Origin of the sequence: Streptomyces sp. NPDC093984 (assembly GCF_044764595.1) — a bacterium.
In the GTDB taxonomy this organism is placed as follows: Bacteria; Actinomycetota; Actinomycetes; order Streptomycetales; family Streptomycetaceae; genus Streptomyces; species Streptomyces cynarae.
Genome location: NZ_JBIWIM010000015.1, coordinates 1 through 57,671, shown reverse-complemented (window position 1 = coordinate 57,671; position 57,671 = coordinate 1). Strand labels below are relative to the sequence as shown.

The 57,671-nt window shown below is 67.9% G+C and carries 47 protein-coding genes and 4 pseudogenes; 31 read left to right on the top strand and 20 right to left on the bottom strand.

Annotated elements, in window-relative coordinates; genetic code table 11:
• Positions 1-44: 44 nt before the first annotated feature.
• The 12 genes and pseudogenes from ACIRC0_RS34325 to ACIRC0_RS34270 all read left to right on the top strand — a co-directional run bounded on the left by ACIRC0_RS34325 (position 45) and on the right by ACIRC0_RS34270 (position 12,463).
• A complete protein-coding gene (locus ACIRC0_RS34325; protein ID WP_200422694.1) occupies positions 45-332 on the top strand; it encodes a WXG100 family type VII secretion target in 288 nt (95 codons plus the stop codon).
• A gap of 200 nt (positions 333-532) precedes the next feature.
• Positions 533-1,897 carry a type VII secretion-associated serine protease mycosin gene (gene mycP, locus ACIRC0_RS34320; protein ID WP_403624412.1) on the top strand — a complete coding sequence of 455 codons (1,365 nt, stop codon included), beginning with the start codon at positions 533-535 and terminating at the stop codon, positions 1,895-1,897.
• Positions 1,898-1,962: 65 nt separating this feature from the next.
• Positions 1,963-2,298, top strand: coding sequence for a hypothetical protein (locus tag ACIRC0_RS34315; protein ID WP_403624317.1), 336 nt, complete (start codon positions 1,963-1,965; stop codon positions 2,296-2,298).
• 41 nt (positions 2,299-2,339) lie between these two features.
• Positions 2,340-3,884, top strand: coding sequence for a WXG100 family type VII secretion target (locus ACIRC0_RS34310; protein ID WP_403624314.1), 1,545 nt, complete (start codon positions 2,340-2,342; stop codon positions 3,882-3,884).
• Positions 3,885-4,006: 122 nt separating this feature from the next.
• Entirely contained in the window at positions 4,007-5,341 is a 1,335-nt protein-coding gene (locus ACIRC0_RS34305) for a S8 family serine peptidase (protein ID WP_403624311.1), read from the top strand.
• Between the two features lie 906 nt (positions 5,342-6,247).
• Positions 6,248-6,577, top strand: coding sequence for a hypothetical protein (locus tag ACIRC0_RS34300; protein ID WP_403624308.1), 330 nt, complete (start codon positions 6,248-6,250; stop codon positions 6,575-6,577).
• On the top strand, positions 6,577-7,821 hold the full coding sequence (locus ACIRC0_RS34295) for a putative T7SS-secreted protein (RefSeq protein WP_403624305.1): 1,245 nt from the start codon (positions 6,577-6,579) through the stop codon (positions 7,819-7,821). The genes ACIRC0_RS34300 and ACIRC0_RS34295 overlap by 1 nt, the downstream gene beginning before the upstream one ends.
• A gap of 42 nt (positions 7,822-7,863) precedes the next feature.
• The gene (locus ACIRC0_RS34290; RefSeq protein ID WP_403624302.1) at positions 7,864-8,559 is read left to right on the top strand and encodes a hypothetical protein; all 696 of its coding nucleotides are present in this window, start codon (positions 7,864-7,866) and stop codon (positions 8,557-8,559) included.
• Positions 8,560-8,593: 34 nt separating this feature from the next.
• A complete protein-coding gene (locus ACIRC0_RS34285) occupies positions 8,594-9,250 on the top strand; it encodes a hypothetical protein (RefSeq protein ID WP_403624299.1) in 657 nt (218 codons plus the stop codon).
• Between the two features lie 271 nt (positions 9,251-9,521).
• Positions 9,522-10,166, top strand: coding sequence for a hypothetical protein (locus tag ACIRC0_RS34280; protein WP_403624296.1), 645 nt, complete (start codon positions 9,522-9,524; stop codon positions 10,164-10,166).
• Between the two features lie 114 nt (positions 10,167-10,280).
• Positions 10,281-11,000 (top strand): annotated as a pseudogene (locus ACIRC0_RS34275) (IS256 family transposase); the annotation flags it as partial.
• 872 nt (positions 11,001-11,872) lie between these two features.
• The gene (locus ACIRC0_RS34270; protein WP_403624293.1) at positions 11,873-12,463 is read left to right on the top strand and encodes a hypothetical protein; all 591 of its coding nucleotides are present in this window, start codon (positions 11,873-11,875) and stop codon (positions 12,461-12,463) included.
• Positions 12,464-12,469: 6 nt separating this feature from the next.
• Here the strand turns inward: ACIRC0_RS34270 and ACIRC0_RS34265 are convergent, their stop codons facing one another.
• Entirely contained in the window at positions 12,470-13,210 is a 741-nt protein-coding gene (locus tag ACIRC0_RS34265; RefSeq protein WP_403624290.1) for a hypothetical protein, read from the bottom strand.
• 22 nt (positions 13,211-13,232) lie between these two features.
• Positions 13,233-13,550, bottom strand: a complete 318-nt coding sequence (locus tag ACIRC0_RS34260; protein ID WP_403624287.1) for a hypothetical protein — start codon at positions 13,548-13,550, stop codon at positions 13,233-13,235.
• 85 nt (positions 13,551-13,635) lie between these two features.
• Between ACIRC0_RS34260 and ACIRC0_RS34255 the strand changes: the two genes are divergently transcribed.
• Positions 13,636-14,034, top strand: a complete 399-nt coding sequence (locus ACIRC0_RS34255; RefSeq protein ID WP_366029582.1) for a hypothetical protein — start codon at positions 13,636-13,638, stop codon at positions 14,032-14,034.
• A gap of 250 nt (positions 14,035-14,284) precedes the next feature.
• On the opposite strand, the gene ACIRC0_RS34250 is transcribed toward ACIRC0_RS34255, so the two are convergent.
• From ACIRC0_RS34250 to ACIRC0_RS34235, 4 genes are all read right to left on the bottom strand, one after another.
• Complete coding sequence (locus ACIRC0_RS34250; RefSeq protein ID WP_403624285.1) at positions 14,285-14,566, bottom strand: hypothetical protein; 282 nt, start codon at positions 14,564-14,566, stop codon at positions 14,285-14,287.
• A 544-nt stretch (positions 14,567-15,110) separates the two neighbouring features.
• Positions 15,111-16,388 (bottom strand): hypothetical protein, encoded by a 1,278-nt coding sequence (locus ACIRC0_RS34245; protein ID WP_403624282.1) that lies wholly within the window; start codon positions 16,386-16,388, stop codon positions 15,111-15,113.
• A 163-nt stretch (positions 16,389-16,551) separates the two neighbouring features.
• On the bottom strand, positions 16,552-17,142 hold the full coding sequence (locus tag ACIRC0_RS34240) for a hypothetical protein (RefSeq protein WP_403624279.1): 591 nt from the start codon (positions 17,140-17,142) through the stop codon (positions 16,552-16,554).
• A 29-nt stretch (positions 17,143-17,171) separates the two neighbouring features.
• Positions 17,172-17,675 (bottom strand): hypothetical protein, encoded by a 504-nt coding sequence (locus ACIRC0_RS34235; protein ID WP_403624276.1) that lies wholly within the window; start codon positions 17,673-17,675, stop codon positions 17,172-17,174.
• A gap of 206 nt (positions 17,676-17,881) precedes the next feature.
• On the opposite strand from ACIRC0_RS34235, the gene ACIRC0_RS34230 reads away from it, so the two are divergent.
• The 6 genes from ACIRC0_RS34230 to ACIRC0_RS34205 all read left to right on the top strand — a co-directional run bounded on the left by ACIRC0_RS34230 (position 17,882) and on the right by ACIRC0_RS34205 (position 22,907).
• Positions 17,882-18,208, top strand: a complete 327-nt coding sequence (locus tag ACIRC0_RS34230; RefSeq protein WP_403624273.1) for a WXG100 family type VII secretion target — start codon at positions 17,882-17,884, stop codon at positions 18,206-18,208.
• 19 nt (positions 18,209-18,227) lie between these two features.
• Positions 18,228-19,370 (top strand): PE-PGRS family protein, encoded by a 1,143-nt coding sequence (locus ACIRC0_RS34225; protein ID WP_403624270.1) that lies wholly within the window; start codon positions 18,228-18,230, stop codon positions 19,368-19,370.
• A gap of 82 nt (positions 19,371-19,452) precedes the next feature.
• Positions 19,453-19,746, top strand: a complete 294-nt coding sequence (locus ACIRC0_RS34220) for a hypothetical protein (RefSeq protein WP_403624267.1) — start codon at positions 19,453-19,455, stop codon at positions 19,744-19,746.
• 415 nt (positions 19,747-20,161) lie between these two features.
• Entirely contained in the window at positions 20,162-21,817 is a 1,656-nt protein-coding gene (locus ACIRC0_RS34215; protein ID WP_403624264.1) for an alpha/beta hydrolase, read from the top strand.
• A gap of 58 nt (positions 21,818-21,875) precedes the next feature.
• The gene (locus tag ACIRC0_RS34210) at positions 21,876-22,346 is read left to right on the top strand and encodes a hypothetical protein (protein ID WP_403624261.1); all 471 of its coding nucleotides are present in this window, start codon (positions 21,876-21,878) and stop codon (positions 22,344-22,346) included.
• A gap of 30 nt (positions 22,347-22,376) precedes the next feature.
• On the top strand, positions 22,377-22,907 hold the full coding sequence (locus ACIRC0_RS34205; RefSeq protein ID WP_403624258.1) for a hypothetical protein: 531 nt from the start codon (positions 22,377-22,379) through the stop codon (positions 22,905-22,907).
• 45 nt (positions 22,908-22,952) lie between these two features.
• Here ACIRC0_RS34205 and ACIRC0_RS34200 read toward each other — a convergent pair whose 3' ends face one another.
• From ACIRC0_RS34200 to ACIRC0_RS34185, 4 genes are all read right to left on the bottom strand, one after another.
• A complete protein-coding gene (locus tag ACIRC0_RS34200) occupies positions 22,953-23,609 on the bottom strand; it encodes a hypothetical protein (RefSeq protein ID WP_403624255.1) in 657 nt (218 codons plus the stop codon).
• A 203-nt stretch (positions 23,610-23,812) separates the two neighbouring features.
• Positions 23,813-24,346 carry a hypothetical protein gene (locus tag ACIRC0_RS34195; protein WP_403624252.1) on the bottom strand — a complete coding sequence of 178 codons (534 nt, stop codon included), beginning with the start codon at positions 24,344-24,346 and terminating at the stop codon, positions 23,813-23,815.
• 669 nt (positions 24,347-25,015) lie between these two features.
• Positions 25,016-26,035, bottom strand: coding sequence for a hypothetical protein (locus ACIRC0_RS34190; RefSeq protein WP_403624249.1), 1,020 nt, complete (start codon positions 26,033-26,035; stop codon positions 25,016-25,018).
• Positions 26,036-26,541: 506 nt separating this feature from the next.
• The gene (locus ACIRC0_RS34185) at positions 26,542-27,246 is read right to left on the bottom strand and encodes a hypothetical protein (RefSeq protein WP_403624246.1); all 705 of its coding nucleotides are present in this window, start codon (positions 27,244-27,246) and stop codon (positions 26,542-26,544) included.
• Between the two features lie 66 nt (positions 27,247-27,312).
• Here ACIRC0_RS34185 and ACIRC0_RS34180 point away from each other — a divergent pair, with 66 nt between their 5' ends.
• Complete coding sequence (locus ACIRC0_RS34180; protein WP_403624243.1) at positions 27,313-27,741, top strand: hypothetical protein; 429 nt, start codon at positions 27,313-27,315, stop codon at positions 27,739-27,741.
• Positions 27,742-27,752: 11 nt separating this feature from the next.
• On the opposite strand, the gene ACIRC0_RS34175 is transcribed toward ACIRC0_RS34180, so the two are convergent.
• The 8 genes from ACIRC0_RS34175 to eccCa form a co-directional block, all read right to left on the bottom strand.
• Entirely contained in the window at positions 27,753-28,055 is a 303-nt protein-coding gene (locus ACIRC0_RS34175; RefSeq protein ID WP_403624241.1) for a hypothetical protein, read from the bottom strand.
• 61 nt (positions 28,056-28,116) lie between these two features.
• Positions 28,117-29,181 carry an SUKH-4 family immunity protein gene (locus ACIRC0_RS34170; RefSeq protein WP_403624238.1) on the bottom strand — a complete coding sequence of 355 codons (1,065 nt, stop codon included), beginning with the start codon at positions 29,179-29,181 and terminating at the stop codon, positions 28,117-28,119.
• Positions 29,182-29,254: 73 nt separating this feature from the next.
• Positions 29,255-31,180 (bottom strand): ATP-binding protein, encoded by a 1,926-nt coding sequence (locus tag ACIRC0_RS34165; RefSeq protein WP_403624235.1) that lies wholly within the window; start codon positions 31,178-31,180, stop codon positions 29,255-29,257.
• Positions 31,181-31,345: 165 nt separating this feature from the next.
• Positions 31,346-31,612, bottom strand: coding sequence for a hypothetical protein (locus ACIRC0_RS34160; RefSeq protein WP_403624232.1), 267 nt, complete (start codon positions 31,610-31,612; stop codon positions 31,346-31,348).
• A gap of 105 nt (positions 31,613-31,717) precedes the next feature.
• Positions 31,718-33,892 (bottom strand): SUKH-4 family immunity protein, encoded by a 2,175-nt coding sequence (locus tag ACIRC0_RS34155; protein WP_403624229.1) that lies wholly within the window; start codon positions 33,890-33,892, stop codon positions 31,718-31,720.
• Between the two features lie 26 nt (positions 33,893-33,918).
• A complete protein-coding gene (locus ACIRC0_RS34150) occupies positions 33,919-38,889 on the bottom strand; it encodes a toxin glutamine deamidase domain-containing protein (protein WP_403624226.1) in 4,971 nt (1,656 codons plus the stop codon).
• Positions 38,890-39,234: 345 nt separating this feature from the next.
• Entirely contained in the window at positions 39,235-39,615 is a 381-nt protein-coding gene (locus ACIRC0_RS34145; RefSeq protein ID WP_403624223.1) for a hypothetical protein, read from the bottom strand.
• Between the two features lie 135 nt (positions 39,616-39,750).
• Entirely contained in the window at positions 39,751-43,698 is a 3,948-nt protein-coding gene (gene eccCa / locus ACIRC0_RS34140) for a type VII secretion protein EccCa (RefSeq protein WP_403624220.1), read from the bottom strand.
• A 268-nt stretch (positions 43,699-43,966) separates the two neighbouring features.
• On the opposite strand from eccCa, the gene eccD reads away from it, so the two are divergent.
• The 6 genes from eccD to ACIRC0_RS34110 all read left to right on the top strand — a co-directional run bounded on the left by eccD (position 43,967) and on the right by ACIRC0_RS34110 (position 51,453).
• Positions 43,967-45,424, top strand: coding sequence for a type VII secretion integral membrane protein EccD (eccD, locus tag ACIRC0_RS34135; RefSeq protein ID WP_200423699.1), 1,458 nt, complete (start codon positions 43,967-43,969; stop codon positions 45,422-45,424).
• Positions 45,425-45,967: 543 nt separating this feature from the next.
• The gene (gene rpsO, locus ACIRC0_RS34130; protein ID WP_003997419.1) at positions 45,968-46,255 is read left to right on the top strand and encodes a 30S ribosomal protein S15; all 288 of its coding nucleotides are present in this window, start codon (positions 45,968-45,970) and stop codon (positions 46,253-46,255) included.
• A gap of 323 nt (positions 46,256-46,578) precedes the next feature.
• Positions 46,579-48,801, top strand: coding sequence for a polyribonucleotide nucleotidyltransferase (locus ACIRC0_RS34125; RefSeq protein ID WP_403624217.1), 2,223 nt, complete (start codon positions 46,579-46,581; stop codon positions 48,799-48,801).
• Positions 48,798-50,177, top strand: a complete 1,380-nt coding sequence (locus ACIRC0_RS34120) for a M16 family metallopeptidase (protein ID WP_403624214.1) — start codon at positions 48,798-48,800, stop codon at positions 50,175-50,177. The genes ACIRC0_RS34125 and ACIRC0_RS34120 overlap by 4 nt, the downstream gene beginning before the upstream one ends.
• 55 nt (positions 50,178-50,232) lie before the next feature.
• Positions 50,233-50,985 (top strand): 4-hydroxy-tetrahydrodipicolinate reductase, encoded by a 753-nt coding sequence (dapB, locus tag ACIRC0_RS34115; protein ID WP_403624212.1) that lies wholly within the window; start codon positions 50,233-50,235, stop codon positions 50,983-50,985.
• Between the two features lie 15 nt (positions 50,986-51,000).
• Entirely contained in the window at positions 51,001-51,453 is a 453-nt protein-coding gene (locus ACIRC0_RS34110; RefSeq protein WP_403624209.1) for a hypothetical protein, read from the top strand.
• A 129-nt stretch (positions 51,454-51,582) separates the two neighbouring features.
• Here ACIRC0_RS34110 and ACIRC0_RS34105 read toward each other — a convergent pair whose 3' ends face one another.
• The gene (locus ACIRC0_RS34105; protein ID WP_403624206.1) at positions 51,583-52,137 is read right to left on the bottom strand and encodes a hypothetical protein; all 555 of its coding nucleotides are present in this window, start codon (positions 52,135-52,137) and stop codon (positions 51,583-51,585) included.
• A 119-nt stretch (positions 52,138-52,256) separates the two neighbouring features.
• Complete coding sequence (locus ACIRC0_RS34100) at positions 52,257-52,493, bottom strand: hypothetical protein (RefSeq protein WP_403624203.1); 237 nt, start codon at positions 52,491-52,493, stop codon at positions 52,257-52,259.
• 254 nt (positions 52,494-52,747) lie between these two features.
• On the opposite strand from ACIRC0_RS34100, the pseudogene ACIRC0_RS34095 reads away from it, so the two are divergent.
• The 5 genes and pseudogenes from ACIRC0_RS34095 to ACIRC0_RS34075 all read left to right on the top strand — a co-directional run.
• Positions 52,748-53,038: pseudogene (locus tag ACIRC0_RS34095) on the top strand (FAD-dependent thymidylate synthase); the annotation flags it as partial.
• Positions 53,018-53,944: pseudogene (locus ACIRC0_RS34090) on the top strand (HNH endonuclease); the annotation flags it as partial. The pseudogenes ACIRC0_RS34095 and ACIRC0_RS34090, both read left to right, overlap by 21 nt.
• A gap of 3 nt (positions 53,945-53,947) precedes the next feature.
• A pseudogene (gene thyX, locus ACIRC0_RS34085) lies at positions 53,948-54,397 on the top strand (FAD-dependent thymidylate synthase); the annotation flags it as partial.
• A 226-nt stretch (positions 54,398-54,623) separates the two neighbouring features.
• Positions 54,624-55,523, top strand: a complete 900-nt coding sequence (gene dapA, locus ACIRC0_RS34080; protein WP_263232406.1) for a 4-hydroxy-tetrahydrodipicolinate synthase — start codon at positions 54,624-54,626, stop codon at positions 55,521-55,523.
• 126 nt (positions 55,524-55,649) lie between these two features.
• Positions 55,650-57,335 carry a ribonuclease J gene (locus tag ACIRC0_RS34075; RefSeq protein ID WP_403624199.1) on the top strand — a complete coding sequence of 562 codons (1,686 nt, stop codon included), beginning with the start codon at positions 55,650-55,652 and terminating at the stop codon, positions 57,333-57,335.
• The last annotated feature ends 336 nt before the right edge of the window (positions 57,336-57,671 follow it).

The window sequence follows — 57,671 nt, the reverse complement described above, 5'->3', positions numbered from 1 at the left end:
GGTTGCCGCCGATTTCCTTCGACTCTTCCTGAAAGGGAACGACGATGTCGGGCATCCTCGTAAATTACGCCACGATCACCAACGCATCCTCGGATGTGCGCACCACCGCCGGTCGCATCAAGCAGCAGCTCGACGACCTCGAGGCCGCGGTCAAGCGCGTCGCCAACACCTGGGAAGGCGAGGCCCAGGAGGGCTACCAGCGCAAGCAGCGCGAGTGGGACAAGACCGCCGCGGACCTGCACGCGACGCTTCTGAAGATCGCTGCGGCCCTGCAGAACGCGGCCGAGAACTACCAGGCCACCGAGAAGAGCAACGCCTCGACCTGGGGCTGAGCCGTCGGCGGCCCGAGGGACATGACATGAGGAGAATCGGCCCAGCCGACGCCACGGCGTCCGCTGGGCCGAGCCCTTGTCCGGGGCCGGCGCACAGTAAATCCCTGGAATCTTCACACGCTTCGGCGCATCTTCACCTACGTACACATGACCGAGCTTCGAAGGAAGCAAGGAAGCAAGAAAGCCCTCAGGGCGTGAACATGGGGGACCTGAACATGCGGGGCACGACCGCTCGTTCGCGTAGCCGCACCGCTGGGACCGCCGCCGTGCGGCGGGCCTTCGGCGTGCTCGCAGCCACGGGAATCTGCCTCGTACCGGGTACGCCGGCAGTGGCCGTCCCCGCGCCGGCCGGAGTGGCGGCGCCCACCCGCCTCACCGACTCGGACCCCGGCTCCGGCGACACGGCCACGACCGAATGCACATTCGGCGGCCCCGTCATCAAGTCGACGCCGTGGTCACTCCAGCGGATCCTCCTGGACCAACTACGCGCACAGGCCACGGGCAAGGGCGTCACGGTCGCGGTGATCGACACGGGTGTGGACAGCTCCAACCGCCAGCTGAGCGCAGCCGTGGCGTCAGGCAGCAAGTCCTACGTCGGCGGCTCCGGCACCCAGGACCTGGAAGGCCACGGCACGCGGGTGGCGGGCATCATCGCGGCTCGTCCGATGAAGGGCACGGGCTTCGAAGGCATCGCTCCTGACGCCAAGATCCTTTCTCTCCGCTACACGGGCGGGGAGAACAAGCAGGGCAACTCGGGGACGATGGCCTCGGCGATTCGCGACGCGGTCGCCAAGGGCGTGGACATCATCAACATCTCGTCGGACACCGCGAACAAGAAGGACGACGCGACCCTGCGGAGCGCCGTGGCAGCGGCCGTGAATGCGGGCGCTCTGATTGTCGCCGCCGCAGGCAACGACGGAGCCGACGGCAAATCCGCGGACACGTATCCGGCCTCGTACCCGGGCGTCCTGGCAGTGGCAGCCTCCGACCGCAACGACGAACGCGCCTTCTTCTCACAGGCGGGCGACTTCGTCGACGTCGCGGCACCGGGCGTCGGCATGGTCTCCACGGTCCCGAAGGGCGGCCAGTGCACCGCCGACGGCACGAGCTTCGCTGCCCCGTACGTCGCGGGCGTCGCGGCCCTGCTGAAGGAGAAGCACCCGAAGTGGACGGCGGCCCAGATCGCCACGCGGATCGAGGAGACGGCTCAGCGGCCGGGGCGTGGTCCGAACCGCTTCATCGGGTGGGGAGTTGTCGACCCGGTCGCCGCACTGTCGGACGACTCGACACCGGGTTCGACTCCGACTCCGGATCCGGTGGTGAAGGCTGGGTCTGGCGGAGTCATTCCGATGGCGGTGACGATGGGGGAGAGCGAGGCGGAACGGCAACGCCGGATCGCCGTGTACGTCCTGGGTGTCGGACTGCTCTTGGTGGGCGTGGCCGCGGGGAGCGGGGTGGCTGTGCGGGATTGGCGGAGCAAGCGAGGCGGACGGGACGGATCGGGCGGCCGAGCTGGAAGTTCTGGACGGTCCGGCCGCGTCGGGCGCGCTGGGCTGTCGGGCTAGGCGATGACTTGGGCGCCGGGACGCCGGCGCCGACAACTTTCAAACAGGGGAGAGGACAACGGGGTATGAGCAACGGAATGCGGGTCGATCTGAGCGCGCTGGATGAGGTCATCCGCAAGCTCAACGGCCTTCTCTCGGACATGGACAAGGCTCACACCAAGGCCAAGTACGAGACAGACATCCCGAGCACTGCGTTCGGGAGCATGAAGTTCCTCGAGTCCAACGAGCTTCACAGCGCCCATGAGAAGCAGAAGACCCGGATCGAGAACATGATCAGGGATCTGCACAAGCTGATCGATGACTTCGGTACAAGCACCTCGAAGGTCAGGGACAAGTACAGCAACCAGGAGCACGCGAACAAGCAGGGTGTGAGTGTGGCTCCCAAGGGTGCGGCCAACTAAGCGGTTCAGCGACCAGTCACTGACGGAGGGGATGTTCGACGATGTATGGCGAGTACTACCAGAGCCCTGAGCAAATCAAGGCCATGGAAGAGGCGCGCAAGCAAGCGATCAAGGACAAGCACGACGAAAAGCTCGATTCACTCCCCAACGGAGGTATGGGGGGGCCGAATCGCAGCGAGCTCGACACGCCCTTCATGAAGATGGGCATTCCTGAGCTGCGATCCATGATCCTGGACGCCGACCCCAATCGGATCTACGAGGTCAGCCAACACTGGAAGTCGGTCCACAACATCTTGTCCGGTGGTGACGGCGACGGCAAGACCGGTGGCGTAGACCAGGTTTCCGCCAAGGACAGCGTCGCGGGCATGATGCAGAGCGCTGTGGAAAACGTCCTTGAACACTGGGAGGGCGACGCGGCTGAGGCGTTCCGCAAGAAGGCCAACGAGATCATGCAGAACATCAGGAACGGAGCTGCATGGGCCAACCACTACGCGGAAACCATGCACGCCGTCCAGAATGATTTGCGGAACTCCATGGCCAAGATGCGGGACGTCAAAGAACCGTCCGGCTGGGACAGGGCCTGGGACAAACTCACGGACGACAATCGCAGCGATAAGCAGCTGCTGGAAGACATCAACAGGGGCGTGAGTACGGACGCCGCCCGCCAGGCCAACGCTGACTCCTTGTCGAAGGGTAAGGAAGAGCAGCTGAAGGGGGTGGCGATCATGGAACAGTTGGGGGTCAATTACAAGGCTTACGCAAGCGGGACAATCCGGGATGATCCCAACCCGAAGGACCCTTTCGCGCCTCCGAACCCTCAAACGCCGATGCCGCCGCCGATCCCCATGCCCTCTGCTGGCGGCTCAGGCCCCCGTACTGGAGGCAGCACCGCTAAGCCGTGGAGCGCGGGGCCGACCACCAGCATCAAGCCGGCCCCCACGGTGCCCCTGCCCCGTGACAAGGGCATCACGGGCGGAACGCAACTCCCGACGGGCGGAACGCAACTCCCGACTGCCAGGACGAACGTGGACAGCATCACCCCCGGTCTGACGGGACCCACTCCTGGCACCGGCCCTGTCGGAGTCGGCGGCGGTGGCGTCGGAATCGGCACCGGCGGGGCTCAGGGCCCAGGCATTGTGGCTCCTGCAGGAGGACTTGGTGTCGGCGGCAGTACTGCCGGTCGTGGCGGCATTGGAGGTATGGGTGCTCGCGGTGGAGTGACTGGGGGCGGTGCGGCTGCAGGTCGTGGCGTCGGCGGCCGAGCCGGCATGGGCGGCATGGGCGGCGGAGGCGGCGCGGCTGGCCGAGGCGGTGCCAGCGCTGGCGGTCGTGGAGCCCTCGCGAGGTCCCGCGGCGGTGTCGTCGGCGCGGCAAAGGGCGTCGGCAAGGGCGCCGGTGGTGGTGCAGGCTTGCACGGGAGCCGGGGCGGAACGCAGGCGGCAGGTGCTGGTGGAGCGGGCGGCAAGGGGCGACGGTCCGAGAAGGAGAACAGTCAGGGCGACCGTCCCGACTACTTGGTCGAGGACGAAGAGACCTGGATCTCGGAAGAGGACCGCAACCGCAACGTACCGCGAACCATCGAGTAAACACACCTGCAGGCCGGACGGAAGGTCCTCGTCTGCAAAGGTATAGAGCTGGTGCATCCAGCCACAGCTGAGTGAGGAGCAGGGAGTTGGGTTTCAAACGGGTCGGGTCCACGACAGGCGTCGTGGCATTGACGGGAGCCTTGCTCCTCACGTCGGCTCCGGTTGCCGCGGCAGACGCTGTTCGGGATGCGCAATGGCCCTTGACGGTTTATGACGCCGAGAAGGTTTGGAAGACCTCACAGGGGGAGGGAGTCACAGTTGCTGTAATCGACTCAGGTGTAGATGCCAGCCAGCCGGATCTCGCTGGACAAGTTCTGCCAGGTAAGGACTTCACCGGAGCCGGAGATCCTCACGAAGATAATCTCGGACATGGCACTGGAATGGCCAGCCTCATCGCTGGACATGGGCACGGGGTGAATGGTTCCGCCGGCGTGATGGGTCTAGCACCCAAAGCGAAGATCCTTCCGGTACGGGTGAATGTGACTGAGCGGGCTGCGAATGATCCGACCGGGGGCAAGATTGATACGGCGGGTTGGACCGCAGGAGTCCGGTACGCGGTTGAGCAGGGCGCATCAGTAATCAACTTGTCACTCGATGATTCCTCCGCCTACCCTGGATCAAAAGCCGCCAAGGCAATCGAATATGCGCAAGCACACGATGTCGTCGTGGTAGCGAGTACGGGCAACGACGCAGGGACAGTCAATTATCCGGCGGCTCTCCCTGGCGTGGTGGCTGTCTCTGCAGTGGACCAGGGGCTCAACCCCTGGCCTAAGTCAAACACCGGGAACGTGACCGTCGCAGCGCCCGGAGTGCAAGTCACCCAGGCTGACCCGACTACCAAAAGCGGTTACGCGGTGGCAGATGGAACTTCTGGCTCCGCCGCCTACGTGTCAGCCATCGTCGCCCTCCTCCGCTCTAAGTACCCCGACCTGACTGCAGGCCAGATCGTCAACCGCCTGGTCAAGTCGGCGTCGTTCCTGAACAACAAAGGCAAGACGGCCCCGGACAAGGAACTCGGCTACGGAATCGCCCGCCCCGGCTCCGCGCTGACGATGAACATCCCGGCGGGTCCGAAGGAGGGCCCCCTCGCCCAGGCCTCGCCGCCCACGTCCACGACCTCAGGTAGCGCCTCGAAGGGCAACGACGGTACGAACCCGGTCAAGAACGAGGAGAAGTCCTCCTCGGGCAGCATTTTCCTCATCGCCGGCATCGCAGCCGTCGTGGTCGTTATTGCGATCGCCATCGTGGTAATCCGCAGTCGCCGCAAGGGCGGTAACAATGGCCCCGGCTCAGGCGGCGGAGTCCCCCCTCAGGGCACGGGCTACCCGCCTCAGTACCCGACGGGCCACCAGCCATACCCCAACGCAGCTCCCAACCAGGGATACTCAGCGCCTCCAGGACAGAACCCGCAACAGCCCAACCCCTACGCCCAACAGCCGCCATATCAAGGGCAGTAGGCCTGCCGCCAAGATCGATGCGTGATGTTTGCAGGCGTGGATTGACGGCATCCGACGTCCGGGCTCGGCCTGTGGCTGTTCCTCAACACTCCAGATGTGAAGACAGCAGCTGATTCTGGTTCCCTTGGCTGTGCGCTCACTTATGCCATGGGTATTGAAGGTGCCGGACGAAAAATATATGGCCACGGAAATGTCCGGCCCTTTAAAGCTCTCCCGATATCTCCAAGGGCTCAGAGATCCGCTCCGGGCGGCCTAATTGGTCAACCGGATATCCTGGGGCAACGACAGCGCAGCGAACCAACCCAAGGCAAGAAGGGACCCTCCTAAATTGGGCGCAATCGTCCTTCTCGTCGGCGTCATTGGCGTTGGAGCCGTGATTGCCGCCGTCGCTGTCTTCGCCGTAGTTCGAAGTCGCCGCAACTCGGAGAACCGCGCTTTCTTCAGCGGAGCTTACCCGGACAACATTGGCTACCCGCCCGGGCAAGGGATGCACCCGAACGCCCAACAGTCGTACCCCACTGTGGTTCCCAGCCAGGGCTTCGAGTACCCACCTCCTCCGGCTCAGCCCCCGCAGAACCCCAATCCCTACGCCCGGTAACCGCCCTATCCGGCCCGGTAAGCTTTACCTCATTCGGGTGGCCCTGAATAGGTTCGCGACCGGAGGCGCTCGCTCGTACCGATACGAGGTGCGCTTACGACGGACGGACTCCCAGTCATGGTCCACGTCTCGTGCCGGCGGCGATTTCGTGACATTACTGTGGCCGTTCATTTTCCGTGAGCTCCAGGGACATGGGGACTCCGTACGGAAAGCCTAGTCAGTGCGTGTATGGTGCCAAGAGGGGGGCGGGTGACCAACTGAGTTTCCGGGCCCAATGTGAACAGAGGCGAACGGGGAGAAACAGGTAGATGGGGGATTACTTCAAGACCGACATCGGGCAACTCGACCAGTTCCTGACGAATCTTGAGAGATGCGTTGACGAGCTGAACGAGGCGCGGTCCGCCCTTGAGCACGCGCGTGCCGATCAGATCGGCACCGCCCGACTCGACGAGGCCTGCGACAAGTTCCAGGAAGAGTGGAAGTACGGGGCCGACAAAACCAAGGAAATGATCGACGCGATCAAAGAGGGTGTGAAGTCCAACAAGAAGGGCTACGAAGAGGTCGAGGAAGCCTTGGAGAAGGCCTTCAAGCAGATCGCGGACAAGAGCACCTCAGGTGGCGACGGGGGCGGTAAGTAATGGCCGCGAACCCGTACTCCAATATCGGCTGGAACCCGGTACCGGGTATCCCCGCCGAGGTTACGAAGCTGCAGCAGAGGGTGGCCGCGGCAGCGACGGCGCTGGAGAACACGCACCGGCAGCTGACGAAGCTCACCGGCGAGAGCAGCTACTGGGAGGGCGACGCGGCGGAGAAGTTCCGCGAGTCCCTCGAGGGCGACCTGCCGAAATACATCAAGGACGCCGCCTCGTCCCTGCGTGCTGCTGCAAGCCAACTGCACAAGTGGGAAGGTCACCTGACCTCCAATCGAGAGCTGGCCAAGAAGTACGACGCGGAGGCGGCCGAGAAGAAGGCCGCGGCCGACAAGGCCAAGACCGCATACGACCAGGCCGCCCAGCACCCAGACCTGAAGCTGGCAAACCAGACCTTCCCCTCCCAAGAGCAGGCCGACGCCGCGACCGCTCGGCTGCGCTCCGCTGAGCGTGAGCTCAACGAGGCGAGCACCGCACTCACGAAGGCCAACAGCGAGTACGAGTCGCTCAACCGCAAAGTCAAGGAGCTGGAGGCCCACCACACCAGTGAGGCCGAAACTATCGCCAAGGCTTTGGACGGCTCGGCGAAGAAGGCCCCTGATGAGCCTGGCTTCTGGGAGAAGGTCGGTGACGTACTCAAGTCGGTCGGCGAGTTCCTTGCGGAGCACGCCGGCACCATCGGTGCTATTGCCGGTCTCCTCGCCCTATTTCCCGCCCTGACCCCGATCATGGCACCCATCGCACTTGCGGCGAGCGCGGTGTCCATGAGTAAGAACCTCCTTGACGATGAGTTCCGCAAGAACTTGATGTTCCAAGGCAGTGCAATGGAGATCTTCTCCGCCTATGCGTCTTTGGCCGGTGACACGGTCGGCATGATCCCAGGTGGGAAAGCGTTGGGCCTTGCGGCCAAGGAGGGCTTCGAAGGCGCGACCGACGGAGCCAACATCGCTTCGAAGACCTGGTCCGGCATAAAGGGCGGGTTCTCGGGCATCGGTCGCTCGGCGCTGGACGAGGCCAATGATGCTTGGCGGCTTGCCGGTGAATCCACCAAGGGCTCCGTGCTGCTGATGACGGACATCCATGTTAACGGCCTTAACGTGGCCGCGAACGCAGTCTCCTCTGCGGAGAGCCTTGGCGTCGTGGGCAAGGACGGCACCGAACACAACGCCGCCGAGGGCACGAAGGCCGCCGCAACGGCACACGGCATCGCAGGGTTGTTGGGATTCCTGTGAGCGGCCAGGCAAGAGTGAAGGCATCGCATGACCGTGAGTGAAGTGACCACCGAAGCGCAGGGCACCCGCAAGCCGTCCTTCTGGTATGGGCTACCCGTGGGATACGTGTCCTTGGACCTCAATCCGCCGACCGAGCGGCTCATGGACGTCGTCAACCAGCTCCGTGGGCTGCCCGAACAAGAACGGGACGAGGCAGACCGTGCCCTACGCCTGTATGCCGGCATCGTCAACCTGCTGAACACCAACCGGGTGCAGGAGTGCGCACTCGGGGTTCATCCTGACGACTCAGGTGGTTTCACGACGTCGGTGTTCACCGTGTCGACGATGTTGACGGCCGGCAACAGCGCGAAGCTCGTGGTGGCTGGCCTTGCGGGCAGCGCAACGGGCGGCCGGGATGAAGGCATGCGTCCGCTGGAGTTGCCCTGCGGTGTCGGTTTCCTCTCCGAGAAGCGGTCGCCCGCCCCGCGGTCGTCTCGGCGGCCGGAGGCGAGCGAAGCAGCGCCGACTCACATCTGGCAGGGCACCATCGCGGTAGCTGCACCGAGCGCCCCTGAACTCATCGTGCTCCAGATGGTGACACCGGATCTCGACGCCGTCGACGCCTATCGGGACATACTGCTCGGGATCGCCCGCACCCTGACTTTCAGCGATCCGTCGCGAGCCGCGGCCGACGATGAGGGCAAGGAACCAAAGACGCTGACCGGCGCCGCCGCAGCCATGCGGAACGACTTCGGATAGCGTCAGCCGGCTAAGGCGGACTGCAGGAGAACTAATGCCGAACAACACGCAACGTGTCCGAGAACCGGGAACATTGGACACCGACGCGCTGCGACGGAAGTTGACCCGCCAGGTGTGGTGGACCGGTATCCGCAACGGCGGGATCTACGCGATTATGGCGTTCGGGGGACCAGCACTGGGTGCTGCTCTGACTCGCGCCGGCCTGTCCTGGGTGTTCATCGTCATGGGGCCGATCACCCTCGTAGGTATTGTCGGCTTCTTCGCCACGCTCGGCAGCATCCCGGTCGCCATCACGGTCACGCGCAGCTGCCGTAAGGCGCTCGCGCAGTACTCCTTCGACGCGTTCTGGCCGCAGATCACCAAGGTGGACGGCGCCCAGGCGACCAAGGGCCGCCCGAAGAACATGACGCTCGCGCTGCGCACCGGAGAGTGCCAGGAGTCACCACTGATGCGGATGATCCCGGTCCCCCGGCGTGTCCCCTGGCGCAACCCCTGGCCAAAAGGCATCGAGAGGGGCGTGTACGTCGCGGGGGACCTGCCCTTCGGTGCGGTCGGCTACGTGCCGGGCTCCGCAGCGTTTTTCATCATGCAACCCGAGGACTGGGAAACGGCTGCGCAGGACCGCAAGCTGGCGGCCCCCGACCGCGTCACCCGGGCTCAGGACGCCGGCCTCACGAGAAGGATCATCTAGCTTTCCAGGACTGACTCCGCACTCGGGGAAGAAGCCGACTGCAAGGAGAGGCAGGGCACCGAACCTCCGCGCACACCGGACGGATGGCGCCGACCCAGCCGTGGGTCCGGTTTGTAGGAGGTGTCGTGGGCCTTGCGTGCTTCGGCGTCAGTGCTGACTCCATCGCCAAGGCGAGGAGAAGAACCTGTCGCACACAAGCGAGCGACAGCTGCGGGCCGATGCGTCGAGAATGACTTCGGTTAGCCGATTCCTGCACATGGAAGGAGACGAGTTGTCGGAGAGCCGTCCGAGCGCAATGACACCCGCTACCGTAGATGTCGAGCAGGTAATGAAGGACAATTACCTCGCCCTGGCCAAGCTTCTCGCTTCGCGTCTGGCTGTTGTCGCCGTCCTGGTCATCGTGCCAATGGCCGTGAACAGGGCAGGGGCTTCGGCCTCCTTTTTCCTCACGCTGCCTCTCGTTGCAGCGATGTTCGTATTCATTCTCACGGCTTACCGTCTCTGGGCCGGTGTCCGCCTGGTCCAATGTCGGAAGGTACTGAGTCACTACCCTCTTGAGTTCCACACGCGTGTGGTCAAGAAGAGCTCGCACTGGACCGAGTACGGCAATGTATTTGAGGTCAAGATCTCTACGCGGGGTGAGCATGGAGCCCCGCTGATGAAGGCGATCAATGCAGCAGGACCTCGCCGTTGGCCGGAGGGGACGCAGAATGGGGCCTGGGTCGCGGGGGACCTCGCTTTCGGGGGCGTGATGATCGTGCCGGGCAGTAACGCGATGCTATTTCTGAATCCAGCTGATTGGGACAAGTTGGCCCCCAGGCGTGAGCAGGCCGGCGCAGAGCGTGTCGCGCGAGCGGAACAAGCGGGGATCAGTAAACGGAATTGGAGGAAACCAGTACTGCTGTGGGGCGGATAGCGTACGCGGAATCGGTGCTTGTGCCCACAGCGCCCAAAAATCCGTAACCAGAAATGAGTGACGAGGACTTCCGGTTGATGAGGCATGCGGAAGCGACTTTTACGCCTGACGACCAAGCTCCGCAGCGGCAGTTATTTCCCTCACTGGCTGCTGGAGCGCCGCCGACGGGCCGAGCAGGCTCTCATCAGCGTGGTCGCCACCGCCTATCTGCTGGGCGTGTCCATCCGCCGGGTCGAGAAACTCGCCGAGTCCCTCGGAGTGACCCAGCTGTCGAAGTCCCAGGTCTCGGCGATGGCCCGGCACCTGGACGAGCAGGTCCCGGCGTTCCGCAACCGGCCCCTGGATGCCGGGCCGTATGCGTTTGTCCGGGTGGACGCGCTGACCCAGAAGGTCCGCGAGGGCGGCCGGATCATCAACGTCCACGCATTGATCGCGGTCGGCGTCAACGCCGACGGGCACCGCGAGATCCTCGGCCTGGACGTCGCCTCCAGCGAGGACGGCGCGGGCTGGCTCGCCTTCCTGCGCTCACTGATCGCCCGCGGCCTGAGCGGCGTCCAGCTCGTCGTCTCCGACGCCCACGCCGGCCTGGTGGATGCGATCGGCGCGGTGTTGCCCGGCGCCTCGTGGCAGCGCTGCCGAACCCACTACACGAGGAACTTGCTGAGCCAGGTTCCGAAATCGGCCCAGCCCTGGGTGGCCACGCTAGCCGAGCAGAACGACGAGTGGACCGAGGCCCGCCGCTACATGGGACTCGACCTGCTGGCCAAGGCCCGCCTCCACCCGATCGAGTCAGATACCGACGAGACCGTCCTGCCCACCGAACTCACCGCATAGCCTCAAAACGAGATCGCCGAGTGGCCGTCGATACACCACTCCAGCGGACGTGACCTCGACCTCTACCGGTGAGCCTTTTGATGCAATGCGGGAACAGAGCTCGTCGGTCGGCAGAGGATGGTCCCAACGTCCCTGGCCTCCTTGAAGACTGCCGGGGCCCCGTCACCCGAAGAACCTCACCAGCAGGCTGACGACAAGCCCGACCACCCTCGCCAGGACCGGTTGGCAGATGCGGAGAGCCCTGGCTCCGCGCCCGGGTGGAGGAGAAGCCGGTGACCGTGCCGATGGAGCCGATGTGAGAAGGGGCAGGGCACCGAAGCGCCACGAACACCGGCGACAAGGTGCACCTGGCGGCTCGGGACGGCACACCGAGGACCAAGAACGTGCCGATGGAGCAGGGGCTGTGGATGACGGGTCTGGTCGCTGCCGGCGGGGGATTGGTGTCCCTGGTCGGCGGTGTGCTATTTGCAACGTGGGGTCGGCGCAAGCGCTCGGGCGCGGCGGCTGGCATGCCCCAGCCTCAGGGGGCTTTCCCGGGCTGAACTCTCGGCCGAATAGCAAGCTCCTGGTGGGCGGAAGTCCGTACTCGGCCTTCCGCCAACGGGGGTTCTTGCGTTCTTGTCGCGGCCAACCGGCCTGCAACGGCTGTAGGTCCAGCCTGGAGGCACAGGACTTGGTGCTTGTCTGTCCGACCCCGACTTCATCTCCACGTGGGCAGCCACACCCGGCCCGCCCACCGGGGCCGGGGTCCTGGTTTACTTGCTGTATGAGGGAGCGCTACACGGTCGGTGCAGTGTGAAGTCGGTGCCGAGGGACGGCATGAGGTTTGACCGTGAACTGGTCGAGAAGTACGACATGGGAGAGGGCGCGTAGTGACGCAGCCGGAATTGACGCCGCTCGCACCAGTGACGACGCTGCCCCAACCTGGCGTCATGGGCCGTGCTCTCGGGGGACTGTTCTTCGTTGTCGCTCTGGTGATCTTCGGGGTCGGGCTGTACAACGCGTCCCACGCGGCCGGCGTCGTCGGCACCCATGGCACTCTGACCGTGGAGCGATGTTGGGTCAAACAAGGTAGCCGCAACTCCAGCGACACCACGGTATGCGGGGGGACCTTCAGGTCCGACGACGGCAAGGTCGTCGACGATCAGGCGAGCATCCGGGCCAAGATGAAACCGGGTAGCAAGGTTTCCGTGCAGCAGGCTGGGGGCTGGTACGTAAAGGTCGGCTTCGGTGAGACGACCCGGTGGATCGCCGTGTTCTTCCTGGGCTGGCTTGTCGCGGCGTTCGGCATGGCGTTCGCAGCCACAGGCATGTTTCCCCGGAGCGGGATGCAAGTGGCCCTGATCACCCGGGCGGTATCGGGAACCAGGGTCGGCATGCTGCGAAAGTGGTTCGTTCGGGGAGGCCTCGCCGGTGCTGGTGTCTGCCTCCTCCTGACGCTGCTGGCCTGGCTTCTGAGCTGAGGGTGGCTACACCGCGGGATTGTCATAGCTCTTCCCTGGCTCGGGAAAGCTGTTCAGGGCGACGCTGAGCCTGCCGACCACCAATCCGCTGGCGGTCGTGGCCACATCCACGGCTTGCTGGGCAGCACTGTAGGCCTCGGTGATACGTCCCCACGTTTTGATCATCTCGGCGATTTCCAGAGCAGCGGCCGCATAGCCCACGACGGCTCCCACACCCGTCTCGGCCAGCAGTGTGCCCGCCGCGAGTTCGACCTCCGCGATGATTGCTTCGTCCGCTAGTTGTTCAAGCAGGCCCTTGATGAGATCTGCGCCCCTGGCCACAGCGAGGCCGACCTCCTTGTAAGCGCTCTGAAGCTCCTCCAGGTCCCCGTCCAAGGAGTCGATCTTCTTCGCCAGCTCGTTGAAGTAGACGTAGGCGGCATCGGCCGCGTTGCCGTTCCACGTCGCATCCAGCTCTCTGTTGCCGGACTTCAGGTTCGTTGCTACGTCCTTGGCGAGCTTTCCCGTGTTTGCCCACATCTCGCCGCACTTGACGTACGACTCCCAGTCACCGGTGAACCAGGCGATGGCCTCTTCCAAAGGATTGAAGCCGAAGACGAACTCAATCGTCGAGAGCGCCCATTCGCTGGGACTGAGGAAATCGCTCACCGTGCTGACGGTGTCACCGACAATTCCCTTGGAGAACTCCTCAGGCTGGCTGGGTGCCTTAAGGTTGTCGACAGGTTCGACAGCGTCCGTGAAGCTCATGTGAGTGGGGTCTCCAGGTGCGTCAGCGCTTGCTCGGCGGGTACGTGGCGTCGAGCTTTGACGCCTGGTCCTGATCGGTTGTGCGGTAGTACTCTGCGGACTTCGACAGCTCCTTTGCGCTGGCAGTCAGGAGGCCGTGGAGTCGAGTGACCACGTCGTTGACCCCGTCCATTGCCTGCGAATGCATGCCGGTCGCCCATAGGAACAGCCCCTGCCCGGTGACTGCACCCATATCGCCGTACTTCTTGATGTACTCCTGCGCCTGATGCACGTCTTCAGCTGCACGCTCCACCTGGCGGCTGTACCCATCAAGATCGTCCGGCTTGACCTCGAACGCCATTCCTCACCCCGTCACCATGCTTCCGGTCTACAGCCGCCAGCTACTCTAGCGCTGTCCAGGAACCCGCACGTGAGGAGCAGTGTGCATGGATGAACGCGAGGTCGGAGACGAGGAATTCCTCGACATCGCCAAGGATCCGGCTCGGGCCCGGGCGTTGCGCAAGTCGCTGCAGAAGCTCGCGGGTAGCGGAGACGAAACCTTGCGGGAGATGGCCCGCGAAGTACTGGCCGGCAGGGTTGGGTTGCGCCAAGCGATGCGGACGGGAGCCTACCGGGAGGCGCTGCACGAGAGGGCCACGCTGGGAAAGCGTGCGTATGAGCAGATGAGTGCTGAAGAACGCCGCGCTGCAGAAGCCGAGGGCCAGCGGCAATTGGACGAGTACCAGAAGGAGATCGACCGGGAGCAGGCTGAGCGGCAGGGGGAGCGGGGGACGGGCAAGAAGGGGACAGCAGCTCGACATCATAGCCGTGGCTGGCAGCTGTGAAGCGTTCTGGGGCAGGTGCGGGGCTCCCACCCATTGCGATCCACTCGTTGTCACGGAGCAGCCGCGCCCGCGGGTGGACTCCGCCGAGCGGTGTTCCGTCGACCGAACTGGCGCCAAAGGCGGGCGTAAAGCCGTCGAGTTAGCCGAAGCCGGAGCCCGAGCACAACCGGTACTCGCTCGGGGCGGCTGTACGACTGAGCGCCGGGCCGTTCGCCCCGCACCGCCTCCCGGTCCCATCCACGGGGTTGGGTCAGGGGTCACAGGTGCCCGACTGGCTCGCGCACTGCCAGCCGGAGAAGCCGTCCTGGGGATGGTCGATGTCATGGTCGAGCCTGATGAACCCGTAGGCCACGACCACGGTGCACGCGGCGGCGGCCAGTGCCGCCAACCACAGTACGACCCGTAGTACCGGCGTCACGGATCGGCGGCGGCCGGGGTTCGGCTCGGTTGCCCGGTCGCCGTCGCGGTCCAGGTCCAGGTCCAGGTCCAGGTCCCGGCGAGCGTCGCTGCTGGGGGTGTGCCGACCGGTCATGTGCACGACGTTATCTCGTCGGACGTGCCGACGGCCTCCAAGTCCCAGCCCGTGCCGTCGGTGTTCAGGTAGGCGATGCCAGCCTGCTCCAAGTTCATGCCGGGGCTGGCCCCCAGCCTCCGGTCGCGTCGGCGCGGAGCTCGTCGGCGTGGGCCAGTTGTAACTGGAGGTGTCAGCGACATCTCCCTGAACCTCTCCGCGGCCGGGCCACGTACCCGCGCCGGGACGGAGCACATCACCGGGCGCGGGGAGGCTGTTGGGGGACGGCCGGCGCGGGACGCAGTCGGAGGACGGCCCCCATCGCGCGGCGGCAAGTGGAGCTGGACCGCGACTCGGAGGCCGCCGCCGATCTGGGCAGGCAGCAGCCGCGCCGGCAGTGGTCGGTGTGAGCGTGCCCTGTCGACTTCTGCAGCCGCCGGCAGGCGGCAGGCTGCAGAGGCCGATCGAGATCCAGCAGCTGATCGCGGGCTCCGCTCGGCGGAACCCGCCTGCTCCCTGTCCAGAGGCGACCGCCGCGATTGCTTCGGCCGCCCCCCCAACGCGGCTACGAACCGTCTGCGTGGACCGCGTAGACGTACCGCTTGCCGACGTACTCGCTGAGGTTCCAGATGACGGACTCGCTGTAGGCCCAGCCGGACGCGCCACTGCTGTGGTAGCTGAGATCCTCGCAGCCGATGGCCAGGTCACAGACGGTGGTCGCGGTCGAGTCGCCGGAGCTGAAGGTGCGCAGCGAACCCTTCGTGGACGGACCGGCGCTCGTCGAGAGGTAGTGCTTGCTGTTGCGCGACACCACTCCCTGAATCTTCTGCTGGGCGACGGTGACGGCTTCGGACGCGGTGAGAGAGGCGATCTGCCGGTTGGTGTAGTCGAGGTTCCAGCGGACCACCTTGGGCGTGGTCGTACCGGGACCCGTGCCGTTGAAGGTGCCGTCCGTGTAGTCGACGGTTCCGGACAGGGAGTACTCGCTCACCACCAGGCTGTCGGGGCTGCTGGCCCGGTCGAGTCCGATCGTGGTGTAGCGCAGGTACTTCCCCGCGTTGTCGTAGGCGTGGCTCTGCGGCAGGACGTACTGGTATCCGTAGCCGTAGTAGGACCCGTCGGTGTGCAGTCCGCACACCTCCGTTTGAGTGGTGGCGACCTTGAAGAGGGTGTTCAGGTCGAACACCCTCAACCCCTTGTAGGTGTCGACGACATAGAGCAGGTTGCCGTACCACATGATGCCGCCGGCGTGCTTGCGGATGGGGTTGAAGGAGTACTCCCCGGTGCCGGTCATGACCGGCTCGACCAGAAGGACGTGCCGGTACGTCGGTGTGCCGGCGGTGGTGTAGTCGACGAACGTCAGCCGCAGGCCCTTGTCGAGCGCGTACTCGTCGACGCCGTCGTCATCGGGGTCTGTCTCGAAGTACCAGGAGACGAGGACGACCCTGTTGGTGCCGCCTGCCGGGTAGACCCCGTTGCCGTAGGCGTCGGCGCTGGTCGTGACGCCTTGCGGGATCCAGTAGTCCACCGCCTGGTCGGCGCTGTCCCAGGCGAACCCGGTCGCGAACGCCTCGACGGTGCTGGGGGCGCTCGTGAGGTGGGTGGCGTTGCGGTTGGTGTCGGCGATGACGGCCGTCGCGTCCACCTTGGGCAGCTTGGTCGCCAGACCGGCGGTCAGATCGGCGAACTCGCCGTAAGTGTTGGAGGATCGGCTGCTGAGGCTGAACTGTCCCGCGTCGATGGTGGCCGCTTCGGCGACGGTGGGGGCCGTCAGGCTGCCGGCCGCTGCGACGAACGGGGCGGTGGCCAGCCCCTTGAGGATCGTTCTCCGTGTGATGGTCATGAGGCGGAAAACTATGCACAATTGATCAAGCAGTACAACCCGGCTTGCCCCGCTGGTGAACACCGTCGGCATGGCCGGCGGAGAAGAAGGGGCCATCCCCGCATGCGCGGGGGACCGCCTCAGAAGGTTGGGTGGACGACAGACGCCCGCCGGGGGGCCTCCGTCACGTGAAGAACGTCACCAGCAGGCTGACGGCGAACCCGACAACGCCCACCGCGACCAGTACGACGGTGGTGCGCAACAGGGCCTGGCTCGCCGTCTGCCCGGAGGAGAAGCCGGTGACGGTGCCGAGGAGGCCGGCGGCGAGGGGGATCAGGGCGCCGAACCACCATGCGCAGCCGACGGCGATGGCGCCGACCCAACCGTGGTCCAGTTCGTAGGAGGTGTCGCCGGTCTTGCGGGCCTCGAGGACGTGGCCGCGCTGGTACAGGGCGTCGCTCTTGAGTTCGGCGTTGAGGTCCTTGACGCTGCCGTCGTCGGCGGTGAAGGTGCCGTAGCACCACCTGGTCCTGGTCTTCTTGCGTGAACTGCTCGACGTGCCCGACGTGCCCCGGTACTTGTAGTCGACGGTGCAGGTCTCGACGGTGAGCTTGCCCGGTGTGGACGTGGCGTAGGTGTAGGGGCCGAGGAAGGCGCCGAGGGCCAGCAGGACGAGGCCCACGAGGATCAGGCCCGCACCGATGAGGCGGCCGAGGCGCATCCGGTCTCCGGATACGGCGGCATTCGACGCGGCGTTCCCGTGTACTTGGGTCATTGGGGGTTCCTCAGGATGGGATGCGGGCGTCACAGGGCGAGTGAGCATACGAGCGCTGCCAGGACGCCCAGGGCGAAGACGCCGCCCAGGACGGGGCCGGTCACGGTCGCGGCCGGCAGGCTCTGCCAGGAGGCCGTGAAACCGGGGCCGTTGCGTGTGCCGAAGCCGGTGAGGAGGCAGTAGCTGCCGAATGCCAGCAAGGAGAGGCAGAACGCGAGAATCGCGGCGTCTTTTCCGGGGTCCCGGTTCTGCGGCTGCTCGAAGGTGTCGTCCACTTGTACAACGGGGATTTTCGCCCCGGTCTCGAAACGCGACGAAGTCTGCACCACCACGTCCTGGTAGGTCGCCCCACCGTGTTCTGCTGTCCAGGTTCCGGTGCAACTGAACTTGAGTTCCGTAGTACGCCTGTGCGTGCCGTAGTGGGTCTTCGTGTGCGCTTCGCATGAAGAAACGGTGAGGGTCCCGTCGGTGCCCTCGCCCGCGAGTTCGCTGCGGAGCTCCGGAATGGTCAACGCGGCGACGACCACGGCCACGACGAGCAGTCCCAACCCGAGGAGTCTTCCCGCCCACAGGCTCCCTGTACTGCTGTAACGCGGCTGTGCTGTCAGCACTGTCGGTTCCCCCCGGGCGACTTGACGATCTCTTGACTGACGGGCTGGCTGGGTCGTGCGCGAGGAGTCTAAGGTATCGGCCTGTCGTGCAATACGAACAGTTGCAACGGGGAGTCCGGGGGAGAGCGATGGAGTTCGACACCTTTGACGTTGACACGGCCGTGCTCCGGAAGCAGGGGCAGAACTTCGTCGACCTCGGGGGTGATTTCTCGAAAGCCTCCAAAGGGCTTCAGGACACCCTCGAAGGGTTGGGAGAGCCGTGGGAGGACGCGGACTTCGGGGAGCTTTTCGGCCAGGTCTACACGCCGATTCGCGACGGAATCCTCACATCGATGGACAGCCTTGCGAAACGGCTCCAGCAGATCGGCCACAACCTGCAGGACATGGCACGTGACTACGACGGATCGGACGCGTCGAACAGCGACCTGCTGAACGGAATTTCCGGCCGCATCTAAAAAATACGGGGCTATTGGCATGTCGCTCACACTGCCCAGCGAGCTCGTCTGGGTGCTCGACCTCCTCGGCTACAGCTGGCCCGAGGCCGACGAAGAAGCACTGCACGAGGTCGCCGAGGCCTGGCGGAGTTTCGGCAAGGTGCTCGGAGACATCGAGACGCAGGGCGAAGGCTTCGCCCGCACCGTCGTCGCCGCCAACGTCGGCACGGCCGTCGACGGCTTCAGCAAGTCCTGGGGTGCCTACACCGGCGCGAACGGCGAGGACAGGTACATCCCCGACGCGAAGACCGCGTGCGAAGTGATCGCCCTCGCCTTCGACGCGGCCGCGGTGGCGGTCCTCACCGCAAAGCTGTCCGTGATCGCGCAGCTCGTCGCCCTCGCCTTGGAGATCATCGCCGCGCAGGCGTCGGCCCCCTTCACCTTCGGACTGTCCGAGATCGGCGGGCTGGGCGCGACGCAGGCCACGCGCGTGATCGTCCGTGAGCTGCTCGACAAGCTCAAGAGGGAGGTCATGGAGGCGATCACCAAGGCCATGGAGCACGCCTCCATGGACGCTCTCAAGAAGATCGCCAAGGAGCAGCTCGAGAAGATCACCAAGGAGAAGGTCAAGCAGTACGCCAAGCAGCAGATCAAGGAGCAGGCCAAGCAGTTCGTCCAGGAGAAGGTGGTCGACGCCGCCAAGGAGAAGGCCAAAGAGGCCGCCATCGGAATGGCGCAGAACATCGGCCAGCAGAGCATCGAGACCTACTTCGACGCACGGTCCGGCATCGACCTCGGGGAGACGGCGGGCGTCGCGAAGACGGCGGCCGGCGAGTACGTTGACGGCCTCAAGAACGAGGTCACCGGGGGCGAGGGGTCGACCTTCGCCGACTACACCGACGTGTCCGGGCACGTCGACAACGCCGTGGGCAGCGCGACGGAGAAGGTCAGTGGGACGGTCGGGGACCGCGTACAGCGGGGTGTCGACGCGCTGGCCGGACACGGTGCCCATACGACGCAGGCGTCCGGCGGGGCTGAGGCCACCGCCCCCACGGAGGCTTCCGGCCCCTCGGGCACCACGCAGGCGTCCAGCAGGCCCGTAGTCACCGCCTCCGCGGCGCGCTCCAGCTCCTCGAACACTTCGGAGAGCACGGACGACTGGGCCCGAAGCGAGTTCGGATGACGCCGACGTTGCCTTTTGCCGCCCTCACCGCACTCCGCGCCCTCACCGCCCTCATGCCCGTCAGGAAGGACGTGCCCGACCCGTGACCGCCGACCGGGAGATCCAGGACGAGGAACTCATGGGCATCGCCCAGGACCCCGAACAGGCTCTGCGGCTGCGCCGCTCCCTGCGGACCATCGCCAACGCGGCATCGCTCGACCCGGCCCTGCGCGACATGGCGAGTGCGGTGCTCAGCGGACGCGTCGACGTCAAGGACGCCTTCCAGGATCCGCGCCACACCGAGGCCGTCTACCAGCGGCTCCACGAGATGCGCCGGGCGGCCGACGACCAGACGTACGCGGAACGCCAGGAGTCCAAGGCCCGGTTCGGCGAGTGAGAGGCGCGGCAGCAGGCGGAACTGGACCGCGAGCGTGCCGAGCGGGATGCTCCGGTGCACGGCTCCGACCGGGGAGGGCGGTCGGAGCGGCGCTGAGGTTCGGAGTGACTGTGCCCGAACACGAAGCCGTTCGGGCACGGCGGCAGTGTCCGAGCAGGAAGTCGTTCGGGCACGGCGGCGGTATCCGAGCAAGAAGTCGTTCGGATACCGCGGCACGGTACGGCGCTTCGGCTTACATCGGTCGAAATGGCACATGGCCGGGCCTAGTTGGGGATTGCTCCGGTGACGAAGTCGTCGGCTAGGCTGTGCGCCTCGAACTCATGAGTGAGCAGTAGCAACGGGGGTTGCCTTATGTCCACGTGGGTGGACGTGCCATGCCCTGAAGGGCACTCGGGCCGGCCGACCGGGAGCCGACGTGGCTTCTGACTTCTCGCGGCTGATGAAGCAGGACTTCTCCGACCTGGAAGCCGCTGCCAAGGTCTGGCGCAATCTGTCGACGACCATGGACTCCCTCACCGACCGCCACCGTCGGCAGGTCACCGGACCACTGCACCAGTCCTGGAAGGGCGACGACGCCGACGCGGCCCTCTTCTACCTGGAGGACGTCGAATCGCGGATCGGTGTGGTCGAGACGGAGGCCATGGCCATCGCCGAGGTCCTGGACACCACGAAGTTCTGGATGGAGCAGGCCCAGACGGACCTCCGCAACGCGGTGCGGCGTGCGGAGGAGGACCACTTCGAGGTCGACGGCGACGGCTGGGTCAGCGATCCGACGACCACCGGCCTGCCGCGCCAGGACCCCGACGCCCGGGAGATCGTCGCGGACCGCAGTGCCCTGATGGGAGAGCACCGCGCGGCCATCGAAGAGGCCCTGACCGCCGCGCACAAGGCGAGCAATGACGGCGCGAAGGCCCTTGCGGAGCTGAACGGTGACATCCTCACCGACCCGCTCAGCCAGGACGCGGCAGCCGAATCCGCCCAGGACGTCAAGAACGCGATGAAGGCGGTGGGCGTCCAGCCTCCGCAGATCCCCGACGACGACCCGAAGGCCGCCGCCGAGTGGTGGAAGGCGCTCAGTCCCGAGGAGCGTCAGGCCTACACCACTCTCTATCCGAAGGAGATCGGCGCGACCGATGGTCTGCCGACCGATGTACGCGACGACGCCAATCGCACGGCCCTCGCCCAGGAGATCAATCTGGCCCAGGAGGGCAACTACGCCGAAGGCTTCCCGGGCGACAGCCTGGAGACGGTCAACAGGCGCCTGAACAACATGCTGGTGCTCAACGAGCAGCTCGACGCCGCGGACGGCGCGCCCAAGGGCAAGGAGCTGTATCTCCTCGGCTACGACTCCAAGGACGACGGACGGGCCATCATCGCCATGGGCAACCCGGACACCGCCGCGCACACCGGAATCCTGGTGCCGGGCACCAACACGAACATGGACGCCGTGCCCGGACAACTCCAACGCATCGACAGGCTGCAGTCGGCGGCGACGCAGCAGTCCAACGGCCAGAGCGTGGCGATGGTCACCTGGCTCGGCTACGACGCCCCCGAGGCTTCCCTGACCGATTTCAACAGCGTCGGCGGGACCGGACGGGCCGAGGACGCCGCTCCGGACCTGCGCCAGTTCGTGGCGGGCATGCACGCCTCCCACGACGGGTCGCCGAGTCACACCACCGTCCTCGGACACAGCTATGGCTCGACAGTTGTCGGTGCCGCTGCGGCGGGGGGCTCCGGTCTGGGAGCTGACGACGTAGTGGTGGTCGGCAGTCCGGGGATGACCGTGGACAAGGCGAATGATCTGCAGATGGACCCGGAGCACGTATGGATCGGCGGGGCGGATGACGACGCCGTAATCAAGCACGCCGCCAATCTCACCCTTGGCCCCGACCCGATGTGGAGAGAATTCGGTGGCAACAATTTCGAAGTCGACACGCACGGCCACAGCGGTTATTGGAACAAGGGCAGCGACTCCCTCGCCAACCAGGGAGCAGTCATCGCGGGGAAGCAGCCCACGGAGGTTCCGAAGGAGGACCTGCCACCGGAGGCTCAAATCGTACCCGGCCTTTAACTCCCTTCTCCGCACGGTACTTGCTGTCTCCGCAGCCCTGCTCCTGACTGGAGGCTGTATGTCCCAGAGTGACGATCGGAACGCCCCGCTGCCCCGCATGGAAAAGGACGCCGCGCTGAAATGGGCCAAGGACTACACGGAGTACATGGCCCGGCTCACCGGTGTCGAGCTCACCCCCTCGACGGCCAAGGTGCACTTCGAGGCGTGCGTCGGGGAGAACGACGAGGTCGCCGAGGACGGCCGGTACAGCCTCTTCTACTACGTCAACTCCCCGGCCCCTGTGACGGAGCACACACGCGTCGTGCGGACACTCCGCCGGGAACTCTCTCAGCAAGGGTACGAGGTCACCTCATACCGGGAGTTCAAAAACGCTTATGCGTCGGCGGTGTTCAGAGCCCGCAACAAGAAGAACTCCTATATGGTCACGGCCGACACCGTCGGTTCCGGCAAGACGGAGCCACAGGAACTCTCCTTCGCCGTACGCACCCCTTGCATGCTCCCGCCCGGCGTGAAGCAGCAGCAGTTCTGAACGGCCAAGAGGAACTGAGAGGAACCGCACGTGTCCCAGCGCACCGACGTCGACCCGGCTGAACTTCGCGCCTCCGCCGGAGCCTGCGACGGCATAGCCCGGACCATGAAGGAACCCGCCGACAAGGCGGTCAAGGAGACCGGCACCGCGGGCACCTCACTCACCGGCTGGTCGATCGGACCCGCCCTGGCGGAGATCGCCACCAGCTGGAAGCCCGCGCTCGACGGTCTGCACGCCCGTATCCAGGCCGGCGGGGACAATCTCAGGTCCTCGGCAGACGGCCATGAGTGGAACGACCAGCGGGTCTCCCAGGACTTCGAGAAGATGGGCACGGACACCGCGGCGCAGGCCACCCCGGGTGTGATGCCCGCGGTGCTGCGCCCGAGCGGGGGCGAGCAGCACCCCGTCCGGCACCCGGGCGCCGCCCCGGGCTTCGACCCGGGCGGCCGCCCGTCCGGCGACGGACCACTGGACCCGCGCACCTCGTACGGCACCAACATGCCGACATACGACGAGACCATCGGCACCCGCCCCACGCCCGGCACGAACGACTTCGGCTGACCCGCTGCACCTGCCTCACCGAGGCAGCCGCGTACGGCCGCCCTGTCAGCGCGAGGATCCGCCCGCACGCTCCCGGTGCCCCTTGCGGTCGGGAACGCCCATGTAGCCGGCCCCACGCTCGGTCTCACCGAACCACAGGTGGGGAACCTGCTGCTGAATCGCCGTGACGACTGCCACCCGGGAACTCGGGGGGACAGGGAGGCGGTAGCGCAGCCGCGGGAGGGTGGGGTGCAGCGGCTCCTCGTCGCGGACCAAGGGCCACAGGACCGGGTCGTCACGGTCGATGGGGGCGTTGGGGCACAGCTCGATGGAGTACACCTTCACGCCGCGCTTGCCCAGCCTGCTCCAGTGCAACCCGACTCCGGCGAGGCTCCGCCAGGGGATGACGTTCTGCGCCTTGCCGTTGCTGACCCACAGTCCCCTGTGGTCGACGCTCACGCCGGAGCGCCGAGCCGACCAGGTCGTGATCGGACTCATGACGCTGATGAAGCCCATCAACAGCCCGATGACGATCCCCCCGATGCCCTTGGGGTTCGGGCCGCCACCCCCGATCCCGGCCGTCACCGCTATGCCCCCGAACAGGACGAGGGCACTGATCGCCGCGAGCACGATGCTGAGGGGGATCATCCGCCGCGCGGCTCGCCGGCCGGTGGGCACGACAGTGGCGGTGGGGGAGGGGGAGAGTTCGCCCGGGATCGACATGAGCTGGAGTTTAGGGAACCTCTCCGTGCCCCGATGGGCCCGGGACTCGGGCAGGATCCGGGCAACCGAATCGAGCCACCGAACCGGGCCGCCGAGCGGGGCCACCGAACCGTGCCGCCGAACGGGGCCGCCGAACGGGGCCACCGAACCGGGCCACCGAACCGGGCCTTGGACTGCGGCCCGGGCCGGTACCCGACGCCGAGTCACGTCTGACGGCGCTTGTTGCCGACGGCGTAGGCGAGACCCCAGGCGGCGACCGCGGCGACCACGAGGCCGAGCGGGGAGAACCAGTCGACTCCACCGTGGGCTTCGCTGGTCCACCAGGCCTTGGCCGGCCAGAAGGGCTCGGCCTCCAACAGGTCCCTGAGGGCCATGGGCGACCGCTCCCAGGCGAAGATCAGCGGGAGGGCGTTGGCGTAGCCGAAGAAGGCGCCGAGCGCGGCGATGACTGCCCCACCGATCCGGGCGCCGTTGCTCCGGTGAGCCACCAGGCCGACCAGGGAGCCGACAACCGCGCCGTTGAGCAGCGCGTGCGCCAGGTAGAGGGTGTTCGCCGTGGTCGTCGACTGATCCTTGTACGTGGCCAGGATGAGACCGCTGTAGAGCAGCGAGACGACGACCGAGACGAAGAATCCGAGGAGGACCGCGCCGACCGGGTTACCGCTTGCCTGCGGTTGCTGACCGAAGGGGGGTGCCTGGAAAGGCGGTCCGGGCTGCGCCGGATAGGGCGGTTGCACCGGCGGCCGGCCTGGGACGGGCGATGGTCCCCCGTATACCTGAGCCTGGCCTGGGACGGGCGATGGTCCCCCGTATACCTGAGCCTGGCCAGGAACGGGCGATGGTCCCCCGTACACCGGAGCCTGGCCAGCAATGGGTGGCAACCCGGCCTGCATCGCAGGCTGACCCGGAACCGGCGGCGGCCCGGGCTGCATCGGGGGTTGCTCAGGGGCACTCGGCGGTCCGAATCCCGGCGGCTGGTGCGCCGGCGGGGCGGACTGGGCGTACGGGTTGGAGGGGTTCTGCGGTGGCTGCGGTGACTGCGGCGGTGGTTGGAACGGCGGCTGGCTCATAATTCCCCCATGGGCTCAACTGGCAGAAGAAGCAAGCTACCAGGGAGATCAGGAGGGGCCCGTCGGAGCCGGAGCGAGCTGCGTGAAGGGTGCTCTGAGGGGGGAAGAGGCGGCGAAGCTGGTGCGCCGTTTGACGAGGTACCGTCGCAGACCCGACCCGCGCGGAACGCGCCGCGGGCCGGCGAGCCACGGCGGGTGCGTCACCGCTTCCTGCTGTACGCGCTCTCCTCGCAGCCGCGGTTGTCGCGGAGCGCGTTGGCCGTCGATGGAACTTCTTCATGTCGAGCCGATGGAAGTCGGCTACGGCTGGGAAGCCGACTTCCTGCGTCAGACCGATCAGAGGTCGTCCAGATGTCCGTCGAGTGCTCCCTGCCAACTGAACGAGGCTGTGGCTTCGGGATCGACCTCTGCCGCCCAGGCTTTCACACTGCGGCGGGCATCCCGTCCTTCGCCGCTCCGGGAGGGGAAGTCGCTCAGGATGAGCATGCGGTACAGGCCGACGAGCGTCATGAACTGGGGCAGGCTGCTGCCGAGGAGTTCCGGTCCGGCGGCTGAGGCGAGCAGGATGCGACCCGTGTGGCCCTCCAGGACCACGGGTTCGGTGAGCCAGTGTCCCAGGAGGTAGGCAGCGCCACCGGAATGCGGAGGTTCGACGGGTTCGAGACCGGTCTGGTCGCCATTACCGGTTCGCGGTACGTCTACCAGGACGTATTCGGGGTGCTGGGTGGCCATCGCGTGGTACAGCGCTGCGTGCTCGCCGTGGCTCTCACCGATATCGCGTACCGCGGAATGCGTATCCGAATAAACGCGCTTGGCTTCCTTGTATTCCTCCGAGTCCTCGCCATGGTCCTCCTTCGCCTTCAGCTTGGCGGCCTCGGAGATGCGGTCGGCCTGGAGCGTCCACTCGCGGTCGTTGGTCTCCGCGTCGAGATCGGCAAGATTCTCGGGCGTGATGCGGCCCTCGTCGCGGCCCAGGTCGATGGGCGGATGAGTGTCCGCGGGCATGTAGTCAGGCTGGACCGGAGGCGGGACATCGCTGGCCGCGATGAACCTGTCCTCGTCGTCCGGGTAATCCGGGTCCCGCTTGAGCTGTGGAAGCTCTCGGCCGTCGATCCTGTCGTCCAGGCTCTTGCGCTGACCATCCTTGCGCCAGTACAGCTCACGGTTCTCCCTGCTCTCATTGGCGAATTCGACCATCCTTCGGATGAAGGCCTTGTCGTCCTCGTTGTGGCGAGCAGCGGGTTCGGCGGGACTGTGCGGCAGAGGCGCGCCATCGGAGTCCGGATTGGTGCTGGCCGTGTTGGTTTCCCTGGCAATGGGGCCGTACAGCGGATCGATGCCGCTTGCCGCTGGCAAAGTTTACGGAATCACCCGCGGGCGACTTCAGGCGTCGCTGTCACAAATCCGTTGCAGCTCCTGACGGTTGCTTCGACATGCGCGACCGTCAACGGCGCACACCGGCGAACCGACTGCCGCGGGCGACGGCCGGAAGTCGGGGCGACTCGAAGGGTGAGACCTTGGTGAAGCACAGCGTGTAGCTGAGCTTGTGGCCGTTGCGGTACTGAAAGCGGTAGTCGTACTCCGGCCCGCGCGCCCTCGCCGTGGAGCATCTCGCCCAACTTGTACTCCGCCTCTGCGGAGTTGCAGTCGACTACGGTAGGAAGCGGCTCGCCCTGAGCGCACGTGACCTGGACACAGTCGCCGATCTCGGGTCGTGAGCCTCCGAGTACGCGGGCGCCGAAACCTCCGCCTTTCGCTTTGCTGCCCGGCGAACTGGTGTTGTGGTCCCAGACCCATAGGCCAGGCCGCCGAAGATCGCTACGAGTACCCGCCGAGGTCAGTCAGCGCCGCGCCGGGACCGGTCAGACGAAGTAGCTGACCAGGAAGGACACCCCGGCTCCCACGATGCCCACGCCGATCATCCCGATCAGGACCGTACGCGTCACTCCCCGCCCCGCCGCATCCCATGCCTCGTCGTACGAGACCCGGCTCGGGCCGAACGGCGCGTAACCCGTGGCCAGGCAGAAGACGCCGAGGCCGGTGAGGACCCAGCCGCCGAAGAAAGCCCCGAAGAAGCGCCAGGCGCGGTCCAATCCGCCCTGGACGTAGTCGCCGTTCCCCGATGTGGCCGTCGTCGGCGCGTCCGTCTGCTGCACCGACAGCCCGGTGCCCTGCGTGTACCGGTGCCTGACCTGCACCGCCGCGACCGAGTCCTTGCTCTTGCCGTCGTCGGAGACGAACGTTCCCTCGCAGCGGACGGGGCGGCGGTTCTTGTGGCTGCTCCGCGAGGCGTTGTTCGGGTAGCTCACCTCGCACTGCTTCACCGTCAGGGTGCCGTGCGTGCCCGCCCAACCCGCCAGATACGCGCCCTCGTACGCTCCCCACCCGCTCAGGGCGAGGCCGGCGAGCAGGAAGACCAGACCGCCCCAGCGCCCGAGGCGGCCGAAGGCCCTGCCGACGAGACCGGCGGCCGGGGAGCGGTCGGGTCCTTTGTCCTTTCCGGTGCTCTGCGTCTGAGCCATGACGACGAAGTCCTCCTCCTCTTCGGCGGATTGGGGGGTCAGCATGGCATCCACCGGTCACGGGAGATACTTCGGGTGTCCGAGGAACGAGGGCAGCGAGGAGAAGCGGACATGGCCAGGAACCCCGAGAACTCATCGACCCCCTACGGCTCTTCGCAGGACCGCGGGGTGCTGGACGAGGCACTCGAACCGGAGCAGATTCGATCGCTGAACTCCGCCCTGCGCAAGCTGTCCGAGAGCGACAACGTCGGCAAGGACATGCAGGACGCGGCGAAGCGGTTGCTCTCCGGTCGGCTCGCCCTGCGCGACGCCCTGGACGACCCCGCCGTGGCGCGCGCCCTGGGCGGGGGCCTGGGGTCCCTGCGCGGTCAGTGGGAGTCGCTCTCCGAGGAGGAGCGCGAACAGATCAGGCACGGGGAGCCGCTGACGAGCGGTGACCCGTCCTCGGGGCAGTCCGAGCCGAGGGGCTCGGCAGCCGAGGGCTCGCAGTCGAGGAGGAAGAGCCAGGGGCGGCACAGCGGCGGCTTCTCGCTGTACTGATCCCGTACCGATCACTGGCGCTGTCTGCGGTACAGATCGATGGCCGCCGGGTTCGGGAAGTTGGGGACGGTGACCGTCTCGCCGGTCTCCTTGGAGACGACGATCTTGCTGCCGCCGGGCGGAGCGGGCTGAGGCCGGTCGGCGTCGTCGGTGACCGGCGGGAATTCGGCGTACACCAGGTATCCGATGTCGAATTCCTCGACACGCAGCTGGGCGGGCGTGCCGTCCGGCAGCTTGGGCTGGGCGTACCGGCTGCGGACGATGTCGAGGGCCTGTTCGGCGGAGGTCGGCGGTGCCGGGCTGTCCGATGTCACGGGTGCTCTCCTTGTTCTCTCGGTTCTCTCAGTTCTCTCGGCGGGGATCTCCAGAGGCCGATCAGAACAATGCGTGCCACATCTGCTCGACGATCAGCGACCACCAGGTGTCGGGGTTGGCCAGCGCGGACGCGTCGACGGCCACCAGCTGCTCCTGCAGGGCCGCCACCTCCGCGCCCGCCGCGACCGGGTCAAGGCCCCGCATCCGCTGCCGTACGGTGGCCAGCAGCGCCAGGGAACGGGCGAAGGCGGCCGCCGAGACGTTCACGTAGCGGGCCTCGGCCGTGACCGGGTCCACGGCCCACAGGGCGCCGAGGCCGTCCGGCTCCGTCGTCCCGGGCACGCACTGCACCGCGATGACCGCGACGCCGTCGAAGCCGATCCGGGCCAGGTGGGCCAGAGCGCCGATCTTCTCCTCGCCCGCAGGGCTGCGGCGGTCGCGCAGGTTCGTGGCGACGTCGGTGAACAGGCCGCCGGCCGGAGCGGCGCCGGGCCGGTCCGCGGTGAAGAAGAAGGGAAGGTCGGCGGGGAGTCCCGCCCAGGTGAGCGTCGACTTGGTGGCGTCGGGCAGGGCGCTGTCGGCGACGTCGTCGGCGTCGTAGCGCCGTACGCCCTCCTGGCCGAAGACCTCCACGAGATGGTGGCCGAGGGCCGCGTCACGCATCGGCTCCGCGGGCGCGACCCGGGCGGGAACCGGGAGGCGGTGCGGGCGGGGCGGCGGCTGCTGGCCGGCCACTCGGTGCAGCGTCTCGACCTGCTCGACCAGCGCCGCGACGCCCTCCTCGCGCTCCTCGGGCCGGGCTCCGTAGGTCTGCGAGCAGGAGAGCTGGGCGTTCGGGAAGGAATTGAGGAGTTCGGCCGTGTAGCCGCCCGGGAGCAGGCTGGGACGCAGGTCGGTGTGGACGGCGACGACATTGTCGACGGGCACGTTCATCCGCCGCAGCTCGGCCCAGCACTGGTACTCGGCGGGCGGCAGGCCCGGGCCCGAGTTGCGGAAGAGGGTGGTCTCCTCGCCGCTCGCCGGATCGACGTAGGTGAAGACGGCGGTGTTGCCCGGGCCGGTGACCGGACGGGCACCTTCTGGCGCGCTGGCGCCCTGTACCGCCGCCTGCTCCTGGCTGGTCAAGGGGAGGCTCCTTCGAGATGGCTGGTCCCACGGGTGAGGACGGGGTGTGGCTACGGGTGGGGACGCGGTGTGGTTACGAGGCTAGCGTCGCGTCGGCCGGGTGGATGCGCAGGGCCTTCGCCCCCCGCTCGGTGGCCACGAGGAGGATTCCGTCCGGGGAGAGGTCGGCGGCGGTGAAAGGCGTGTCGGAGATCAACGCGGCCACGACCTCCTCCCTCGCCCTGTCCCAGACGCGCAGATAGTCGGCGCCTCGGCTCAGCGCGAGCGGGGCGGCGGTGCGCTCTTCCTCGGACGGGCGCAGGATCTGTGCGGGATCGGTGCCGCCGAGGTCATCCGGTTGTACGAGGCCGCGGACGAGCATCGCGGAACTGCCCGCCTCCTCGGGATCTCCGATCGGGCGCGCCCCGGGCGTGCCCGGGGGTACGACGAGGACGGCGACAGCAGTGGCCGGCCCGTCCGGACTCGGGAGGGTGCCGACGGTCACGGCACTCACACCGGCGACCGGCAGGCTCCACAGGGTCCGCCAGGGCAGCTCGAAGCCGAGCCGGTGCAGGGCGTCGGCGAACTCGGCCAGGCCGTCCTCGACGAACGCGGTCTCCAGCAGGGCGGCGCGCAGCGCGGCAGGGGCCTGGGTTCGGGTCAGCAGGGGGGCTGTACGCAGGTACGTACGGGCCGGCGCACCGAGTGCCTCCACAGGAACGGCCTCGATGGCGGCGCGCAGCGGTACCGGGTCGGCGTGCACGAACAGCCCTGGGTCAGTGAGGAGTTGGGGCAGCAGGCCCGCTTCCAGGGTGTGACCTGCGATGTGGTCGCGCACGTAGGGGTCGGCCTTGCTCCAGTCCTGTTCGGGCACGGCCTCCAGCAGTGCCATCGCGATCTGGGACTGGGCGGCGCGGACGTTCGGCAGGCCGGCGCGGATCTCGTCACCGATGGCCGGGTGCAGCAGCCGGAGCAGCGTACGCCCGCCGTCCCCTTCTTGTTCCTCCGGCTGCACGAACGGCGCGGCGAGCAGCATCCCGCCCGCGAGTGCCTGGCTCATGTCCTGCCCGGCGACCGCGCTCGCCAGCCGCGCCCACAGATGGACCGGAATGCCGTCGGCCTCGGCCAGGGCGAGCGGTGCCAGCATGAGCCGCAGGGCCCGCGGGTCGGCGCCGAGCCGTGCGGCGTGCAGGTCGAGGGCCTCGCCGACGGACGTCGGCAACTGGCTCTCATCGGTCGGGTCGAAGTTCCCGGGGGCCATCAGGGCGCAGTTGACGGCGAGTTGGACGACCAGTGGACTGGTCCCGGCGCGGCGACCGACGGCCGCCGCCAGGGCAAGGCGGGCGGCGGGATCGACGGTGAACGGCAGTTCCGGCGCCCCGAAGTCGGGGTTCAGCGCCGCCTGGGCGTGCCGCACCAGGCCCTCGGGGTCGGCCCACTCCGGCTCGTCGAGATCGATGATCCGCACGACGCCTGGCGGCAACCCCGCGGCCAGCTCGGCGGCCAACGGGCGCGGCACCTCGGCCAGGAGCCGTACCGTCTCGGTGGCGGCCAGCGGAGCGAGGACCTCCCGGACCAGCCGTGCGGGCTCGCCCGTGGCGCGTACCGGACCGGCGCGGTCGACATCGGGTACGACGACGGTCACCGGCTCGTCGAGGGCGGCCAGCCCGGCGTACACGTCCTCGGTGCTGGTGGCGTTCAGCTCGAAGTGGTCGGCGAGCAACCACAGGACCTGGGCCGCGGTCAGCCCGTCGGGGGCCGGTACCGCCGGGGCCGGCAGCTCGGGCGGCACCGTCGACGGATCCATCTCGTCCAACGGCAGCCGTTTGCGGAAGTCCGGCTCGCACAGCATCAGGAACCCGGTGAGCAGCCGCGTACGCCCGCTGCCGGAGCTGCCGGTGAGCACGACGACGCGGGGTGTGCCAGGCGCAGCACCACGCCATGCGGCGAGCGCGCGCAACGCGGCGGTCCGGCCGCCTATCTGGGGGTGCGGTGCGTAGTCCTCGGTCGAGCCGGTCATGGGTCCCCGTCCTCCGCCATCACGGACGCCTTCGCCTGCGCCGTCGATCTTAGGTGCCGATCGCGCCCCGTTTCCCTCACCGTACGGCCGCCGCCGTACGGTGAGGGTTCATCTCCTGCGCGCGGCCTTCCCTTTGTGCCCGCGTCAGTCTGTTGTCCAGCCGGTTCACTGGCGATCAGCAAAGTCGTAGTCCTCGAATACGCGTTGCCGGCACTGGGCGGCGTAGGCGTCCGGATCGATGCGAGCGAGCCACGACCGCAGGTCGGCTTCAGCGTCGACCTGCCGCTCTGCGATCTCCCGCAGCAGTTCGGTCTTGCCGGCCCCCTCCTTGCCGACGAGCCACAACCAGGCACTGCTGTCACGTGGCCTGTCGATCCACCACAGTGCGCGGTCCAGGGCCGGCTCGGGTGGGACTCCCGCGAGTTCTGGCAACCTGGCTCCCTGCTGGTCTCTTCGTTGCCGGTCCCGTCTCGTCATCCGCGTGTGCTGAGCGCCCCCGAGTGCAAAGTCACATGGAGGTGCCCTTTTGGTACGGACTTACAGATAGTAGAAATTCTCCTCGTCCAGGACATGTCCCCAGTTCTGCGTTGCCGCGGCGGCCGGGTCGAGGACGGAGAGCCATGCGGTGAGTTCGACGAGCAGATCCTCGCCGTCGAGCCCACCGGACGTGCGGTAGGCGAGCATGTACTCCCGTTGCAGGCACACCATGGCGACGAACGAGGCGAGGGAGGAACCTGCCAGGGGTTCGCCGGGACTGCTGTCGTCGACGGCGCCCGGCCGTGTCTGACGCAGTACGCGGCCGGTGGGTCCGTCGAGGACGAGGACGCCGCCGATCCAGGTGCCCAATTCGTAGAACGGGCCGTCACCGACGGGCGTTCCGAAGTCTCTGGCGCCTTCCCACCGCTGCTCCGCCAGGCCGGTCACGAGGAGGTCGTGGAGGTTGAGGCTGTAGAAGTCGGAGACCGCGGGGAGGCCGACCTCGGTGAGGAATCGGCGGGTCGGTTCGTGTGTCAGGCCGGCGGGAAGCTGGTCCTCGGTCAGAGTGGGGACGGTATCGGCGCGGAAGACCTCAAGCACCCGGGCCCGGGTGGGGCGGCAGGCGGCCTCGTCGTAGGGGCGCGGTGTGATCTTTCCGCGTGGGCCGACGGCGGGCAGGGCGGGGAGCGGAGCACTGTTGGTGTAGTGGAGGTTGGGCTCGATCGCGTAGATGCCACGCTTCCCGCCCAGTACGACCAGATCGCCGACACAGATCACGTCCCCCACCGTGGGCGCCTGCACCTGCCGGGTTGTGGACGGATCACCGGCGAGTGTGAGACGGGCCAGGTTCCAGGACTGCTCGGCCCGCCAGACAGCCGTCTGTGCGGTGCCACCCGGCATCGCCTCGCCGGCGTCGCCTCGGTTGCCCTCCTCGAGGAGTTGCCCCGTGGCAGCGTCCCAGAGCTGCCGCCCGCCGCCCTTGGTGAGGCCGGTCACCGTGGACTGGGCGAGCCCGGCGTGCAACTGGTCCACCGCCACGCTCCGGGGCGGGTTGGCGCGGAGCCGGCCGGGCGCCCGCCAGTGGGACCACACGGTCTTCCAGGGCAGCGGTCCGCCGTGCTCTGTGAGAGCGTTGGCTCGCTCCTCGTCGCCCTGGCTCACCGCCAGGAGATGCAGAAGCGACACCCATTCTCCGTCCGAGGAGGGTGCCACGCCGAGGGCGTCGAGGTAGTGCAGGTCCGCGGCGAAGGAGTCGGCGGGGATGCCATCGGGGAAGGCAACGGGCAGTGCCTCGATCAGAGCAGTGTGATTGCACTTGACGAAGAGGCTGGGAACGGCGAGAAGCTCCTCGAAGCGGCCGGCCACGGCTGCGTGAGCGGGCAGAGCGCGGGCCAGGTAGTCCCCAAGCGGGTCCTCGTCGCCGGCTGCAAACAGACGCTCGCAAATGGCATTGTGGAAGGCGCGGAACTCCTCGGGGGATACCCCGGTGTTCCGTAGCTTTTGCGCGTCGGACTCGTGGATGAACGACACGGGAAGATCGCTGTTGCCGTCGATCGAAATGTACTCCGACTCATCGGCGATCGACTGCAGTTCTGATCGGTCGAATTCGGCGCCGAGGAGAGAACAGAGCGCACTCCACTCTTCCAAACGAATTCTGCGCGGCTCGGCCATCGATAGGGCGAGAATTGCAGTGCGCTGCCGGGCCGGGAGTGAGTCGAAGGGTGCGCGGGTCGGGGTGGGACGGGGGTCGACCCTGAGGGGGGAGCGGTTGCGGGGGCTGAGATCGTGGACTTCGCTGTCGACTTCGATGATGAATCTGACGCCGGTCTTCTTGAAATCCAGTCCCAGGTTGCCCGCAAGGTGTTCTGCGGTGTGCCGGGGCTCGGTCGTCGAGCGGGTCTGTCCGGCCCACTGCGTGTTGGAAACGAGGACGAGGGAGTGGGCCGGCTCCTGCTCCTCCATGTAGTCCACGAGAAAGTAGGCGTCCCGGTAGTCCCCGTAGGAGACACCGAGGGATCGCATGACGCGGTCCAGGACCGCCTCGGTGGAGAGACCTGTGGCATCGATGAGGGCCGTGCCCGGCGTGGCCTCGGCGAAGTCATGAAGGAGCGCACTCTTTCCCGAGCCGGCGGGACCGTCGACGAAGAGGAAGCCGCGCTTGGGAGAGGGGTCGTTCGCCCATTCGCGTAGTCGGCTTGCGGCGTCATACGGGCTGCTGTCGGGTGTCATCGCCATCGGTGAGTCCTTCTTCCCTGCAGGTGTCACTCTGCGCCGGTGCCCATCAGGCCGCCTTCCGACATCGCGCGTGTCCAGATCTTACCGAGCGCAACAATGTTCTTGGCCAGATCCATGTCGAACCGCTTCTTGTAGCCGCCCTTTGGAGATTCGTCGGGGTCTACCACTTCGGCCTGCTTTCGATATCCGGTCCCATAGTAGACGTCGACGCCGGGCATTTTCTCCGCAAGGAGCCTCGCGCAGTTCGCGTACCCCTGGCCACGGCCGCACGGCTCACGGTCCGAGTACATGCTGAGGGGTTCGTACTTCTTTCCGTCCAGACGACCCTCATTTAGGGTGTCCAGGTAGTCCAAAATGTTCCTCTCTGAATGTTTACCTTTCTCTCCACCCCCGGGATTGGGATAGGAACTGTCGACCACGTAGCTGATGTGCCCGCTCGCTGGATCGTGCACTTCGACAGCTGCGTAATTTCGTCCGGTGAAGTCGGGGCGGTGTTCCCCTGAATCTCGCAACGCCCCGGTGAACCCTGCCTTTCCGAAGGCCTCACGGATCGCCTTTTCCAAGCCGTCGGGGTCGTCGGACTCGTTCGGGTCGTCCCGCCGGTGCGCTGGGTTCCAGCCCGCGTTCTCATGGGCTTTTGTGGCGTGGTTGGGATACCCCGGCGTGTGTTCCGGGCTCGCACCCACGGCGTGCGACTCATGGAAGTTGAGGCTCAATCGCGCGAGTGAGGCGACCACCGCGCCGCGTTCCCCGGGATGCATGTCGTCGAAGCCCGGAAGTATGCGGGCGAGGTCCTCGTGCCGCAGAATCCTGGGGGTGTGGTTTGGATCGTCGGGGCGCGGGGGAGCGCACTCGCGCAGGGCGTCGACGAGGGGGATCCGAGTGCCGTCGCCATCGTCGTTCGGGACGGGGTCCAGCCAGTGGTTGAGCTGCTGGTGGACTGGGTCCAGTCCCACCTGCCGGACGTCGTTCGTCTGACGCAGGTTCTGCTGGTCGGGCATGGGAAGCATGCCGTAATGCGTCGAGTGGACGGTCTCCGGCTCACTGAGGCGGGGGTGGTTGGTGCGACTGGGGTCGTCGAGGGGGTGGTGCGACTCGGCGGCCGGGTCGTGATGCTCGGTGTGGCTGTTCCCTGCCGAGTTTGGTGAACCGGCCGCTGGTTCTTCAGGTGCCTGCTGATGGGCGCCGGCCGGCGCGGGTGGAGCGTGGGTGATCGGGCCGCTCGGTGCCGCATGAGGCGCCGAAGACGTCGCCGCGTCCGTGACAGAGTGCTTGTCAGGGGCACCGGAGCGCTCGGTCGGTGAGGGTGTCTGATGCTCAGAGATCGTGCCGTTGGTATGGGGGCCGTGCGTGTCGGTCTCGTCGGATCGGGTGCCCTTGTCCGACGTCGGTGCGCCGGTCCGCGTCTGGGATGTGTCTCTGTCGCTTCCGTTTCCATCCCTTCCGTCATCGCTGATGTGCGGTGGGTTGGGGTCCGGCGTATGTGCGGTGTCGGATGCGCGACCTCTCGACGGCTCTTCGGACTTCGGCGTGTCCGCGTGGGGCGGTCCGTCCTTGGTGTGGCCGTCGGTGTCGGTGAGCGATGGCGTGCCCGCAGTGGGCGTGGATTCCGGGTGGTCCGGGTTTTCGCTGGGGACGTTGTCCGGAGTCCCGTGTGACGGGTTCGGTTCGGGGGTCTTGTGGTCCTCGTTCGCCTGGGAGGAGTTGTCCGGCCCCTGGTCGGAAGTGTCGGTGCCTTGCTGGGGTGTGTCCGACTCGTGGTGGGTGGTGTCGTTGTCGCTCTGGGTGGGGTGAATGGGGTTGCGGTTGGGGTCCAGGGGGATGTGCCAGACGCCGGTCGCGTTGGGGATGTGGAGGGGTTGGTGGCTGACCTGTCCGGTCTGGGTGTCGATCCAGATGATGTTGCCGTGGTGGTTGACGGCGTTGAAGGCGTGACCGCCGCCGCCGGGCCAGGAGACCTGGACGATGGCTGCCGAGCCGTGGCCGGCCTGCTGCAGGTCCCACGCGATGCGGGCGGGGGTGTGGGGGTCGCTGCCGGTGCCCGCGTAGATGTGCGAGGCGCCCGCCCAGCGGATCTGGTTGGCGTTGGCGTTGTTCTCGGGGGACCAGACGTCGGGGTTGCCGTGTTCGTCGGTGTCGAGGGTGCGGGGGGCTGAGACCTGAGGGTTTCCGTACCAGGTCTCCAGGAAGGAGCGGGAGCAGTCGGCGCAGTTGTTGCTGCGTCCGGGGACGGTGTTGCCGCCGTCGTTCTGGAGTTGGGCCCAGGAGCCGAAGGGGTCGGGGAAGCGTTGCGGGGTGCCGTCGGGATTGTGCGGCACCGCGTTCACCAGCGCCTGCTGGTCGACGGGGTCGGGCTCGGACAGGCCTCCCGGATAGTGATCCAGGTCGTTGCGGATGTTGTTCAGGCTGTCCTGGTGCGGGTGCTGCTGAGAGGCTCCGGGCTGCGTGTGGGGCGCGCCCGGGGGTGGTGGCGTCGCGTGTGACGGCGGTGATGTGGGGGCGGCGTGCGGGACCGTGTGGATCGGAACCGGCGTCACGAGGTGGTGCTGCGGGTCGTGGGAGGAGCTCGTACCGGTTTCCGGCGACTTCGACCTGTCGTGCTGTGATGCCGGCTCCTGCGGGTGCGGAGGAGTGCCGGGAGCCGTGCCTGCGGGCTGGTTGGGCCCCCTGTGGGGAGTGGGACGAGTGCCCGGCTGGGGCTGGGTTCCGGGCGTGCCGGAGGCAGCGGGGGTTTGGGTGGGACCGGGCCGCGACGCCGAACCGGGCTCTGTCGAGGAGTTCGGGGTGTTGTTGCTCGGCGTCGAGGTCCGCTCCGGACCACCGCCGGACGAGGGGGAGGAGGTCTGGCTCGGGTTCTGGTTCGGTGACGGGGGCCGGTTGGGACTCGTGTTCGGGGTCGAGCTCGTGCTCGGGGTCGAGCTCGTGCTCGGGGTCGAGCTCGTGCTCGGGTTTCGGCTCGTGGTCGGGTCCGGGTTCGGACTCGGGTTCTGGCCCCGGCTGGGTGTGCGCGCGTCGGCCGTGTCCGACGTGTTGCGGGGTGCGGTGCGGTCGCCCGGCGTGGTGCCGGGGGTGGTGCCGGGTGCCGTGCGGTCGTCCGGAGTGGTGCGGGACGGAGCACGGCCGTCCGGGGCGGTGCCAGAGGTGCGCTGGGTCGGTATGCGGCCGTCCGTCGTGCCGGGCGTGCGGCTGTCGCTCGTACCGGGTGACCGGCCGTCGGCACCACCGGATACCCGGCCGTCTGCCGTGCCGGAAACGCGGCCGTCCGTCGTCGGGCCCGGAGTGCTCCGGGGCGTCGTCGGAGACGTGGGGTTCGGGGTGGAGGCAGGTCCGGTTCCCGTTGGTGAGGGCGTGCTGGGCGTGGTGGAGGCAGGGTTCCGCGCCGGGGTGGCGCTGGGGGTCGGGCTGGTGGGGCTCGCCGTCGAGGAGGTGGTGCCGGGTGCACCTGCGGTGGAGCGTGGAGCCGGACCGCTGTCCATTGTTGACGGAGGTGTGGGCGAGGCCGGCAGGGCCGACGTGCCGTCCGGCCGGCCGCCGGATCCGCCGGGGGACGGATCACTCGTTGTCGGTGTGGGTGCGGCGCTGGAGTGGGTGGGGGCGCTGGCGGCCAGGCTGTCGATCGAGGTGCCGATTCCGCCGCCGCTGCCGCCTTCCGCTGGGGATGCCGTGCCGCTGGGGGAGGCGTGGCTGGGTGCGGTGTGCGGTGTCGGTGAGGAGATACCGGACGGGGAGGAGCCGCCGCCGGTGCCGGCGGGGATGGACGTGCCGGGAGCGCCGGACGAGGCGGTGGTGTCCGAGGTGCTGTGCGATGGTGTGCTGGGTTGGGGGTCGTCGAAGTCGGACAGCGACGTCGTATGCCTGGGGGTCGGAATGTCCGAGGTGGAAGGGTTCTGCCCGGTGTCGGGCCCGGAGTCGTCTGAGTCAGGGCCTCTGCCGAGGTCCGGGGTGCCGACGTGGGTGGGTCCGGTGTCGGCGGATATCCCGCCACCTATGTTCGTGCTCGGGCCGCTGTCCGAACGCGTCGACGGCGAGGAGTCCGGTCCGGATGAGTCGGAGCCGTTGGAGCTGGAGTGGGAGCCGGCGGGGGACGAGTCGGAGGAGGAATCGGACGAGGGCGAATCCGAGGATGAATTGGAGGAGGAGTCGGGGGAGTTGTTCGAGGTGGAGTCCGAGTCCCCGTCGCTGCCCGACGAGTCGGAATTCCCGTTACTGTCGCTCGAGCCGTTTCGGCCCTCGCTTCCCGATGCCTCATGCCCGTCGATACGGCTGTCGATGGCGTGGTGGGCGCGGTGGCCGGCTTTCTCGCCCAGGCTGTCGCGTACGCCCTCGGCGAGGGTCTGCGGGGTCTGTTTGATGGCGTCCCAGGCGCTGTCGGTGCCCTTCTTGACGGTGGTGGCGAGGTCGTAGCCCTCCTGGGCGCCGAAGCCGACGTTGACCGTCTGGCGGATCAGGTCGGTGATGATCGCCTCGATCATGGAGATCGCGGGCTCCTTCATCGCCTCGACGATCGCCTCCAGCAGTGCTTCTTTGAGCTCGTCGAACAGGCGGCGCACGATGAGCCGGGTGGCCTGGGTGGCGCCCAGTGCGCCGACTTCGGACAGGCCGAAGGTGAAGGGGGCGGCGGCCTGGGCGGCGGCGATCTCGATGGCCAGGGCGATCAGCTGGGCGATCACCGCCCATTTGGCGAACTCGACGAGGTAGGCGCAGGCCTCCAGCACGGTCGCGATGATGTAGGCGGCCTGGGCGGCGTTGGCGAGGTAGCCTCCGGAGCCGCCGCCGTCGAACTTGGCGTAGACCTTGGTGAACGCGTCGATCGACTCGCCGGCGTTGTGGGCGACCACCTGGCGGGCGCTGGCGTTCGCCGCGGTGTGCAGTTCGGTGACGTCGTCGCCGAACTTCCGCCACAGGGCGGCGCACTCCTTGAGCTTGTCCTCGTCTGCCGTCGGCCAGCGGTAGCCGAGCATCTCGAGAACCCATTCGAGCTCGTCCGGCAGCATCATCGACACAGCAGAAAGCACCCCCGTCAGCCGACACGGCCACGCAACTCCCTCATCCGTCAAGGGAAATCGCGCATGGAACAGCCGTAGGCACAGCTTACGGACCGACCTGCGAGCAACTTCAGAGGGTTGCTGTCACAAATCTGCTGCGAACAGGGTCACTTGCGGTCGACAAACCAATGACAGACCGACGAGAGGCAGACAGACGCCGACGAACCAAGCGGCTCGACGACGGCCGTCAAGCGGCTCGACCACGCCCGTCAGGCAACTCGACGACGCCTGTCAGGCAACTCGACGACGCCCGTCAAGCAACTCGGCGACGCCTCACACCTCTCGACTACGAGTCCGTCACGCCTCTTGGCGGCGGCGCAGATGGTGCGGGCCCGTCGGCATCTCCACCTGCCCGTCGTACTCGGCGGTCGTCTTCCGCCAGATGTCCACCTGGTCGGCCTCGTTCTCCTCGTGGGCCACGCCCATCTTGGTGAAGGCGATCCCCATCCCCGCCAACCGCTCCGCCAGGCTGCCCATCGACTGGTACATGCCGTCGCGCAGACCCTCGTAGGCGACGCCGAACTTCTCGCCGATGTCGTCGTCGCCCCACGGCGGGGTGTCACCCTGCTCCAGCTTGTTCAACCCGTCCTGCAGGCCCTTCACGGCCTTGGCGAAGTTCTGGCCGACCGTGAACATGTTGAAGCCCTCGGTCTTGAGGACCTTCGGGTCGGAGTCCATGTAGTCCGACGACACAAGTGCCCCCCGTGGCTCGCCTTTTCGTTGGCAACGCCACCTTAGCGGGTGATGCGCCCGTACGAGAGGGGGCGGTACCCGCATGGGTACCGCCCCCCCTCCGGCTGCGACAGTCGGCCCTCAGAACCGAGCCGGCAGCCAACCCGTCTGGATCAGCTGTCCACCGCGCCGCCGCGTGTGGAAGTACCCGCGTCCGGGCGGCAGCTGCGACGGCGTGATGTTGCCGAGCAGCGCACCCTCCGTCCGGTCACCGGAGAGCACGATGCCCTGGGCGCCGAGCTCGCGCATCCGCTGCATCACCGGCTCGTACAGCGACCGGCTCGCACCGCCCGAGGCGCGCGCGATGATGACGCGCAGACCGATGTCCCGGGCGAAGGGCAGGTACTCCAGGAGCGGGGACAGCGGGTTCATGCCCGTCGCCACCAGGTCGTAGTCGTCGATGATGACGAACGCGTCCGGGCTGCTGTACCAGCTGCGGTTGCGCAGCTGCTCGGGCGTGACGTCCGGGCCCGGCATACGACGGCTCATCGAGCCGGCCAGGCCCTCCAGCGTCTCCGCCAGGGCCGGCGCCGACGCGCAGTACCGCGACAGGTGGGAGTCGGGCACACCCTCCAGGTGCGCGCGCCGGTAGTCACCCATGACGATCTTCGCCTGGTCCGGCGTGTAGCGCTCGGTGATCTGCTTGATGAGCAGCCGCAGCAGCGCCGACTTACCGGACTCGCTCTCACCGAACACGATGAAGTGCGGGTCCGTCTCGAAGTCGACGAAGACCGGCGCGAGCGACGACTCGTCGATGCCGATCGCGACACCGCGGTCCGGGTGCTCGAACCCCTTGGGCAGCCGGTCCGCCGACAGCATGGTCGGCAGCAGCCGCACCGCCGGCGCGTGGCTGCCCTGCCAGTTGTCGTTGACGCCCCGGACGAGGATCTGCGTCGCCTCCGCCAGGTCCTCCGTCGCCGAGGAGCCGTCGACCCGCGGCAGCGCCGTCATGAAGTGCAGCTTGTCCAGGCTCAGACCGCGGCCCGGCACGGTGGCGGGGACGTTCTGCGCGACCCTGCGGTCGATCTCCGACTCGGTCGGGTCACCCAGCCGCAGCTCGATGCGGTTCTGCAGCATGTCCTTGAGCGCGGGCCGCACCTCGGTGTAGCGGCTCGCCGTCAGGATGACGTGGACACCGAAACCGAGACCGCGCGTCGCGATGTCCGTGACGGTCGCCTCGAGCAGCTCGTAGTCCGTCTTGAAGGACGCCCAGCCGTCGATGACGAGGAAGACGTCTCCCCAGGGCTGGTCGGGCATCAGACCCGCGGCCCTGCGCTGCCGGTACGTCTGGATCGAGTCGATGTTGTTCGCGCGGAAGTACTCCTCGCGCGCGTTCAGGATGCCCTCGACCTCGCTGACCGTACGGCGCACCTTCTCGGCGTCGAGCCGGTTGGCGACCCCGCCGACGTGTGCCAGCTCCTCCATGGAGATCAGGCCGCCGCCGCCGAAGTCCAGGCAGTAGAACTGCACCTCGGTGGGCGTGTGGGTGAGGGCGAACGACGAGATGAGCGTGCGCAGCAGAGTCGACTTGCCGGACTGCGGGCCGCCGACGAACAGACCGTGGCCCGCACCACCGGAGAAGTCCCGGTACAGCACGTCGCGCCGCTGCTCGAACGGCTTGTCCACCAGGCCGACCGGCACGTTGAGCCGGCCGAGCGCCGTGTACTCGGGCGCGGTCAGGCCGCGCTCCGGAGTGACGGCGAGCTGGGGGAGGAGCTGCTCCAGCGAAGGAGCCTCGTCGAGCGGGGGCAGCCACACCTGATGGGCCGGCGGTCCCTGGTTGACCATCCTGCCCACGATGACGTCCAGGACGGTGTCGGCGAGCGCGTCGTCCACCCTGTCGTCGGCGTCCGGTTCCTCCACCACCGGCTGAGGGGGCAGCGCCACGTGCCCCGCCGTGAACAGCGCGGGCCGCAGCTGGGTGGAGCGGTTCACCCTGGACGGGCCCTCGCCGTGGTAGGGCCCCGACACGTACGCGGCCTTGAAGCGGACCATGGTGTCGGTGTCGTAGCGCAGATAGCCGGAGCCGGGGATCGACGGCAGGTGGTAGGCGTCCGGGACGCCGATCGCCGTACGGGACTCGGCGGCGGAGAAGGTGCGCAGACCGATCCGGTACGACAGATAGGTGTCCAGACCGCGCAGCTTGCCCTCCTCCAGGCGCTGCGACGCCAGCAGCAGGTGCACACCCAGCGAACGGCCGATACGGCCGATCTGGATGAACATGTCGATGAAGTCCGGCTTCGCGGTGAGGAGCTCGGAGAACTCGTCGAGCACGATCACCAGTGAGGCCATCGGCTCCAGAGCGGCGCCCGCCGCGCGGGCCTTCTCGTAGTCGTGCAGATTGGCGTAGTTGCCCGCCGTGCGCAGCAGCTCCTGGCGGCGCTGCATCTCACCCGTGATGGCGTCGCGCATACGGTCGACGAGCGTGAGGTCGTCCGCGAGGTTGGTGATGACGGCCGCGGTGTGCGGCATGTCCGCCATACCCGCGAACGTCGCACCGCCCTTGAAGTCCGCGAGGATGAAGTTCAGCGTCTCCGAGGAGTGCGTCACCGCGAGACCGAGCACCAGCGTGCGCAGCAGCTCCGACTTGCCGGAGCCGGTCGCGCCGACGCACAGGCCGTGCGGGCCCATGCCCTCCTGCGAGGCCTCCTTGAGGTCGAGCATCACCGGCTCGCCGTTCTCGCCGACACCGATCGGCACCCGCAGCCGCTCGTGCAGCGTGCGCGGACGCCAGGTGCGCGAGACGTCGACGGACCCCGCGTCGCCGATGCCCATCAGGTCGGTGAAGTCCAGGTTCGACAGGAGCGGTTCGCCCTCCTCCGCCGAGCCGACCCGGAACGGCGCGAGCTGCCGGGCCAGCGACTCGGCCTGCGCGTCGTTCAGCACGTCGGGCCTGCCGGAGTACGCGGACTCGTGGCCGACGAACAGCCTCATCCTGCCCGGCTTCACATAGACCGTCAGGCCCGCGCGCAGGTCCTCCTCCAGCTCACCCGGAGCGATTTCGAGGAAGGTGACGCCCTGGAGCCCTTCGCTGCTGGCGAGTTCGGAGTCCGGCGGCACGGTGCCGCCGTCGAGGACCACGATCAGGTGGGGCTGGTCGTAGACGGGGTTCGCGTCCGGGTTCCAGCGGGGCCTGTCGTCCAGCTGGTCCGCCAGCGCCTCCTCCAGTTCCCCGAGGTCGTCGAAGAGCAGCCGGGCCGAGCCCGCACCGTCCTTGGCCTTCGGGTGCTGGCTGTGCGGCAGCCACTTGATCCAGTCCCAGTCCGCCGCCGCGGAGGGGTGCGCCACCACGGCGACCATCAGGTCCTCCGGCGAGTGCAGCGTCGCCAGCTGGGCCAGGGCCGCGCGGGCGTTGCCGTACACCGTGTCGGTGTCCCCGCACAGCGTCACGTGGTAGAAGGCGCGCAGCGAGACGGACACGGGCAGGTCGGACAGACTGCCGTGCGCGTCGAGGAAGGCCTTCATGGCCGCCGCGGTCAGCGGCTCCAGCTCCTCCTTGGGCGCGGTCTCCGGGGCGACGAGCGGGGTGTTCAGCTGCTGGGTGCCGAGGCCGATCCGTACGGATGCGAAGTCCGCGTCGGTCGGGCGCCGCTCCCACAGGCGCTTGCCGTCGGCAGCCACCGCCCACAGCTGCTCCGGGTCGGGATGCTGGAACAGCTGACTGCGGCGCTGCAGGTCCGCGGTCTTGTGGACGTCCTTGCGGACCTGCTCGAGATAGCGGAAGTAGTCACGCCGGTCCTGGGCCATCCCGGCACCGCCGCCGCCCTGCCGGGACTTGGCGAACTGGGCGATCGCCATGGCCAGGGTCGAGGCCAGCATCAGCCCACCGACCACCCTCATGTAGGAGGGGAGGCCGGGCATGAAGAAGAAGCCGACGGAACCCAGCATGCCCATCATGGGCAGCAGGGTCATCAGCATGCTTTCTTCGCCCTCACGGGGGATCTCGGGCGGCGTCTCGAGTCTGACCTCGCCGTCCGGGACGACCGGGGGCGCTATCCGCGGCGGTCGTTTGATGATGACGACGCTCACCGATGCACTCATCCTTCGCGATTGATACGTCTTGGCACCGACGCCCCCGTGTACCGCGACATGTTCGTTCGCGCAGGCGTCGTTCGCGCAGGCGTCGATCCTACTGATGGGCCAAGTGCGCGAGGGAGTCAGGAGGATGGAGATGCCGAGGGGGTCCTGGGAGAAAAGGGGTGGGCGGGCCCTGTGCCCCCCGGCGCAACGGATATGGTGGCGCTCCGCGCCGTAGCAGCGGCGTGAGGAAGCCTTGTCCAACAGGGGGAACAACCAGGTGAGCACGGGGACTTCGACGGGTTTCTGCCGAATCACCATCGCAGCGCCGGACAGCCGTGTCGATGTCGCGCTGCCGGAGGACCTGCCGATCCAGGACCTCTTTCCCGAGATCGTCAGGCTCTCGGGACTGGTCCAACCGGACACCAGTCCCGCCGGCTACCACCTGGTACGCCGCGAGGGCCAAGTCCTCGACGCCAGCCGTTCGTTGCTCGAGCACCGGGTCAGGGACGGCGAAGTGCTGCTGCTGCGGACCTTCGCCGACTCGCTGCCGCCGGCCGTCCACGACGACGTGGTGGACGCGATCGCCGCCGCGGTCAAGCAGGACATCCGCAGCTGGAACGACAACCTGATGCGGGTGGCCGGCCTCGTCGCCGGATCGCTGCTGCTGATCATGCTCGGTTTCGTGTTCTGGTTCGCGGACCCGATCCGGCACGACATGCACGGCCTTCAGGGCATCCTCGCGGGCGTCGTCGCACTGGCCCTGACGGTGCTCGCGGGTGTGCGGGCCCGGGTGTACGACGACCGCGGTTCCGCCGTCGCGCTCGGCGTCTCGGCGCTTCCGCACGCGCTCATCGCGGGCTCCGGCGTCATCCCCCAGGACGCGGGTCACGGCCCCGGCAGGATCCAGTTCCTCGTCGGCTGCGTGGCCGTACTGGTCTTCTCCGTCGTGCTGATCATGCTGCTGCCGCAGGGAGACGCCCCGTTCGTGGCCGCCGCGCTGGCCGCCGCGATCGGCACGCTCGCCGTGTTCTGCGGTGTGCTCACCGAGGCGGAGCCGCGCGAGATCGCCGCCGGCACCTCGGTCGTGGCGCTGGCGGTGGTCGGCTTCCTGCCCGGATGGTCGGCCCGCTTCGCCAAGCTGCCGATCGGTTTCCGCAACCCGGAGGACCTGGCCAGGGCCCGTCGTGAGGGCCGGGAGGGCGACCTCGAGGCCGTCGACGTGCAGCGCATCGTCGCCCAGACCAGCCGGGGCCACGAACTGCTGCTCGGACTGGTCGGCGGCTGCGCGGCCGTCATCATCGGCGCGGGTGGCGCGGTGCTCGGCTTCAGCGACAGCGGCTGGGCCCAACTGCTGGCCCTGTGCACCGGTCTCGCCGCGATGATGCGGGCACGCCTCTTCCGGTACACCGCCCAGGTGACGTGCCTGTTCGTGGCCGGTGTCGTCACCCTGGGTCTGCTGGTGCTCGGCCTCGCGATCTCGCCCCCGGCCGGGATCGTCCTCGAACTGCTCAAGGGCAACTCCGGCCCCGTCGACATCAGGACCCTGTGGCTCGGCGCCTCGGTCGCGGCCGGCGTGCTGCTGCTGATCGCGATCGCCCTGATCGTGCCGCAGAAGGGGCTCTCCCCCTTCTGGGGCCGCATGCTGGACCTCGCGGACTCCCTGGTGCTGCTCTCCCTGGTCCCGGTCTGCCTGGCCGTCCTCGACGTCTACAGCAAGGTGCGCGGCGGCGTCTGATGTCGGCTCGGCGGCCGGCGGCGCTCGGCCGTCGCGCCGGATCGCCGAGCCGGCCGGGCGCCTCGAGAAAGTCGCCCCCGGCGCGCTCCGATCCAGAGGAAGACGGGCAGCCATGTCATCGAGGCCGACGATCCTTGTCGTCGGCCTGGTCGCCCTGGTCGGCCTCGTCGGTCTCGCCGGCCTCGTCGCCTCGCCGCCACGCGCTTCGGCTTCCGGCTGTCGTGATCCAGCGGTCGGCGGCCTGCGAACCGGCGGCTGGTGGCCTGCGATCCGGCGGCCTGCGGCCTGCGAACCGGCGGCCTGCGGCCTGCGAACCGGCGGCCTGCGAGCCCTGGCTCCCTCCAGCCCCTACCCCCGCCGGTACCCGGGCCGGGACACCGCTGTCCTGCTGGTACGCTGTGTGACGGCCGTATGTGTACGCGCCTCCGGTTTCCCTCTGGAGGACGCGCCCAGCGGATCCCCGCCTCCCGAGTCGTGGAAGCTCCCCTGAGAAGAAGACCAGGGGCACTCGGTGGCAGCTGAAGAAGACTACGAGGAGTACGCGTGTCGCTCGACGCCGCTACGAAGAAGCAGATCATCGCCGAATTCGGTACCAAGGAGGGTGACACCGGCTCCCCCGAGGTCCAGGTCGCTCTGCTGTCCCGTCGGATCTCCGACCTGACCGAGCACCTCAAGACCCACAAGCACGACCACCACTCCCGTCGTGGTCTGCTGATCCTGGTCGGTCAGCGCCGTCGCCTGCTGCAGTACCTGGCGAAGAAGGACATCCAGCGCTTCCGTGCGCTGGTCGACCGCCTGGGCATCCGCCGCGGTGCGGCGGGCGCCAAGTAAGACGCCGTGAAGGGAGCGGTTCCCGTACGAAGGGGGCCGCTCCCTTTGCCGTACGTGCGGACTGTCACCACCGCTTTGTAGTGTGGTAGCACAACGCAAGACGTAGGACACCGTGTGAGGGGTACCTGGACGCACCAGGCGGCACCGCACACACCGAACGAGGAGGAGCGCACCTCGCCGCCGCCGGTCCTCGGTAGTGGCCCCCGGGGAAGAGAGCCCCGGGTGCTTCGATCGAAGACCGGCCCGCATCAGACGGAGCGCTTCTCCGCCACCGTCCCCCTGCCACACGGGCAGCCGGGGACGAAGACGAGGAGAAAACGCTAGTGGAGAACGAGACCCACTACGCCGAGGCCGTCATCGACAACGGCTCCTTCGGCACCCGCACCATCCGCTTCGAGACGGGCCGCCTGGCCAAGCAGGCCGCCGGTTCCGCCGTCGCGTACCTGGACGACGACACGATGGTCCTTTCGGCCACCACCGCGTCCAAGACCCCCAAGGACCAGCTCGACTTCTTCCCGCTGACGGTCGACGTCGAGGAGCGGATGTACGCGGCCGGGAAGATCCCCGGTTCCTTCTTCCGCCGTGAGGGCCGCCCCTCCGAGGACGCGATCCTCACCTGCCGACTCATCGACCGCCCGCTGCGCCCGTCCTTCAAGAAGGGCCTGCGCAACGAGATCCAGGTCGTCGCCACGATCATGGCGCTCAACCCCGACCACCTGTACGACGTCGTGGCGATCAACGCCGCTTCCGCGTCCACGCAGCTGGCCGGTCTGCCCTTCTCCGGTCCGATCGGCGGCGTCCGCGTCGCGCTGATCCGCGGCCAGTGGGTCGCGTTCCCGACGCACACCGAGCTCGAGGACGCCGTCTTCGACATGGTGGTCGCCGGCCGCGTCCTGGAGGACGGCGACGTCGCGATCATGATGGTCGAGGCCGAGGCCACCGAGAAGACCATCAAGCTGGTCGAGGGCGGCGCCGAGGCGCCCACCGAGGAGGTCGTGGCCGCCGGTCTGGAGGCCGCGAAGCCCTTCATCAAGGTCCTGTGCCGGGCCCAGGCCGACCTCGCGTCCAAGGCCGCCAAGCCGACCGCCGAGTTCCCGATCTTCCTGGACTACCAGGACGACGTCTTCGAGGCCCTGACGGCCGCCGTCCGCCCCGAGCTCGCCCAGGCGCTCACCATCGCCGGCAAGCAGGAGCGCGAGTCGGAGCTGGACCGCGTCAAGCAGCTCGCCGCCGAGAAGCTCCTGCCGGAGTTCGAGGGCCGCGAGAAGGAGATCTCCGCCGCGTACCGCTCGCTGACCAAGGCCCTGGTCCGTGAGCGCGTCATCAAGGAGAAGAAGCGCATCGACGGCCGCGGTGTCACCGACATCCGCACCCTGGCCGCCGAGGTCGAGGCCATCCCGCGGGTCCACGGCTCCGCGCTGTTCGAGCGTGGCGAGACCCAGATCCTGGGCGTCACCACCCTCAACATGCTCCGCATGGAGCAGCAGCTGGACACCCTCTCCCCGGTGACCCGCAAGCGCTACATGCACAACTACAACTTCCCGCCGTACTCCACCGGTGAGACCGGCCGCGTCGGCTCCCCGAAGCGCCGCGAGATCGGCCACGGCGCCCTCGCCGAGCGCGCGCTCGTGCCGGTGCTGCCCACGCGCGAGGAGTTCCCGTACGCGATCCGCCAGGTGTCCGAGGCCCTCGGCTCCAACGGCTCGACGTCCATGGGTTCGGTCTGCGCCTCCACCATGTCGCTGCTGAACGCCGGTGTGCCGCTGAAGGCCCCGGTCGCCGGTATCGCCATGGGTCTGATCTCCCAGGAGATCGACGGTGAGACGCACTACGTGACGCTGACCGACATCCTCGGCGCCGAGGACGCCTTCGGCGACATGGACTTCAAGGTCGCCGGCACGAAGGAGTTCGTGACCGCCCTCCAGCTCGACACCAAGCTGGACGGCATCCCGGCCTCCGTGCTGGCCGCGGCCCTGAAGCAGGCCCGTGACGCCCGCCTGCACATCCTCGACGTGATGATGGAGGCCATCGACCGGCCCGACGAGATGTCCCCGCACGCCCCGCGGATCATCACCGTCAAGATCCCGGTCGACAAGATCGGCGAGGTCATCGGCCCCAAGGGCAAGATGATCAACCAGATCCAGGAGGACACCGGCGCCGAGATCACGATCGAGGACGACGGCACGATCTACATCGGTGCCGCCGACGGGCCGTCCGCCGAGGCCGCCCGCGCCACGATCAACGGCATCGCCAACCCGACCATGCCGGAGGTCGGCGAGCGCTACCTGGGCACGGTCGTCAAGACCACCACCTTCGGCGCGTTCGTGTCGCTGCTGCCGGGCAAGGACGGTCTGCTGCACATCTCGCAGATCCGCAAGCTCGCCGGCGGCAAGCGCGTGGAGAACGTCGAGGACGTCCTCGGCGTGGGCCAGAAGGTCCAGGTCGAGATCGCCGAGATCGACTCCCGCGGCAAGCTCTCCCTCATTCCCGTGATCGAGGGCGAGGGCGACGAGGCCGACGAGGCGAAGGACGACACCGACAAGTGACGTCCCGTGGCTTCAAGGCGACGGCCCGCACCTCTTCGGAGGCGCGGGCCGTCGCCCGTACCCAAACCCTGATCAAAGGCGCGGGCGGCATCGGCACCGTCCGCAAAACCACCCTCCCGGGCGGTCTGCGCGTCGTCACCGAGACGCTGCCCTCCGTCCGCTCCGCCACCTTCGGCATCTGGGCGCACGTCGGCTCACGCGACGAGACGCCCGCGCTGAACGGCGCCACGCACTACCTGGAGCACCTGCTCTTCAAGGGCACGTCCCGCAGGTCCGCCCTGGACATCTCCTCCGCCATCGACGCGGTCGGCGGCGAGATGAACGCGTTCACGGCGAAGGAGTACACGTGCTACTACGCGCGCGTGCTCGACACCGACCTGCCGCTCGCCATCGACGTCGTCTGCGACATGCTCACCGGCTCGCTCATCCGGGAGGAGGACGTCGACGTCGAGCGCGGCGCGATCCTCGAGGAGATCGCGATGACGGAGGACGACCCGGGCGACTGCGTGCACGACCTCTTCGCGTACACCATGTTCGGCGACAACGCGCTCGGCCGCCCGGTCCTCGGCACGGTCGACACCGTCAACGCGCTGACCGCCGACCGCATCCGCCGCTTCTACAGGAAGCACTACGACCCCACGCACCTGGTGGTCGCCTGCGCCGGCAACGTCGACCACCAGAAGGTCGTACGCCAGGTGCGGGCCGCCTTCGAGAAGGCGGGCACCCTCACGCAGGGGGACGCCACGCCCATCGGCCCGCGCGCCGGCCGCCGCGCCATCCGCACCGCCGGCCGCGTGGAGCTGCTGGCCCGCAAGACCGAGCAGGCGCACGTCGTCCTCGGCATGCCGGGCCTGGCCCGCACCGACGACCGCCGCTGGGCTCTCGGCGTGCTGAACACGGCGCTCGGCGGAGGCATGTCGTCCCGCCTGTTCCAGGAGGTCCGGGAGAAGCGCGGCCTGGCCTACAGCGTGTACTCGTACACGTCCGGCTTCGCCGACTGCGGCCTCTTCGGCGTGTACGCGGGCTGCAGGCCGAGCCAGGTGCACGACGTGCTCAAGATCTGCCGCGACGAGCTGGACCACGTCTCGCAGAACGGCCTGTCGGACGACGAGATCGCCCGTGCCATCGGCCAGCTACGCGGTTCCACCGTCCTCGGGCTCGAGGACACGGGTGCGCTGATGAACCGTATCGGCAAGAGCGAGCTGTGCTGGGGCGACCAGATGTCGGTCGACGACATGCTGGCCCGGATCGCAGCGGTCACCCCGGACGAGGTCCGATCGGTGGCGCAGGACATCCTGGGACAGCGGCCCTCGCTGTCGGTCATCGGCCCGCTCAAGGACAGGCAGGCGTCCCGACTGCACGACGCGGTCGCGTAACGGCGGCCTGGCGGTCACTGCGGTCGTCAACCACTCCGGTAAGGAAGCAAGAGAGATGAGCAAGCTGCGCGTGGCGGTCCTCGGCGCCAAGGGCCGGATCGGTGCGGAGGCGGTACGGGCCGTCGACGCCGCCGACGACATGGAGCTGGTGGCCGCCCTCGGCCGGGGCGACCAGCTGGAGACCCTCGTCGAGACGGGGGCCCAGGTGGCGGTGGAGCTGACCACTCCGGCCTCCGTCATGGGCAACCTGGAGTTCTGCGTACGGCACGGCATCCACGCCGTGGTCGGCACGACGGGCTGGACCGACGAGCGGCTGGCGCAGCTGAAGGGCTGGCTCGCAAAGTCGCCTCGGACGGGCGTCCTGATCGCCCCGAACTTCTCCATCGGCGCCGTGCTGACCATGAAGTTCGCCGAGGCCGCCGCCCCCTACTTCGAGTCCGTCGAGGTCGTCGAGCTGCACCACCCGAACAAGGTGGACGCCCCCAGCGGCACCGCCACGCGCACCGCCCAGCTCATCGCCGCCGCCCGCGAGAAGGCCGGCAGCGCCCCGCAGCCCGACGCCACGGTGACGGCGCTGGACGGCGCCCGCGGCGCGAACGTCGACGGCGTCCCGGTGCACGCCGTACGTCTGCGCGGCCTGCTCGCCCACCAGGAGGTGCTGCTCGGCGGCGAGGGCGAGACCCTCACCATCCGCCACGACTCGCTGCACCACAGCAGCTTCATGCCGGGCATCCTGCTCGGCGCCCGCCGCGTCGTGACCACTCCGGGCCTCACCTTCGGCCTGGAGCACTTCCTCGACCTCAAGTAGCGAGAAGCAGCAGCGATGCGCGCGAAGATCACCTATGCCGTCACGGCCGCCGTCCTGGTCTTCTACTTCGTCCTGGTCGGCAGCCGCGGCGTGCTCCTGATCGAGAACGGCACCCCCGTCACCGTCGCGTTCGGCATCGCGGTGCTGATCCTGCCGGTCATCGGGGTGTGGTTCCTGTGGAAGAACACCCAGTTCGTCCGCAAGGCGAACCGGCTCGCCACCGAGCTGGAGGCGGAGGGCGGCCTGCCCGTCGACGAGCTGCGACGCACCCCGAGCGGCCGGATCGACCGCGACTCGGCCGACGAGGTCTTCGCCAAGCGCAAGGCGGAGGCGGAGGCGGCCCCGGACGACTGGCGCACGTGGTTCCGTCTGGCGATCGCCTACCACGACGCCCGCGACACGCCCCGCGCCCGCAAGGCGATGCAGCGGGCCATCGCCCTCCGCGAGGGCCGCACGATCGCGTCCTGAGGTCCGTCGGCTTCCCTCTGCCCCAGGGGCCCTCCCTGCCCCAGGGACCCTCCACAGGCCCGCAGACGACCGAAAAGGCCGCCCCGCAGTCCGCGGGGCGGCCTTTTCGCGTTCAGGGCCCTGGGACGGTCAGCTCCGCCCGAACTCCGCCGCCCAAGCCTCCACCGTGTCCGCCGCCCGGTCGAAGGCCTGGGGGCGGGCCAGGAAGTCGGCGTTGTGGCTGGTCAGCAGGGTCTCTCCGGCGGACCCGCCGCCCTGCCGTACGAGAACCAGCGCCTGACCCTGCACCGTGCGCGGCAGTCCCAGCCAGCGCACCGGCTGCTGCACCGTGCGTACCGCGACGATCTGCTGCCACCGCACCGTACGTGTGAGGAGGAAACCCACTCGGCGCAGTCCGCGCGCGCTCACCCAGACGCCCATCCGCAGCAGCCGCAGGGCCCCGGCGATGACGGCCAGTGCCACGCCGAACACCGTGCCCGCGCCCGACGGGGTGCCGGTGAGGGCGATGACGACCGCCGCGAAGAGCACGTACGACGCGAACAGCAGCAGGAGCGCGGCCGTGCCCACCCGCCATGGGCCGGGCCGGTAGGGGCGGCGCCAGCGGTCCCGGTCGTCGTACGGCAGCGGCAGGTCGTCCGCCGCCTGGTCGGAGGCACGGTCGGCCGTCAGGAAGGGCAGGGGCACGGCTGATCCTCACTCGGTGCACAGGGCTGTGACCGGTGAGGCTATCGAGCCGTGCCCCGGCTCACCACCCTCGGGGGCCGACGGGGTGGCCCGTCCGCGCACGCGCGCGACGGGGAGCGTCAGCGGCCGTTGGAGGCCACGGACTGTTGCGTCGCCGCCGGCGCCTGGTGCGACATGGCGGGCATGCCGATGACCAGGGAGCCCACCAGGCCGGCCACGATGGTCAGCCCCAGCAGCCAGCGCCCGGCCATCTCGCCGACGGAGGCACGCCGGCGGGGCGGGGGAGTGACATTGCTGCGGAAGGAGTCGGCTTCGGAGAGGAAGGCGAACGGTACGGGTTCGCGCCGACGGGACATGGGGAGTGCTTCTCCTCTTGAGGCTCGTAGGGTCCGATGGATCAGCTGTCTGAAGACCGGGGTGACGCGAACGAATCGCCGTCACCGACACAGACGAGCGGGTGCCCGAAAAGGTGCCCTGAATCACCGATTTCGCAGAACTTCGACGGGCTTCGCCGGCGAATGTCGCGGACCGGCACCGAACGCCCCGTTGTCAGTGCCGGGCCGTAGAGTGGGCGGCGCCCGAGCTTGTGATGGGAAGGACCTTCCACACCGTGACCGACACCCCCGCCGACGACCTCAAGCCCAGCTTCCGCAGCGACGTCACCGTCGAGCTGGTCAAGCACAGCGCGGCCGACTCCGACGTGCTGTGGGCCGCCCGCGTCTCCACCGCCGGCGAGCAGTCCCTGGACGAGCTGAAGAAGGACCCGGAGCGCTCCAAGGGCCTGATCAACTTCCTGATGCGGGACCGGCACGGCAGCCCCTTCGAGCACAACTCGATGACCTTCTTCATCAGCGCCCCGATCTTCGTCTTCCGCGAGTTCATGCGACACCGGGTGGGCTGGTGCATCGCCGGCGACACGGAGATCACCCTCGAGAGCGAGGCAGGAAACCTCCGGCGCCGTACGATCGAGGATCTGTACAAGCTGTGGCACCTCGGTGTCGAAGACCGGTTGCCGCACTCGGCGGGCGGTGTGACCTGGCACGCCCGCGCCGAGAAGTGGATGGCGCAGGTCCGCCGTGGAGGGACCAACCACTACCTGGGGCTCTACGACAGCCGGGAAGCCGCCGACTCCGCCGTTGCGGAATTCCGCGAGAAGCACCCCTCCACCCGTCTCCGCAAGCTCGAATCGGTCAGGCGCAGTCACGTTCGCTGCTACGACGAGGAGACGCTGACAGCGCGGAGGGCCCCGATCCTCGATGTCATCCAGTCGGGCATCAAGCCTTTGATCAAGCTCACCACTGCCGGTGGCAAGGTCCTGCGCTGCACCGTCGATCATGCGGTGCTCACCCCGGAAGGCTGGCGGAAGGCCGGAGAGCTGGCCGTGGGTGATGCGGTGATGGCCGCCGGGACGGCGCCACGGCCCTCGGAAAGGCTCGTTCCGCCCAGCCTCCGTCGTGGCGTGGGCGTCTGGACCTCGATGCAGCGTGACCGCCTGATCGGCGAGACCGACACCTGTCACCTGTGTGGAGAGTCCTTCCCGCGTGACCAGCTCGCGCTCGATCACGTCGTCCCCGTGGCCGAGGACCTGACCCGCGCACTCGACGAGCGGAACCTGGCCCCCGCCTGTGAGCCGTGCCATGCGGCCAAGAGCGCCGAGGAGCAGAAGCTGGCACGTCGCGGCGGAAAGATCGCCGTGGCTGTTCCGGATCCGATCGTGTCCATCGTGGACGACGGCGAGGAGATGACGTACGACCTCTCGGTGGAGGGTCCCTGGCACAACTTCCTGGCCAATGGCGTTGTTGTCCACAACTCCTACAACGAGGAGTCCGGCCGGTACCGAGAACTCCAGCCCGTCTTCTACGTCCCCGGCGAGGACCGCAAGCTCGTCCAGCAGGGACGTCCGGGCAAGTACGAGTTCGTACCGGGCACCGACACGCAGCACGCGATCATGGAGCGCGCGATGCAGGATTCGTACATTCATGCGTATGAGCGTTACAAGGAGATGCTCGCCGCCGGCGTCGCCCGCGAGGTCGCCCGCTCGGTCCTCCCGGTCGGTCTGTTCTCCTCGATGTACGCCACCTGCAACGCGCGCTCGCTGATGCACTTCCTCGGCCTGCGCACCCAGCACGAGCTGGCCAAGGTGCCCTCCTTCCCGCAGCGGGAGATCGAGATGGTCGGCGAGAGGATGGAGGCCGAGTGGGCCAAGCTCATGCCGCTCACGTACGCCGCGTTCAACGCGAACGGCCGCGTCGCGCCGTAGGGCACATCGGCGTCCCGGTCGGGCACGGAGGGGCCGGGTACAGATGTACGGGTCAGCCGAGCGAAGTGTCCGTATTGCGGCATTTCGAGAAGTTCATCTAGCCTGATCAAACGGACCCGGTACTGCTTGAACCCCCGAGCAGGCAGTACCGGGCTCCACCTTTGTCAGGACTTTTCCCGACCCCCTAGGGCAGACCACGACCGACGCACCGAGTAGCGTGTTGTCCATGGCTCCGACCTCCACTCCGCAGATCCCCTTCGGGCGGATCCTCACCGCCATGGTCACGCCCTTCACGGCGGACGGCGCACTTGACCTCGACGGCGCTCAGCGGCTCGCCACCCACCTGGTGGACGCAGGCAACGACGGCCTGATCATCAACGGCACCACCGGTGAGTCCCCCACCACCAGCGACGCGGAGAAATCGGACCTCGTACGAGCCGTACTGGAGGCGGTCGGCGACCGGGCCCACATCGTGGCCGGCGTCGGCACGAACGACACCCACCACAGCATCGAACTGGCGCGCGCGGCACAGAAGGCCGGCGCGCACGGTCTGCTGACCGTCACGCCGTACTACAACAAGCCCCCTCAGGACGGCCTCTACCGGCACTTCAAGGCCATCGCCGACGCCACCGACCTGCCGGTCATGCTCTACGACATCCCCGGCCGCAGCGGCGTCCCGATCAACACGGAGACCATCGTCCGGCTCGCCGAGCATCCGCGGATCGTCGCCAACAAGGACGCCAAGGGCGACCTCGGCCGCGCCAGCTGGGCCATCGCCCAGTCCGGCCTCGCCTGGTACTCCGGCGACGACATGCTCAACCTGCCCCTGCTGTCCGTGGGCGCGGTCGGCTTCGTCTCCGTCGTCGGCCATGTCGTCACGCCCGAGCTGCGCACCATGGCCGAGGCCTACGTCAGCGGAGACGTGCAGAAGGCGCTGGAGATCCACCAGAAGCTGCTCCCGGTCTTCACCGGCATGTTCCGCACCCAGGGCGTGATGACCACCAAGGCCGCCCTCGCCCTCCAGGGCCTGCCCGCCGGGCCGCTGCGCCCGCCCATGGTCGAACTCTCCCCCGAGGAGACCGCCCAGCTCAAGATCGATCTTGCCGCAGGCGGGGTACAGCTCTGACAAGGACTTCACAACTGAATAGGCAGGACACAGTGCCTGCACCCCACACCGACAACTGCTTTTGCACGAACGTCATGCGCGCCACGTGCCCTACAGGTACGTGGCGCGCATGGTGAGGAGAGTCTTTTGAGTCATCCGCATCCTGAACTCGGCCCGCCGCCGAAGCTCCCCGAGGGCGGCCTCCGGGTCACCCCCCTCGGTGGCCTCGGGGAGATCGGCCGGAACATGACCGTCTTCGAGTACGGAGGCCGTCTGCTGATCGTCGACTGCGGAGTGCTCTTCCCGGAGGAGGAGCAGCCCGGAATCGATCTGATCCTGCCGGACTTCTCGTCCATCCGTGGCCGCCTGGACGACATCGACGGCATCGTCCTCACCCACGGCCACGAGGACCACATCGGCGGCGTCCCCTACCTGCTGCGGGAGAAGCCCGACATCCCGCTGATCGGTTCCAAGCTGACCCTCGCCCTGATCGAGGCGAAGCTCCAGGAGCACCGCATCCGCCCGTACACGCTGGAGGTCGCGGAGGGGCAGCGCGAGCGCGTCGGCCCCTTCGACTGCGAGTTCATCGCGGTCAACCACTCGATCCCGGACGCCCTCGCGGTCGCCATCCGCACCCCCGCCGGCATGGTGGTCCACACGGGCGACTTCAAGATGGACCAGCTGCCGCTGGACAACCGGCTGACGGATCTCCACGCGTTCGCCCGGCTGAGCGAGGAAGGCATCGACCTCCTGCTCGCCGACTCCACGAACGCCGAGGTCCCCGGCTTCACACCGCACGAACGCGACATCTCCAACGTGCTGCGCCAGGTCTTCGCGGGCGCTCGCAAGCGGATCATCGTGGCGAGCTTCGCCAGCCACGTCCACCGCATCCAGCAGATCCTGGACGCGGCCCACGAGTACGGCCGCCGGGTCGCCTTCGTCGGCCGCTCCATGGTCCGCAACATGGGCATCGCCAGGGACCTGGGCTACCTGAGGGTCCCGCCGGGCCTGGTCGTGGACGTCAAGACGCTGGACGACCTGCCGGACCACGAGGTCGTCCTGGTCTGCACGGGCTCCCAGGGCGAGCCGATGGCCGCACTGTCACGCATGGCGAACCGCGATCACCAGATCCGCATCGTCCAGGGCGACACGGTGATCCTCGCGTCCTCGCTGATCCCCGGCAACGAGAACGCGGTCTACCGCGTGATCAACGGCCTGACCCGCTGGGGCGCGAACGTCGTCCACAAGGGCAACGCCAAGGTGCACGTCTCCGGCCACGCGTCCGCGGGCGAGCTGCTGTACTTCTACAACATCTGCCGCCCGAAGAACCTGATGCCGGTCCACGGCGAATGGCGCCATCTGCGGGCCAACGCCGAGCTGGGCGCACTCACGGGTGTCCCGCACGACCGCATCGTCATCGCCGAGGACGGCGTCGCCGTCGACCTCGTCGAGGGCAAGGCCAAGATCTCCGGCAAGGTCCAGGCCGGTTATGTCTACGTCGACGGCCTGTCGGTCGGAGACATCGGCGAGCCGGCGCTGAAGGACCGCAAGATCCTCGGAGACGAGGGCATCATTTCGGTCTTCGTGGTGATGGACTCGTCCACGGGCAAGATCACCGGTGGTCCGCATCTCCAGGCCCGTGGTTCGGGCATCGAGGACTCGGCCTTCGGTGACGTCATCCCGAAGATCACGGAAGCGCTCGAACGGTCGGCACAGGACGGGGTCGTCGAGCCCCACCAGCTGCAGCAGCTGGTGCGGCGCACCCTCGGGAAGTGGGTCTCCGACACGTATCGGCGCAGGCCGATGATCCTTCCGGTGGTCGTCGAGGTCTGACGCTCACTCAAGTCCGTGTGACGGCGAACCTGGAGCGGGGCGCCTCGATTTGCATCGAGGCGCCCCGCTCCAGTACGTTTACGGCTCCGCCAGCGGGGGACCCGACGCAACTGAGCGCCCGGGAACCATCCCCGGCAGGGCGGAAATCCCGACTCAGAACTTCTGATAAAGTCGGAACCGCCGGAAAGGGAAACGCGAGAGCGGGAACCTGGAAAGCACCGAGGAAATCGGATCGGAAAGGTCTGATAGAGTCGGAAACACCGAAGGGAAGCGCCCGGAGGAAAGCCGAGAGAGTGAGTCTCTCCGGTGAGTACAAAGGAAGCGTCCGTTCCTTGA

Coding starts and splice junctions, on each gene's coding strand:
- ACIRC0_RS34325 (WP_200422694.1), top strand. CDS start 45: ATGTCGGGCATCCTCGTAAATTACGCCACGATCACCAACGCATCCTCG.
- mycP (WP_403624412.1), top strand. CDS start 533: ATGGGGGACCTGAACATGCGGGGCACGACCGCTCGTTCGCGTAGCCGC.
- ACIRC0_RS34315 (WP_403624317.1), top strand. CDS start 1,963: ATGAGCAACGGAATGCGGGTCGATCTGAGCGCGCTGGATGAGGTCATC.
- ACIRC0_RS34310 (WP_403624314.1), top strand. CDS start 2,340: ATGTATGGCGAGTACTACCAGAGCCCTGAGCAAATCAAGGCCATGGAA.
- ACIRC0_RS34300 (WP_403624308.1), top strand. CDS start 6,248: ATGGGGGATTACTTCAAGACCGACATCGGGCAACTCGACCAGTTCCTG.
- ACIRC0_RS34295 (WP_403624305.1), top strand. CDS start 6,577: ATGGCCGCGAACCCGTACTCCAATATCGGCTGGAACCCGGTACCGGGT.
- ACIRC0_RS34285 (WP_403624299.1), top strand. CDS start 8,594: ATGCCGAACAACACGCAACGTGTCCGAGAACCGGGAACATTGGACACC.
- ACIRC0_RS34265 (WP_403624290.1), bottom strand. CDS start 13,210: ATGAGCTTCACGGACGCTGTCGAACCTGTCGACAACCTTAAGGCACCC.
- ACIRC0_RS34260 (WP_403624287.1), bottom strand. CDS start 13,550: ATGGCGTTCGAGGTCAAGCCGGACGATCTTGATGGGTACAGCCGCCAG.
- ACIRC0_RS34255 (WP_366029582.1), top strand. CDS start 13,636: ATGGATGAACGCGAGGTCGGAGACGAGGAATTCCTCGACATCGCCAAG.
- ACIRC0_RS34250 (WP_403624285.1), bottom strand. CDS start 14,566: ATGACCGGTCGGCACACCCCCAGCAGCGACGCTCGCCGGGACCTGGAC.
- ACIRC0_RS34245 (WP_403624282.1), bottom strand. CDS start 16,388: ATGACCATCACACGGAGAACGATCCTCAAGGGGCTGGCCACCGCCCCG.
- ACIRC0_RS34240 (WP_403624279.1), bottom strand. CDS start 17,142: ATGACCCAAGTACACGGGAACGCCGCGTCGAATGCCGCCGTATCCGGA.
- ACIRC0_RS34230 (WP_403624273.1), top strand. CDS start 17,882: ATGGAGTTCGACACCTTTGACGTTGACACGGCCGTGCTCCGGAAGCAG.
- ACIRC0_RS34225 (WP_403624270.1), top strand. CDS start 18,228: ATGTCGCTCACACTGCCCAGCGAGCTCGTCTGGGTGCTCGACCTCCTC.
- ACIRC0_RS34210 (WP_403624261.1), top strand. CDS start 21,876: ATGTCCCAGAGTGACGATCGGAACGCCCCGCTGCCCCGCATGGAAAAG.
- ACIRC0_RS34200 (WP_403624255.1), bottom strand. CDS start 23,609: ATGTCGATCCCGGGCGAACTCTCCCCCTCCCCCACCGCCACTGTCGTG.
- ACIRC0_RS34185 (WP_403624246.1), bottom strand. CDS start 27,246: ATGCTGACCCCCCAATCCGCCGAAGAGGAGGAGGACTTCGTCGTCATG.
- ACIRC0_RS34180 (WP_403624243.1), top strand. CDS start 27,313: ATGGCCAGGAACCCCGAGAACTCATCGACCCCCTACGGCTCTTCGCAG.
- ACIRC0_RS34165 (WP_403624235.1), bottom strand. CDS start 31,180: ATGACCGGCTCGACCGAGGACTACGCACCGCACCCCCAGATAGGCGGC.
- ACIRC0_RS34155 (WP_403624229.1), bottom strand. CDS start 33,892: ATGGCGATGACACCCGACAGCAGCCCGTATGACGCCGCAAGCCGACTA.
- ACIRC0_RS34150 (WP_403624226.1), bottom strand. CDS start 38,889: ATGATGCTGCCGGACGAGCTCGAATGGGTTCTCGAGATGCTCGGCTAC.
- ACIRC0_RS34145 (WP_403624223.1), bottom strand. CDS start 39,615: ATGGACTCCGACCCGAAGGTCCTCAAGACCGAGGGCTTCAACATGTTC.
- dapB (WP_403624212.1), top strand. CDS start 50,233: ATGAGCAAGCTGCGCGTGGCGGTCCTCGGCGCCAAGGGCCGGATCGGT.
- ACIRC0_RS34110 (WP_403624209.1), top strand. CDS start 51,001: ATGCGCGCGAAGATCACCTATGCCGTCACGGCCGCCGTCCTGGTCTTC.
- ACIRC0_RS34100 (WP_403624203.1), bottom strand. CDS start 52,493: ATGTCCCGTCGGCGCGAACCCGTACCGTTCGCCTTCCTCTCCGAAGCC.
- dapA (WP_263232406.1), top strand. CDS start 54,624: ATGGCTCCGACCTCCACTCCGCAGATCCCCTTCGGGCGGATCCTCACC.